40 protein-coding genes and 2 pseudogenes are annotated in these 46,835 nt (G+C 61.6%); 26 read left to right on the forward strand and 16 right to left on the reverse strand.

Translation table 11 applies throughout. From position 1 onward, the window contains the following. From QWB57_RS00625 to rodA, 5 genes and pseudogenes are all read left to right on the forward strand, one after another. On the forward strand, positions 1 to 381 hold a 381-nt coding region (locus QWB57_RS00625), incomplete at its 5' end, for a rod shape-determining protein (protein ID WP_288967882.1). Positions 382 to 485: 104 nt separating this feature from the next. Continuing rightward, a pseudogene (mreC, locus tag QWB57_RS00630) lies at positions 486 to 1,334 on the forward strand (rod shape-determining protein MreC); the annotation flags it as partial. Positions 1,335 to 1,411: 77 nt separating this feature from the next. Then, positions 1,412 to 1,888, forward strand: a complete 477-nt coding sequence (gene mreD, locus QWB57_RS00635) for a rod shape-determining protein MreD (protein WP_223629644.1) — start codon at positions 1,412 to 1,414, stop codon at positions 1,886 to 1,888. Then, a pseudogene (gene mrdA / locus QWB57_RS00640) lies at positions 1,885 to 3,723 on the forward strand (penicillin-binding protein 2); the annotation flags it as partial. The gene mreD and the pseudogene mrdA, both read left to right, overlap by 4 nt. 119 nt (positions 3,724 to 3,842) lie before the next feature. Beyond that, positions 3,843 to 4,970: a rod shape-determining protein RodA gene (rodA, locus tag QWB57_RS00645; protein ID WP_223629645.1), complete on the forward strand. Its 1,128-nt coding sequence runs from the start codon at positions 3,843 to 3,845 to the stop codon at positions 4,968 to 4,970. Here rodA and QWB57_RS00650 read toward each other — a convergent pair. Both QWB57_RS00650 and QWB57_RS00655 read right to left on the reverse strand, forming a co-directional pair. Next, complete coding sequence (locus tag QWB57_RS00650; protein ID WP_223629646.1) at positions 4,967 to 5,935, reverse strand: alpha/beta hydrolase; 969 nt, start codon at positions 5,933 to 5,935, stop codon at positions 4,967 to 4,969. The genes rodA and QWB57_RS00650 overlap by 4 nt on opposite strands. A gap of 15 nt (positions 5,936 to 5,950) precedes the next feature. After that, positions 5,951 to 7,993 carry a M1 family metallopeptidase gene (locus QWB57_RS00655; RefSeq protein WP_288967885.1) on the reverse strand — a complete coding sequence of 681 codons (2,043 nt, stop codon included), beginning with the start codon at positions 7,991 to 7,993 and terminating at the stop codon, positions 5,951 to 5,953. A gap of 249 nt (positions 7,994 to 8,242) precedes the next feature. Here QWB57_RS00655 and QWB57_RS00660 point away from each other — a divergent pair, with 249 nt between their 5' ends. Next, on the forward strand, positions 8,243 to 10,501 hold the full coding sequence (locus QWB57_RS00660) for a DUF5916 domain-containing protein (RefSeq protein ID WP_288967887.1): 2,259 nt from the start codon (positions 8,243 to 8,245) through the stop codon (positions 10,499 to 10,501). A gap of 97 nt (positions 10,502 to 10,598) precedes the next feature. On the opposite strand, the gene QWB57_RS00665 is transcribed toward QWB57_RS00660, so the two are convergent. From QWB57_RS00665 to QWB57_RS00675, 3 genes are read right to left on the reverse strand one after another with little or no spacing between them, the layout of a single operon-like run. Then, positions 10,599 to 11,429, reverse strand: a complete 831-nt coding sequence (locus QWB57_RS00665) for a response regulator (protein WP_223629649.1) — start codon at positions 11,427 to 11,429, stop codon at positions 10,599 to 10,601. Position 11,430: 1 nt separating this feature from the next. Further along, entirely contained in the window at positions 11,431 to 12,384 is a 954-nt protein-coding gene (gene ftsX, locus QWB57_RS00670) for a permease-like cell division protein FtsX (protein ID WP_223629650.1), read from the reverse strand. Next, entirely contained in the window at positions 12,377 to 13,066 is a 690-nt protein-coding gene (locus QWB57_RS00675) for an ATP-binding cassette domain-containing protein (protein ID WP_223629651.1), read from the reverse strand. Before QWB57_RS00675 ends, ftsX begins: the two co-directional genes overlap by 8 nt. A 426-nt stretch (positions 13,067 to 13,492) precedes the next feature. Here QWB57_RS00675 and QWB57_RS00680 point away from each other — a divergent pair, with 426 nt between their 5' ends. After that, entirely contained in the window at positions 13,493 to 13,939 is a 447-nt protein-coding gene (locus tag QWB57_RS00680; RefSeq protein ID WP_288967891.1) for a hypothetical protein, read from the forward strand. 59 nt (positions 13,940 to 13,998) lie between these two features. On the opposite strand, the gene rhlB is transcribed toward QWB57_RS00680, so the two are convergent. Beyond that, on the reverse strand, positions 13,999 to 15,696 hold the full coding sequence (gene rhlB, locus QWB57_RS00685; RefSeq protein WP_288967893.1) for an ATP-dependent RNA helicase RhlB: 1,698 nt from the start codon (positions 15,694 to 15,696) through the stop codon (positions 13,999 to 14,001). Positions 15,697 to 15,934: 238 nt separating this feature from the next. On the opposite strand from rhlB, the gene trxA reads away from it, so the two are divergent. The 11 genes from trxA to rarD all read left to right on the forward strand — a co-directional run bounded on the left by trxA (position 15,935) and on the right by rarD (position 28,210). Beyond that, positions 15,935 to 16,261 (forward strand): thioredoxin, encoded by a 327-nt coding sequence (gene trxA / locus QWB57_RS00690; protein ID WP_288967894.1) that lies wholly within the window; start codon positions 15,935 to 15,937, stop codon positions 16,259 to 16,261. 201 nt (positions 16,262 to 16,462) lie between these two features. Then, the gene (gene rho / locus QWB57_RS00695; protein ID WP_288967896.1) at positions 16,463 to 18,214 is read left to right on the forward strand and encodes a transcription termination factor Rho; all 1,752 of its coding nucleotides are present in this window, start codon (positions 16,463 to 16,465) and stop codon (positions 18,212 to 18,214) included. Between the two features lie 211 nt (positions 18,215 to 18,425). Continuing rightward, the gene (mltB, locus tag QWB57_RS00700) at positions 18,426 to 19,427 is read left to right on the forward strand and encodes a lytic murein transglycosylase B (RefSeq protein ID WP_288967898.1); all 1,002 of its coding nucleotides are present in this window, start codon (positions 18,426 to 18,428) and stop codon (positions 19,425 to 19,427) included. Then, entirely contained in the window at positions 19,424 to 20,623 is a 1,200-nt protein-coding gene (locus QWB57_RS00705) for a septal ring lytic transglycosylase RlpA family protein (protein ID WP_223629657.1), read from the forward strand. The genes mltB and QWB57_RS00705 overlap by 4 nt, the downstream gene beginning before the upstream one ends. Positions 20,624 to 20,725: 102 nt before the next feature. Beyond that, positions 20,726 to 21,946 (forward strand): D-alanyl-D-alanine carboxypeptidase family protein, encoded by a 1,221-nt coding sequence (locus QWB57_RS00710; protein WP_223629658.1) that lies wholly within the window; start codon positions 20,726 to 20,728, stop codon positions 21,944 to 21,946. Beyond that, positions 21,943 to 22,221 (forward strand): DUF493 family protein, encoded by a 279-nt coding sequence (locus QWB57_RS00715; RefSeq protein WP_223629659.1) that lies wholly within the window; start codon positions 21,943 to 21,945, stop codon positions 22,219 to 22,221. Before QWB57_RS00710 ends, QWB57_RS00715 begins: the two co-directional genes overlap by 4 nt. Then, positions 22,209 to 22,880: a lipoyl(octanoyl) transferase LipB gene (gene lipB / locus QWB57_RS00720; RefSeq protein WP_223629660.1), complete on the forward strand. Its 672-nt coding sequence runs from the start codon at positions 22,209 to 22,211 to the stop codon at positions 22,878 to 22,880. Before QWB57_RS00715 ends, lipB begins: the two co-directional genes overlap by 13 nt. A 31-nt stretch (positions 22,881 to 22,911) precedes the next feature. After that, positions 22,912 to 23,901, forward strand: a complete 990-nt coding sequence (lipA, locus tag QWB57_RS00725) for a lipoyl synthase (protein WP_223629661.1) — start codon at positions 22,912 to 22,914, stop codon at positions 23,899 to 23,901. Between the two features lie 213 nt (positions 23,902 to 24,114). Further along, positions 24,115 to 26,298 carry a carboxy terminal-processing peptidase gene (locus tag QWB57_RS00730; protein WP_288967902.1) on the forward strand — a complete coding sequence of 728 codons (2,184 nt, stop codon included), beginning with the start codon at positions 24,115 to 24,117 and terminating at the stop codon, positions 26,296 to 26,298. An 81-nt stretch (positions 26,299 to 26,379) separates the two neighbouring features. Continuing rightward, complete coding sequence (gene yedA / locus QWB57_RS00735; protein WP_223629663.1) at positions 26,380 to 27,288, forward strand: drug/metabolite exporter YedA; 909 nt, start codon at positions 26,380 to 26,382, stop codon at positions 27,286 to 27,288. Positions 27,289 to 27,301: 13 nt separating this feature from the next. Next, positions 27,302 to 28,210: an EamA family transporter RarD gene (rarD, locus tag QWB57_RS00740; protein ID WP_288967904.1), complete on the forward strand. Its 909-nt coding sequence runs from the start codon at positions 27,302 to 27,304 to the stop codon at positions 28,208 to 28,210. A gap of 33 nt (positions 28,211 to 28,243) precedes the next feature. On the opposite strand, the gene QWB57_RS00745 is transcribed toward rarD, so the two are convergent. Genes QWB57_RS00745 through QWB57_RS00760 form a run of 4 tightly spaced genes read right to left on the reverse strand, consistent with a single transcriptional unit; the run spans position 28,244 to position 32,696 of the window. After that, positions 28,244 to 29,551 carry an ABC transporter permease gene (locus QWB57_RS00745; protein WP_223629665.1) on the reverse strand — a complete coding sequence of 436 codons (1,308 nt, stop codon included), beginning with the start codon at positions 29,549 to 29,551 and terminating at the stop codon, positions 28,244 to 28,246. Between the two features lie 21 nt (positions 29,552 to 29,572). After that, positions 29,573 to 30,730, reverse strand: a complete 1,158-nt coding sequence (locus QWB57_RS00750) for an ABC transporter permease (RefSeq protein ID WP_288967907.1) — start codon at positions 30,728 to 30,730, stop codon at positions 29,573 to 29,575. Positions 30,731 to 30,744: 14 nt separating this feature from the next. After that, the gene (locus tag QWB57_RS00755) at positions 30,745 to 31,434 is read right to left on the reverse strand and encodes an ABC transporter ATP-binding protein (protein WP_223629667.1); all 690 of its coding nucleotides are present in this window, start codon (positions 31,432 to 31,434) and stop codon (positions 30,745 to 30,747) included. A 26-nt stretch (positions 31,435 to 31,460) separates the two neighbouring features. Continuing rightward, on the reverse strand, positions 31,461 to 32,696 hold the full coding sequence (locus tag QWB57_RS00760) for an efflux RND transporter periplasmic adaptor subunit (protein ID WP_288967910.1): 1,236 nt from the start codon (positions 32,694 to 32,696) through the stop codon (positions 31,461 to 31,463). A 183-nt stretch (positions 32,697 to 32,879) separates the two neighbouring features. On the opposite strand from QWB57_RS00760, the gene QWB57_RS00765 reads away from it, so the two are divergent. From QWB57_RS00765 to QWB57_RS00780, 4 genes are read left to right on the forward strand one after another with little or no spacing between them, the layout of a single operon-like run. Continuing rightward, positions 32,880 to 33,806 carry an ABC transporter ATP-binding protein gene (locus QWB57_RS00765; RefSeq protein WP_288967911.1) on the forward strand — a complete coding sequence of 309 codons (927 nt, stop codon included), beginning with the start codon at positions 32,880 to 32,882 and terminating at the stop codon, positions 33,804 to 33,806. After that, a complete protein-coding gene (locus tag QWB57_RS00770; RefSeq protein WP_223629670.1) occupies positions 33,806 to 34,567 on the forward strand; it encodes an ABC transporter permease in 762 nt (253 codons plus the stop codon). The genes QWB57_RS00765 and QWB57_RS00770 overlap by 1 nt, the downstream gene beginning before the upstream one ends. Positions 34,568 to 34,589: 22 nt before the next feature. Then, positions 34,590 to 35,801 carry a sensor histidine kinase gene (locus QWB57_RS00775; RefSeq protein ID WP_223629671.1) on the forward strand — a complete coding sequence of 404 codons (1,212 nt, stop codon included), beginning with the start codon at positions 34,590 to 34,592 and terminating at the stop codon, positions 35,799 to 35,801. Next, entirely contained in the window at positions 35,798 to 36,400 is a 603-nt protein-coding gene (locus QWB57_RS00780) for a response regulator transcription factor (protein ID WP_223629672.1), read from the forward strand. The genes QWB57_RS00775 and QWB57_RS00780 overlap by 4 nt, the downstream gene beginning before the upstream one ends. Before the next feature lie 54 nt (positions 36,401 to 36,454). Here the strand turns inward: QWB57_RS00780 and QWB57_RS00785 are convergent, their stop codons facing one another. The 6 genes from QWB57_RS00785 to QWB57_RS00810 are packed head-to-tail and all read right to left on the reverse strand — an operon-like array spanning position 36,455 to position 41,179. Then, the gene (locus tag QWB57_RS00785) at positions 36,455 to 37,828 is read right to left on the reverse strand and encodes a leucyl aminopeptidase family protein (protein ID WP_288967913.1); all 1,374 of its coding nucleotides are present in this window, start codon (positions 37,826 to 37,828) and stop codon (positions 36,455 to 36,457) included. After that, positions 37,825 to 38,541, reverse strand: coding sequence for an HAD family hydrolase (locus QWB57_RS00790; protein WP_288967915.1), 717 nt, complete (start codon positions 38,539 to 38,541; stop codon positions 37,825 to 37,827). The genes QWB57_RS00785 and QWB57_RS00790 overlap by 4 nt, the downstream gene beginning before the upstream one ends. Positions 38,542 to 38,574: 33 nt before the next feature. Next, positions 38,575 to 38,883 carry a hypothetical protein gene (locus QWB57_RS00795; protein WP_223629675.1) on the reverse strand — a complete coding sequence of 103 codons (309 nt, stop codon included), beginning with the start codon at positions 38,881 to 38,883 and terminating at the stop codon, positions 38,575 to 38,577. Then, on the reverse strand, positions 38,880 to 39,323 hold the full coding sequence (locus QWB57_RS00800; RefSeq protein ID WP_223629676.1) for a phage holin family protein: 444 nt from the start codon (positions 39,321 to 39,323) through the stop codon (positions 38,880 to 38,882). The genes QWB57_RS00795 and QWB57_RS00800 overlap by 4 nt, the downstream gene beginning before the upstream one ends. Positions 39,324 to 39,332: 9 nt before the next feature. After that, positions 39,333 to 39,689 carry a hypothetical protein gene (locus QWB57_RS00805; protein WP_223629677.1) on the reverse strand — a complete coding sequence of 119 codons (357 nt, stop codon included), beginning with the start codon at positions 39,687 to 39,689 and terminating at the stop codon, positions 39,333 to 39,335. A 59-nt stretch (positions 39,690 to 39,748) separates the two neighbouring features. Further along, positions 39,749 to 41,179: a Do family serine endopeptidase gene (locus QWB57_RS00810; protein WP_288967917.1), complete on the reverse strand. Its 1,431-nt coding sequence runs from the start codon at positions 41,177 to 41,179 to the stop codon at positions 39,749 to 39,751. Positions 41,180 to 41,734: 555 nt separating this feature from the next. Here QWB57_RS00810 and QWB57_RS00815 point away from each other — a divergent pair. From QWB57_RS00815 to QWB57_RS00830, 4 genes are all read left to right on the forward strand, one after another. Next, positions 41,735 to 43,885: an adenosylcobalamin-dependent ribonucleoside-diphosphate reductase gene (locus QWB57_RS00815; RefSeq protein ID WP_288967919.1), complete on the forward strand. Its 2,151-nt coding sequence runs from the start codon at positions 41,735 to 41,737 to the stop codon at positions 43,883 to 43,885. 101 nt (positions 43,886 to 43,986) lie between these two features. Beyond that, on the forward strand, positions 43,987 to 44,517 hold the full coding sequence (locus tag QWB57_RS00820) for a hypothetical protein (RefSeq protein ID WP_288967921.1): 531 nt from the start codon (positions 43,987 to 43,989) through the stop codon (positions 44,515 to 44,517). A gap of 103 nt (positions 44,518 to 44,620) precedes the next feature. Next, a complete protein-coding gene (locus QWB57_RS00825; protein WP_223629681.1) occupies positions 44,621 to 45,409 on the forward strand; it encodes an NrdJb in 789 nt (262 codons plus the stop codon). Positions 45,410 to 45,839: 430 nt separating this feature from the next. Then, the gene (locus QWB57_RS00830) at positions 45,840 to 46,832 is read left to right on the forward strand and encodes a CPBP family intramembrane glutamic endopeptidase (RefSeq protein WP_223629682.1); all 993 of its coding nucleotides are present in this window, start codon (positions 45,840 to 45,842) and stop codon (positions 46,830 to 46,832) included. The last annotated feature ends 3 nt before the right edge of the window (positions 46,833 to 46,835 follow it).

The following is a 46,835-nucleotide window of genomic DNA, read 5'->3' on the forward strand; positions in this document are numbered from 1 at the left end:
CTGGGCAATGCTTACCAGCAACAGCTGGTACGTGAAGTGGAAATCTCTGGCCGCCATTTGGCGGAAGGCGTGCCCAAGATCATCACCATCAACTCCAATGAAGTGCTGGAAGCCCTGCGTGAACCGCTGGCCGGTATCGTTTCGGCGATTCGCCTGGCGCTGGAACAGACCCCGCCGGAGCTGTGTGCCGACGTGGCCGAGCGCGGCATCGTGCTGACCGGTGGCGGTGCACTGCTGCGCGATTTGGACAAGCTGATTTCAGAGGAGACTGGCCTGCACGTGCAGGTCGCCGATGACCCGCTGACTTGCGTGGCACGCGGTGGCGGGCGTGCGCTGGAGTTGGTGGATATGCATGGCAACGAGTTCTTTGCACCCGAGTGACCGTGTTCGCCGGGCGGATGCGTGCGTGATGTGCACATCCGTGTTGCCCGCAAAAGTGGGCGGATCTTGCTACTTTCACCGCTGCTTTCACCGACGCCACCACCGTGCCCAGCCCCGCCAGTTCCCCTGCTGCCCGTCCCGGTGAAGTCGCCGGTGTGTTGCGGTTGCTGGTGTTTCTGATTCTGGCCACTGCCTTGATGGTGTTGGATCATCGCGGCGGCTGGTTACGCAGCCTGCGGGTGCAAGCCGAGGCGGTGGTGCAGCCGTTGTGGTGGCTGGCCGGGCAACCGGCGCGGATTGGCACGGTCTTGCGCGAAAACGCGGTCACCCATGTGCAATTGGCCGATGACAATGCGCGGCTGCGCCAAGCCCTGTTGTTGACCGAAGCCCGCAATGCTCGATTGCGCACCGCAGCGGCTGAAAACGCGCGCCTGCGCGGATTGTTGGACAGCGCCGAGCGTGCGCGGTTGGATGTGCAATTGGCAGGGGTCCTGGATCTGGATCTGGACCCCACGCGCCAACGCCTGATACTGGACGCTGGCAGCAACAGCGGTGTGCGCGTGGGGCAAGCAGTGATTGATGCCGGCGGGTTGATGGGGCAAGTGATTGCGCTGACCCCCACCACTGCCACCGTGCTGCTGTTGACCGATCCCGACCACGCCGTGCCGGTGATGGTGGCACGTACTGGCGTGCGCTTGATGGTGTATGGCACTGGCCGCAGTGATGCGCTGGAATTGGCCGATGTGCCGCTGTCGGCGGATGTGCGCACCGGAGATGTCCTGTTGACCTCGGGTCTGGGTGGGCGCTTTCCGCAAGGGTTTATGGTCGGTACTGTGCAAGCCTTGCGCGCCGATGATAGTCGTGCCTTCCTCAGGGCCGATGTGCGGCCCGCGGCCCAGCTCGATCGTGGCCGTGATGTGTTGCTATTGCGCGGTTACAAGCCGGTGGCAGTGCAAAGCGTACCCAAACCGCCGGCGTCCAATGTGGTCGTGCCCAGAACGACGAGTCAGCCGACCCGGTCCCCTGCGTCATGAGCCGCCAACGCAATGGCTGGGTGTTGCCGGTCAGCTTGTTGCTGGCCTTGTTGCTGGGGGTGGTGCCGTTGCCGGATTGGTTGCAACCGTTGCGGCCGTACTGGTTGGCGCTGGTGCTGGCGTACTGGCTGCTGGAAGTGCCTGATCGAGTCGGACTGGGTGTGGCATTTGGGCTCGGGCTACTGGCAGATCTGGCGTTTGGCGGATTGCTGGGCGAGCAGGCGCTGCGGCTGGTGGTATTGGCCTTCATCATGGAACGGTTTAGGCCACGCCTGCGGTTTTTCCCGATGTCGCAGCAAGCATTGACGCTGGGCGTGCTGTTGCTCAACGACCGCGTGATCAGCGGCGTGGTCCATGTGGTGATGGGGGTGCCACAACCAGCCCCTGCCTATTGGCTGGCACCGCTGCTGGGCATGCTGTTGTGGCCGCCGCTGCATCTGTTGCTGGACAGCCTGCGTCTGCGTCGACAATGAAGGTCCGTGCCCGCCTGATCAAAGACCACATCGCCGAAGCTGCGCAGTTTCGCTGGCGCGCGCTGGTGGGTTTTGTCGCAGCGTTGCTGGGACTGGCCGGATTGGGTGCTTGGTATTTCCATCTGCAAGTGGTGCAGCACGATTTGTACGCCACGCGATCGGAAAACAACCGCTTGCGATTGGTGCCGGTGGCCCCGGCACGTGGCTTGATCTACGATCGCAAAGGTCGCATTTTGGCCGACAACATCGCCACTTGGCGGTTGGATGCGGTGCCCGAGCGCGCCGGGGATGGCGTGGCCTTGTTGGCCAGTTTGCAAGGTGTGGTAGCGCTGGATGGCGAGCAGCAAGCACGCTTTCTGCGCGAGTACAAGTCGGCGCGCCCATTCAAGCCAGTCAGCCTCAAACTGCGTATCAGTGACGACGAGGCCGCACGCTTTGCGGTCAACCGCTGGCGCTTCCCGGGTGTGGATTTGGTGCCGTACCTGGGGCGGGTGTACCCATATGGCGCACTGTTCTCGCATGTGGTGGGCTATGTCGGACGCGCCGATGAAAAAGATCTGGCGGGATTGGGGGATGCCGGCGGTGCATATACCCATGTTGGCAAGTCCGGTCTGGAGCGCTATTACGAAGCGCAGTTGCGCGGCAAGCCCGGCTACCGGCGGTTGGAAACCAATGTGGCGGGGCGTACCGTGCGGACGTTGGACACGGTACCGGCCACACCCGGCACCGATTTGCGGCTGTCGATCGACGCCGACTTGCAGCAAGCGATGACCGATGCCTTCGGTGAGTTGGAGGGCTCGGCAGTGGCGGTCGATCCGCGCACCGGCGAGATCTTGGCGATGGTCAGCCTGCCCACCTTCGACGCCAACCTGTTCGTCAATGGCATCAGTCACGCAGATTTCGAAGCACTCAACAACAACCCTTCGCGGCCACAGTTCAATCGCGTGGTACTAGGTGGCGTTGCCCCCGGTTCGACGGTCAAGCCAATGCTGGGGCTGGCCGGGTTGGATAGTGGCCTGCGGCGTCCGGAAGACAAGATTTTATCTACCGGCATGTTCTACCTGCCCGGACAAAAACGTGGCTATGGCGACTCCCACCGGGGTGGCCACGGCTGGACCGATTTGCGCAAATCCATTTACGACTCGGTCAATACCTACTACTACAAACTGGCTCTGGATATGGGTATCGCCCGGGTTGACCAGTACATGGGGCACTACGGATTTGGCCGGCCGACTGGCGTGGATTTGGCTGGCGAAATTGGCGGAATCTTGCCCTCACCCGAGTGGAAGGCGAAAAACGCGCCCAAGCAAGGCAAATGGTACCCCGGCGATACGGTGATCACCGGCATCGGTCAAGGCTTCTGGAAAGTCACCCCATTGCAACTGGCACAGGCCACCGGTGGTTTGGCAAGTGGTTGGCTGCGGCCACCACATCTGGTGAAAGACATGCGCGCCGATTTCGATGCGCCGTGGCAACCGGTACCGCTGAAACCGGCAGTGCGCATGACCAATAACCCGGCGCATCTGCAAGCAGTGCGCGAGGGCATGATCGGCACCGTGCATGGCCCGGGCACCGCCACCAATATCCGCCCGGGCCTGACCTATTTGATCGCCGGTAAAACCGGTACCGCGCAGGTCGTCAGCCGACGCGGAGATGCCGCCATCAATCCGCGCAACCTGCCCATGCATCTGCGCCATCGCGCATTGTTTATCGCGTTTGCGCCGGCCGATGCGCCGACCATTGCGATCGCGGTGGCGATTGAAGGGGGTGGTTACGGGGCTTCCACGGCGGCGCCGATTGCACGCAAGGTGTTTGATGCGTGGTTGCTGGGTAAAAAGCCAATCCCGCCGGTACCGGAGGCGGGGGTTGTGTCAGCTGCAACCGCGCCACCGGATTTTTCCAATGTGCGCGGCAGCCCTGATGCCCAACCGCCAGCACCGGAGGAGCCTGCGCGATGAAATTCCTGTTGCGATGGTTGTTGGAATTGTTGCTGCGTTTTACCCGCAGCCTCGACCTGCCGATGCTGGCCGTGTTGTTGGCCTTGATGGTGATTGGCTTGGCCACCCAATACAGCGCCAGCAATGAGTCCGTGCGTGGCGTGACGATGCAGGGCGCGTTCTATTTCGTCGGCTTGCTGGCGTTATGGGTGAGTTCCAGAGTCCCCATGCACCTGCTCAAACAAGCCACCCCGGCCATTTTTGTATTGTCGTTGGTGCCGATGGTGCTGGTGCTGTTCATCGGTGGCGGAAAGTACGGTAATCACTGGATCAAGCTCGGATTTTTCAATGTGCAGCCAGCCGAGCTGTGCAAGCTCAGCCTGCCGATGATGCTGGCCTGGCATTTCGATCGTTTCCGCCTGCCGCCACGCTTCATGGTGCTGCTGGGTGGGGTGGCGATCATCGCACTGCCGGTAGGCTTGACCCTGTTGCAGCGGGATTTGGGCACCGCCGTGCTGATCATGGCCACCGGCGTGTTTGTGCTGTTTCTGGCCGGTACCTCATGGTGGTGGTGGGGAGCCGCGGCAGTGTTGGGCGGCGGCGGGTTTGCGTTTGCCAAGCTGGCACCGATCGAATGGCTGTCGTTCCTGCGCCCCTATCAACAAGACCGTATCCTGACCTTCCGCAATCCCGACAACGACCCGATGGGCGCGGGCTGGAACATCCTGCAATCGCAAATCGCCATCGGCGGCGGCGGCATGACCGGCAAGGGCTGGGGCCAGGGCACCCAATCGCATCTGAATTACCTGCCCGAGCACACCACCGATTTTGCGTTCTCGGTATTGTCCGAGGATTTTGGCTGGGTTGGCGTAATGGTGGTGCTGGCGCTGTATGTATTCCTGATCGGACGGTGTTTGTGGATCGCTGCGGATTCGCGCGATGGCTATGCGCGGATGCTGGCGGGTGCGATTGGTTTATCGTTATTCGTGTATGTGATGGTCAACGGCGGCATGATTTCCGGCCTGTTGCCGGTGGTGGGTGTACCGATGCCGTTAATCAGCTACGGCGGCACATCGGCGGTCACCATATTGCTGGGTTTCGGCGTGGTGATGGCACTACGCGCGCACAGGCCGGTGCATCGCTAAGTTGTGCTGTTGGTGGTGATCAGGCGAGTCACCGCAAGCGCAACTTCATGCGGGTGTTCCGCAATCGACATATGCCCGCAATTGTCCAGCAGTACTTGTTCGGCTTGCGGGATTTGTGCGGCGTATATCGCCATTGCACTGGGGTCGATCACCGCGTCTTGTCGCCCCCACAGCAACAGGGCAGGTTGGTGGATCTGCGAGGCCTCTGCACCGGGCAACATCGCGTCATCGGTACGCCCGATTTTTTCCAATACCGACTGTTCGAAATCAGCATCATTGCGGCGCTGCTGGATCAGAGCACTCGACGCTGGCCACGGGATCCATGGCTTGGCATCGGCGCAATGAAACACGGTATCGATGTAGCGCCGCAACGATGCGGCATCACTGACCGCAAACGGATTCTCGCCGGCCAACACCGCAAGCCCAAAGTGATTGTCGGCAAATCGCACGCCAGCAGCATTGAACAGGCCCACGCGGGCAATCTGTTGCGGGTAACGCGCCGCCACCAACGCAGCAATGCCCCCCCCCATCGAATGCCCCAGTAAAACCACCGGCTGTTGCGGTGACAGCGCCGCGATCAAGGCAGCCACATGCGCGGCCTGTTCGGCAAACCCGTACACCGCACCGGGCTTGCGCTCGGACTCGCCCCAACCGGGTAAATCCGGGATCAGCAAGCGATAGCGGGTGTCCAATACTCGCGCCAGCGGGTACCAATTTTCCTTGCTGCCGGTGAAACCGTGCAGCATCACCACGGTGAGGGCGTCGCCAGCTTCGCCCTCGCGGCTGGCATACACCCAACGATGCCCTGCCGCAGTGACCGTTGCGCGTCGAAGGCCTGCGGCGCGGCGCAGGCGCGTGAATTCGGCGCGAATCAGCCACCAGCGCTGGCGCCACAGCAAGATGGCGGCAATCGCCACCGTGCTGGCCACGGCGGCAGCGATGACGCCACCGTGCAGGGTCAACATCAGGCAAACACCGGCTTACTTGCTGGCAGGTGCCGGCTGCACCGGTGGCTTGGCCGGGTCTTCGATCATCGGTGCCTTGACCGGGCCACCCACCACGGCAGGTTTGTCTGCAGAAGGTGCCGTCGCGGCCGGGTGCATGTGTCTGGCGGTGTCCAGGATGGTTTGCACGGAACCTGCGGTAATCGGGTGCGAGCCGGGCTTGGCCTTGGCGAACGCTTGTTCGGCAAACGCCAATCCATCCGGCGTCACCACCAGCGCTTTGTAGATCGGCAGAATCAATTTGCGCCGGCCCACACGTTCGATGAACTTGCCCATTTCTTCGCGCGCCGCGGTATAGCCACTGCGTTCTGTCAGCGGATACCAGCGCATCGCGATTTCGCCGTTGGGCGTGCCGGTGAAGTGATAGGCTTCATCCAGTTGGGTCAGCTGTTCGGGCTTGAGCGTAGCCGGCATCGATTCCAGAAAGTGCACCCATTCCTGTGTGCTCCATGCACCGGTGATGCTCTTGTCGGGCAATTTGGCACTGCCCTGCCACGCAATCCGCGCCGCATTGACGGTGGCAAACTTGCCTGATTCCACCCGCGGTGCATTGCCCGGAATGCCCGGTTCATACAGCCACTGGTCGACTTCCTGCATCGTCACCACATTCGGGTGTTTGTCGATCAGATTAGTCTTCAGATAGTCGCGGAATTGCTGGGTGGTGATGCTCTGGAACGAGAAGTGGTTGAAGTAGCTTTTCAGCCACGGATCGAACACCTCACGGCCAAAACGCTTCTCCAGAAATTCGAGGAACCACGCGCCCTTGGTATAGACCGTCGCGCTGGACTGGTCATCCGGATCGGCCAGCGTGCCGGGTTTGAGCGAGAGCCGTTGCAGCTTGGGGTCGAGGGTCTTGAATTCGGCCTTCAATTCGTCGCGGTCGATCACTTCTTCCATGTCGGCCATGTCGCGGCCATACAGCGCTTCGGTGATGCGGCTTTGCACATAGGTGGTGGTGCCTTCGTTGAGCCAGCTGTCCTTGTCGGTGGCAAACGTCACCAGATTGCCCGACCAGCTGTGCGCCAACTCGTGCGCCACCAGCGACACCAGGGATTTATCCCCCACGATCACGGTGGGCGTGGCGAAGGTCAGGCGTGGGTTTTCCATGCCGCCGTACGGGAAGGTGGGTGGCAGCACCAGCAAGTCATAGCGGCCCCAGCGATACGGCCCGTATAGGCCTTCCGCGGTGGTGATCATTTTTTCGGTGTCTTCAAACTCGTGCTCGGCCTTGTCCACCATCGCCGGTTCCGCCCACACGCCGCTGCGTGCGGAGATCGGCTTGAACACCAAATCACCGGCCGCAATCGCCAGCAAATACGACGGAATCTTTTGCGGCATCTTGAAGCTGTAATCGCCATCGCGCACCGCGTTGGGGTCGTTGTCGGCGCTCATCAACACCATCGCGTCTTTCGGCGCGGTGATGTGCGCGCTGTAAGTGAAGCGCACCTGCGGCGTGTCTTGCAGCGGCACCCACGAACGTGCGTGGATTTGCTGCGACTGGCTGAACATGAACGGCTGCTGCTTGCCTTCGGTCATCGCCGGTGCCAGCCATTGCAGGCCAGAAGCATCGGGCGATGTCACATAGGTGACACGCACCTTGGCCGGGCGCGAGGGGGTTTCGATGGTGAGTGCGCTGCCCAGGATCTTGTCTTTGTCCGAGAGCACAAATTTCAGCGGCATCCATGTGCCATCGTTGCCGAGTGCTTCGGCTTTGGCGATGGTCAGATCACGCGTGTCCAACACCAGTTGCGTGGCGGTTTTGTCCAACCAGTCCAGCGTGTAGGTTGCGCTGCCGCTGAGTTCTTTCTTGTCGAAATCCAGCGCCAGATCCAGTGCGATATCGGTGATGCGCACTTTCTCTGGCTGCGCGTAGGAATGCTCATCCACCACTCTCTCGACGCTGGCGGCAGGCCCGGCCTGTGCTTGGGTTGCAGATTGCGGGGCTTGATTGCCTTGGCAGCCACTGGCAACCAAGCCGAGCGCGGCGGTGATGGAGACGCTGAGAATTAGCTGGCGCATGGGCACAATCCGGTAGCGGAAATGCCGAGTTTATCGCCGCTGGCAGGTATTCGTCGCATTCGCCTTGTCGGCAAGCCCCCCTGCCGGTTGTCATGACCGCCTTCGGCACTACCCCGTAGCCAGGCGCAAACGCAGTGTGGATGCCCGCAAAACACTCCGGATGCGTGGCCGCCCCTGCCATCAGTCATGGCAACCCTGCGCGCAAGCGCCGCATCCGATTGAACACTCGATCTGGTTTGGAGAATCCGCTTGAAACTGCATGCACTGACCGCTGCCTTGTTGTTGTGTTGCCCGTTCGCACAAGCAAAAAAAGCACCCCAAGCGGTGACGGCTGTCGATCCCGAAGTGGCCATTGCTGGGGGGCGGATTCCACTGTTGCAAGGCGACATCAGCATCGATGGCAAGCTCGACGATGCCGCATGGCAAGGCGCGCTGGTGCAGGAGATTGCCTATGAAATCCAGCCCGGTGACAACAGCCCCGCACCGGTCAAGACCACGGTGCGGATTGGCTACACCGCTGACGCGTTGTATGTCGCGTTTCATGCACTGGACACCGACCCCTCCAGGATTCGTGCCCATCTGGGCGATCGTGATACCGCGTTCAATGACGATTGGGTGGGCGTGTTCCTGGATACCTTCAACGACCATCGCCGTGGCTACGAACTGATCGTCAATCCACTGGGCGTACAGGCCGACCTGATTCGCGATGAGACCAATGCCGACAACCAGGAAGACCCGAGCTGGGACGGGATGTGGCAAAGCGCTGGCCAGCGCACCGCCGATGGATATGACGTTGAAATCAGGATTCCGTTTTCCACCCTGCGCTTTCCTGCCGGTGGCAGCGATCAGCATTGGGGCATCTCGCTGTTTCGCAGCTGGCCGCGTGACAAGCGCCATCAACTGGCCAGCCACAAAGTCCCGCGTGACTCCAAATGCTTCCAATGCGAATGGGGCCAATACGAGGGCATGGCCGGCGTACATCAGGGCCGCAATCTGGAAGTGGTACCCACGCTGACGGTGGGCAAAACCCAAACCCGGGATACCGCCGGTGCGCGCTGGGACAGTGGCAAAACCAATATCGAGCCGGGGCTGGATGTGAGCTGGGCACCGTCGCCGGCAATGACCTTGAACGCCACCCTCAATCCGGATTTTTCACAGGTTGAAACTGACCAATTGCAGCTCAATTTCAATGATGGCTTTGCGCTGTTCTACCAGGAAAAGCGCCCGTTCTTTCTGGAGGGTGCGGACTATTTCAGCAGCCAGTTCAATGTGCTCTACACCCGCCAGATTGCCGATCCGGATTTTGGTCTGCGCCTGACCGGCCGCACCAGTAGCGGCGCGTATGGCGCCATCGTGGCGCGTGATGCCACCACCTTGCTGTTGGTGCCGGGTGTGCAGGGCTCCGCCTTCGAGCAGTTGGATCAAAAGGCCAGCGTTGTGGTCGGCCGCTATCGGCATGACTTCAACAAGCAATTGAGCGTGGGTGTGATCGGCACCTTCCGCCGTGGCGATGACTATGCCAATAACGTGGCGGGGGTCGATGCACGTTGGCAGCAAGGCCCGCACACCGCATCAGCGCAGTTTTTGCACAGCCAGTCCGAATACCCGGCCAGCATCGTGGATGGTTATAAGGATGAATTGGGCAACGATGCCACGCCGTCCGGCAATGCGTGGCGCGCCCAGTATGCATTCAGCAACCGCAACTGGAATCTCACCGCGTGGCATATGGCGATCAGCCCGGGCTTCCGTGCGGATTTGGGGTTCATGGGCCAGGTAGGCTACGAAAAATCACTGCTCGGCGGCGGCCACAATTGGTATCGCGATGACAAGGCGTTCAACCGCATCAATGTCTATGCCGACTTCGACATCACCCATCGCTTTGATGGGCAGTTGCTGGAGCGCGAATTGGAAGGCAAGGTCAACGTGCAAGGACCCATGCAAAGTGGGCTGACCCTGCACGCATTGACCCGCTCGCGGTTTTGGAAGGGCAGGTTGTTTGATGAGCATTACGCTGATTTCAGCGGCAGCTTCCGGCCACTCGGCAACGTGCAGGTGGGCATGAATCTGCAAGTGGGGACGCTGCTGGATTTGACTGCCGAAAAAACCGGCCGGCGCAGCATGCTGGAAGTCTTTGGCAATGCCGAACTGGGGCGCGGGGTGGCACTGAATTGGGATGTGGTTTTGCAGCGCATGCACCGTGATGGCGGTATCGCCTTCACCGCCAAGGTGCTGAATGCCGGCGGCAGCTGGCAATTGGATCCGCACCAACGCCTGCGGTTGACCTTGCAAGGTAGCCAGATTCAACGCGATCAGGCGTTGTATGTGGATACCGTCAACCAGCGTGCGCGCGACTGGGCGGCGCAGGTGGTGTATTCGTACAAGCTCAACCCGCACACGGCGTTGTATGCCGGGGCTGCGTATGGCGCGTTCATGGACGATGACCACCACGAGCTGTTCGGCAATACGCGCAGCGTGTTTTTGAAGATGAGCTATGGCTGGCAGCCGTGAGTCTGCACCGATAGGTCGCACGCATGGCGTGCCCGTACGGGAAATCCGAAGCCCCGCAGGCGCGGCCCTTGGCCGCGCCCACCGTGGCGACACAGCATCATCCCAACTTCGACAACCGCAACTGGAACAGCACCTTGGTCACCAACAGGCGTTCTTCGATGGGTTTGAGCACCAGGTCATTGGCGCCCTCGCGCAATAGCGCGGCCTGGTTATCGCGATTATCGTCGCCGGTCATCATCACCATCGGCAATTTGCGTTTGCCATAGCGGAACGCGGCACGAATCTGGTTGAGTAGATCGCGGCCACTGAGCAGGCCTTTCAGATATACATCGCTGAGGATCAGGTCGGCACCCACGTCACCATCGCTGCGGCCGATGTATTTGTGCAAATGATCCAGCGCTTCCTCCACGCTGACCACATGCAGCACTTGTAGGGATTGCCGCTCCAGCATGCGCTTGGTAGCCACCGCAACCACCCGGCTATCTTCCACGTACAGTACACGCGCACCGTCGATGGGGGCGGGTTGCACATAGCCACGAATGAACGCGGCCAAGGCTTCTTGCCCCAGCGATTTGTCGAAGTAGTCGGTGATGTCTTCGGTGAAAGCGCGGGTTTCCAATGCTTCCTGCGCATTGCCGGACACCACGATCACGGGTACATACGCTTGGCCCGCAGCTTCGCGCACCACCCGTGCCAGCGCCAAGCCATCACCATCGGGCAACACCAGTGCGGTGGTGACCAGATCCACGCTGCCCTCGGCCAGGGCGGCACGCGCCTCGGTCAATCCGGCGCAGCCCACCACATCGGCGCTGGGCAACTCCTTGCGCAGAGTGTCGCCAATCAGTTTGCGTACCAGCTTGCTGCCATCGACCACCATTACCCGGGGGGCGTCGCTGACGACATGGCGCAGATCGTGCTTGTCCGCCATTTCATGCCCTCCTTGGACGGTTTTGCCGCAATTGGTGGCCGGTGACCAGCCCAGCCCCCAGCCAGCCTAACAGGCTGGCCCCCACCAGTACGGCGGCAATCGCCAATGGGTCTAGCCCCTGCAATGCGAAGCGACTGCCGTAGCGTGAGGCCAGATCGGCCAGTGGTTGCCGTAGCGCCCATTGTGCCGCAGTCAGAATTGCCAGCGCCAAGCCGCCTGCGGCAAGCCCGTACCACGCCCCCAGATACAGGAAGGGGCGACGCACAAATCCATCACTGGCACCAAGAAGTTGCAGCACACCGATCTCCTCGCGGCGCGACTGGATATCCAGCCGCACGGTATTGCCCACCACCAACAGTGCGCCCAAGCCCAGCAGCACAGCCAGGACTTGCACTGTACGCAGGGCAAACGCCAGCCATGCCTGCAAGCGGCCGCGCCATTGGGCGTCAAATTGCACGCGGTCAGTCTCGGGCAGGGCTTGTGCGGTGGTGATCAGCGCGCTGATATTTCCTGTGCGCGGGGTCACTTGCAACACGGGCGGCAATGCAGCGCGAGCGGCATCCGCACCCAGAATGTCGATGGCCGCGGCCAGATCTTCGCGCTTTTGCATGTCCGCCAGTGTTTGCTCGGGGCTGATGGTTACGACCTTTGCCACATCCGCACGCTGCTGCAGGGAGTGCACTACGGCTTGGGTCTGTGCGACGTCGGTACCGGGTTTCAGGTACAGCGTCACGCGATGGCTGGCATCCACCTGTCCACTCAGGGTGGCCACATTCTGCAGGACCAGCCACAGCCCCAGCGGCAGGGCCAGCGCCAGTGCCATCACCGCAATCGTCAGACAGCTGGCCCACGGCGTGCGCAACATCCGGCCGAGGCTGGCGGTCAGGCTGAAGCCGTGATGGGCAAGCCACGCGCCGATGCGGCTGGAATGGGTGGCAGTGCTGCGCTCATTCATCGACCAGATCCTCCGGTGCGATGTCATCTTGCAGGCGGCCTTTGTCCAGCACCAACACCCGTTTGCGCATGTGCTTGACCAGCCGTAAATCATGGCTGGCTACCAACACGCTGGTGCCGCGTTCGGGCAGCGAGGCAAACAGGCCCATGATTTCGGCCGATAAACCCGGATCCAGATTGCCGGTGGGTTCGTCGGCAATGAGCAGGGCGGGCTCGGCGACCACCGCCCGCGCAATCCCCACTCGTTGCTGCTCGCCGGCTGACAGTTGCGAGGGCAGGGCCCGTTCGCGCGCGGCCAGGCCGAGTTTGTCAAGGATGCTGCGCACCCGCTTGTTGATTTCGACGCGCTTCATTCCGCGCAGCACCAATGGCAGCGCCACGTTGTCGGCGACACTGCGGTCCATCAGCAATTGGTGGTTTTGATACACCACACCCAATTGGCGGCGATGTCCGGCGATGCCGCCACTGCGCACCTTCAGCAGGTTGCGATCATCAAACAGCACCGCACCGCGGCTGGGGCGTTCGACCAACTGGATCAATTTCAACAACGTGCTTTTGCCAGCGCCCGAATGGCCGGTGACAAACAGCATCTCACCGGCATCCACCGCAAAGCTCACCTCGGCCAACGCAGTGTGGCCGCCGGGATAGGTCTTGCTGACAGTGTCAAAACGCAGAACCGGCATGGTGGCGATGTGTTCAGGCGTGTGGCGAAGGTATAGCAGTATCGCCCGTTGCCAGCGGAACGGCTAGCGCCGGCCGTCGACACTGGTTAATCGCAGGTGTCCGGCATTGCGCCCCAACCGCGTTGAACGGCGTGCTGCAACGCGCACTGCCGCACTGTGCGCAGCACAATTAATCAAGACAGGGCAAGGCTCAATGTGGTGCTGGTAGGGTTGCCACGGTGCTTGCCGATGGCCGTTTGGGGATGAAAACCCAGCAGGTGGTTTGCGCATTCCAGCAGCGCATGGGGCTGGTGATGACGGGTGTGGTGGATCAAAAACAGCAGCAGTACTGGGGGTGTCACTGGGAGGCTCTGCCGCGGGCCCGGTAATGTCGGGCCCCCTGTGCCCGCCGCTGGCGGGGTAGTCGATTTATCGCTATGCGGCGTCGTGGCCGATGCCGTCATTGAAGGGTTCAAGTTGGTGGTGCCGCCGGTGTTGGTGATGACTGGCCCGGCGTCTGCATTGCCGCGTGCTGTCGCAGGCCAAATGCATGAAATGGTCAACGCGGCATTCCATGCATTTGTAGCGGGGGTGCGGGGTGTGGTGAAAATAACCGTTCACGCGGGACAAGATGTGGCGGGAATCTTCGGTCAACAGCTTCGCGCCATCTTTGGGCAAGCAGTGACGGCGATCAAATTTGCGTTGCAGCGACTGGCGGCCATTCCTGCGGTTGCCGCGCAGGTCATCGCCCGGTTTCAGCGCGTTATTGCGGGCTGCATGCCAGTGGTCGAGGTCGCAGTGGCGCATTTGCGCGATACCGCCCAGTCTGCGAAAGACGCGGCCAGGCAAACCGCTGCTGGGTTTGCCGTCAATGCGCGTGGAATAACGGGCTGAACACACGTCGCCGCGGAACCCCTGCGTTGCTGGGGCCCCGCAATATCTAATGCCAGGCTTTAGTGCTGCTTGTTGGGTGAGCGGGTCACCAGCGATTTCAAGCCACGGCCGATGCGCACCAGCAGCGAAGGGCGCACGGCGGCGGTGGGGGGTGCGGATTTGGCCGGCACGAAGCGTGGCTCGGTGGTGGTGGGCGGTGCTGCCACACTAGCGACATTGCCAGCGTCCAGCGGCTGCCCACGCCGCCGGCGACGACGTTTACGCTCGCCGCGTTCGCCTTCGGCTTGGCTGTCTTGTGGCCTCTCTTGCGGCTTAGCGTTAGCGTGTTCCGTTGCGGGTACCGCAGGCGAGGTGGTGGTGACTTCTACGCGCGGCTTGCGCGGTGGGCGCGGCCCGCGACTGTCTGAGCCATTGCCACGACGTGCACCGGGACGTTCATTGCCGTTGCTGCGGCCTCCACGACCGCTACCACCGCGCTTGGCGTCCTCGGCGGCGCGGGCTTCGCGCACTTCCTTGAAGATTTCGCCAATGCTGTCGCCGTCTGCACCGGCCTCGGGCTTGGGTCGTTCGGGGCGCGGCAATGCAGTCAGCAGCGCTTGTGTCACCGGTTCAGAGGGGATTTTTTGTTCGATGTACGCCTCGATATCGGGCAGGCTCATCGCATAGCGTTCGCAGGCAAAGCTGATCGCGTCGCCTTCTTCGCCCAAGCGGGCGGTGCGACCGATGCGGTGCACATAGTCTTCGGCGTCAAACGGCAGATCGTAGTTGTACACATATTTGATGCCGTCGATGTGCAGGCCGCGCGCGGCCACGTCGGTGGCCACCAGAATTTCCAGTTGTCCGGCCTGGAATTTTTTCAGCAGCGATTCGCGCTTCTTCTGCGGCACATCACCGGACAGCACGCCAACGCGGTAGCCAGCCTTTTCCAGCGCGCGCGCCACGCGCTCGACAAACGCCTTGGTGTTGACGAACACCATGGTGCGTGCGCCTTCGCTGCGCGACAGCAGGCCCAGCAGCAGTGGCAGCTTCTCTTCGTCGGCCGGGTAATACAGCTTCTGGCGCACGCGGGCGGCGGTGATGTGCTCGGTTTCGACCACCAGCTTCTGCGGCTCGTTCATGTGTTCATAGGCCAGCTCCAGCACGCGGTGGCTGAGCGTGGCCGAGAACAGCAGGGTTTGGCGGGTGGTGCGCTCGGGCATGCGGCGCAGCAAAAAGCGGATGTCCTTGATGAAGCCAAGGTCGAACATGCGGTCGGCTTCGTCCAGCACGCACACTTCGCAGGCGTGCAGGCTGACCACCTTGTGCTGCTTGACGTAGTCGATCAGGCGGCCGGGGGTGGCAATGATCACGTCGGCACCGGCCTGCAGCAGCTCGCGCTGCTTGTCGTAATCCACCCCGCCATACACCAGCGCGAACTTCAGGCCCAGATCGGCGGCGAATTTCACCGCGTCCTTGTGGATCTGGATGGCCAGCTCGCGGGTCGGCGCCAGGATCAGCGCGCGCGGGTCCTCCGGCTTGCGGTCGGCCAGCGCCGGGCGGGTCAGCAGGCGGTTGATCACCGTGACCAGGAAGGCCAGGGTTTTACCGGTGCCGGTCTGGGCCTGCCCGGCCACGTCGCCGCCGGGTAGTGCCACCGGTAAAGTCATCGCTTGAATAGGCGTGCAGCGCGTGAAACCCGCGCCTTCCAACCCAGCCAGTAGGTCAGGGTGCAGTTCGAAAGTGGAAAAAGTGATGTCGGTCAGGGGTTTATCGGACACGGTGTATGCCTCGGAAGGTGGCAGGCACACGGGTCCAGAACGCCGCGTTGCACTGTGCCACTTGCATGAATGGAGGGCAGCCACGCAGACTGCCGGGAGGACTCCGGGGCTGGTCGTTCCCGGCACGTTGCCTTGAAAAGCGCTTGAAAGTGCTCGAAAGAGCGCTTGAAAGTCAAGGTAAGTCCCCCAAGTTTATCACTCGCGCGTTGTTTCGTAGCGCTTTGCCTTTGGAGAGATCATGAGCAATACCGTTTTGCATGCCACCGACGCCGATTTCGACAGCCAAGTGCTGGCCTCCGACCAGCCGGTGCTGGTCGATTTCTGGGCTCCGTGGTGCGGGCCGTGCAAGATGATCGCACCCAGCCTGGATCAACTGGCCGTCGAGTACGCCGGCAAGGCCAGGATCGTCAAGGTGGATGTGGATCAGAACCAGCAGACCGCAATGAAGTACCACGTGCGCAGCATCCCGATGCTGCTGGTGTTCAAGAATGGCCAGGTGCAGAACACCCAGATTGGCGCGGTGGGCAAGGCCCAGCTGGCGCAGCTGATCGACAAGGCACTTTGATGTACCCCACCCGTCCCGATTGACCGGGGCGGGTTTGACGACACTTGCACGCCCCCCCGCAGGGGTGCTAGCGTTTAGCACGCTCCGGCGCTGAAAGCTTGCCCTTTGGGCCACTTCGGCGCGCCGCACCCCTTCTGATGTACTCCCCTTTGATCCCGCCCACGCATCGTGGGCGCTTGCAACGCAAGCGAGGTTTTTCCCTTGTCCGAACCCACCAACGACGCCCCCGGCGAAGTCGCCGAAAAGCGCGTGCGCAAACCCCGCGTGGCCAAAGCCCGCAGCCCCGAGCAGCCCGAAATCGCACTGCCACCCGCACCGGCTGCCGTCACTGCAACGCCGCCGCCAGCAGCCCCGGCCTCTGTACCTGCACCGCCAGCACCAGCGCCGGTTGCCAGCCCGGTGGCCGCAGCGCCTGCTACCGACGCCGAGCCACGGGATGTCGCGGGCACGCAAGGCCAGCAAGGTTCCGGCCAGTCCGGCCAGTCCGGCCAGAGCCAATTCGCGCAGGGTGGCCAAGAGGGCGGCCAGCAGCATGACGGCGGCCCGCGCAATAACCGCCGTGAACGTTTCAAGAACCGCCGCGACCGCCAGCGTGAGCGCTATCGCGAGGGCGGTATGCCCGACGAGGGCGGCGGCAATGGCGAAGCCTTTGTGCCACGCGCAAATCCGCAGGTGCCGGAAGGCTTCCCCACCTACTCGCTGGGCGACCTCAAGCGCATGCCCGCGCACAAGCTGCTGGAAATTGCCGAGCAGCTGCAAATCAGCGAGGGCGTGGCCCGCGCGCGCAAACAGGACATCATCTTCGCGATCCTGAAGGTGCTGACCCGCCACGGCGAAGGCGTGCAGGCCGACGGCGTGCTGGAGATCCTGCCGGACGGCTTCGGCTTCCTGCGCGCGGCCGAGGCCAGCTATCTGGCCGGCCCGGACGACACCTACATCAGCCCGTCGCAGATCCGCCGCTTCAACCTGCGCACCGGCGACCACGTCTCCGGCCGCATCCGCTGGCCGAAGGACGGCGAGCGCTACTTCGCGCTGAACATCGTCGACACCATCAATGGCGAGCCGATCGAAGCCTCGAAGAACAAGACCCTGTTCGAAAACCTCACCCCGTTGTTCCCGCGCAAACGCTTCAAGCTGGAGCGTGGCGACGGTTCCAGCGAGGACATCACCGGCCGCATCCTGGATTTGATGGCCCCGCAGGGCAAGGGCCAGCGCGCCCTGATCGTGAGCCCGCCCAAGGCCGGCAAGACGATGATGATGCAGCAGATCGCCAGCGCGATTACCTACAACCATCCCGACGTGCACCTGATCGTGCTGCTGATCGACGAGCGCCCGGAAGAAGTGACCGAGATGCAGCGCACGGTGCGCGGCGAAGTGATTTCCTCCACCTTCGACGAGCCGGCCGCGCGCCATGTGCAGGTTGCGGAAATGGTGATCGAGCGCGCCAAGCGTTTGGTCGAACACAAGAAGGACGTGGTGATCCTGCTCGACTCCATCACCCGTCTGGCACGCGCCTACAACAACGTGCTGCCGTCCAGCGGCAAGGTGTTGACCGGTGGTGTGGATGCCAACGCACTGCACCGGCCCAAACGTTTTTTTGGTGCCGCACGCAATGTAGAAGAAGGCGGCAGCCTGACCATCATCGCCACCGCGCTGGTGGATACCGGCAGCGCGATGGACAAGGTGATCTACGAAGAGTTCAAGGGCACCGGCAACAGTGAAGTGCATCTGGATCGCCGCATCACCGAAAAGCGCGTGTACCCGGCGATTGGCGTCAACGCCTCCGGTACCCGCCGCGAGGACCTGCTGATCGACCCCGACCTGCTGCAGAAGATCTGGATCTTGCGCAAGTTGCTGCACCCGATGGACGAGATCGCGGCGATGGAGTTCCTGCTCGACAAGATGAAGAACACCAAGTCCAACGACGAGTTCTTCGGCTCGATGAAGCGCTGACACGCGGCTTGTGGTACATGGCGCGGCAGTGCTTCATCGGCACTGTCACGCCCATAAACCTGAACAGGGCACTCCAATCCGGCTTGCATCGCGTGCTACCCTCGCGCCGATGAGCCGATGCCTATTGCCCCCATTCGCCGCGCTGCTGCTTGCTGCGTGTGCTGCCACACCGCCGAAGACGGTTCCTGTGACTGCAGCGCCGGTTGCGCCATTGCCTGCCACCGTACCACCGGTGGCCACGGTCACGCCGGTTCGCGATATCAGCGCAGCGCGCGCCGAATTCGTGCGCAGCACGGCGCAGCGCTTCAACATCCCGGCGGCCGACATCGAGGCGGTGCTGGCGCGCGCGCAGATTCGCGAGCCCATCATCAAGGCGATGGCGCGCCCGGCGGAAGCCAAACCGTGGCGGGATTACCGTCCGATCTTCATCCAGCAAGCCCGCATTGATGGTGGACGTGCGTTCCTCGAAAAAAACCGGGAAGCGCTGCAACGTGCGGAAGACAAGTACGGGGTGCCGAAGGAAATCATCACCGCGATCCTGGGCGTGGAAACCAGCTACGGTGGCAACAAGGGCAGCTATCTGGTGATCGATGCGCTGTACACGCTGGCGTTTGCCTATCCGCGCAGCGGCAACCCCGAGAAAGTGGCCTACGAAGACAAGCGTGAGGCGTTCTTCCGCGATGAATTGGCGCAGTTGTTTGCGCTGGGCAAGGAAGAAGGTTTCGACATCACCACCTTGAAAGGCAGCTATGCCGGGGCGATGGGCTACGGCCAATTCATGCCGTCCAGCTATCGTCAGTACGCGGTGGATGGTGATGGCGATGGCAAGCGTGATTTGTTCAATGATCTCGACGATGTGTTCGCCTCGGTGGCCAATTACTTCGCCCAAAAAGGCAAGTGGCAACGCGGTGGCCCGGTGATGCAGCCGGCGCTGCGTGATGCCAGTGCTGCTGACTTCGCCAATCCCGGTAATGCGGTGAATTTGGATCAAACGCTACCGGGGTTGTCGCAGTTGGGCTATCGCACCACCAATACGGGGGATGCGGCAACACCAGCCACCTTGATCACGCTGGACGGCAAAGCTGGCCCGGAATACTGGGTGGTGTTCAATAACTTCAAGGCGATCACCACCTATAACATCTCGCGGCTGTATGCGACCGCGGTGTATCAGCTTGCCGAGGCCATCGGTGGGCATGAGGCAGGCGGCGCATGAGTCCGCACCTGCGCTTGCTGCTGGTGGGCTTGCCATGGGTGTTGGCAGCCTGTGTCAGCACCGGGCCGACATCGAAATCGGCGTCTGTCACCCATGTGCCGCTGCCAGCACCGTCGATAAGCCATCACAGACCCAAAGTTTCACCATATGCGCCTGCACAAGAAGACCTGAGCAAGCGCGGTGACTATGTGGCTGGCGGGCTGTTTCGCCCCGATGTGGCCGATAGCGTGCCGGTTGACATTCCGGACGTGGATGCGATCCCGGAACCGGAAGTGCGTGACGAACCGCGTGCGCGTACCGGCAATCGCGATTATGCGGTGTTGGGCAAGCGCTATCACGTGCTGGATGACCACAGCGGGTTTGTCGAAGAAGGCATGGCCTCGTATTACGGCAACAAGTTCCACGGCCGCCGCACCTCCAGCCAAGAGGTGTATGACATGTACGCCTTCACTGCGGCCCACAAAACGTTGCCCTTGCCCAGCTTTGCGCGGGTCACCAACTTGGAAAACGGCAAATCGATCATCGTGCGGATCAACGACCGTGGTCCGTTTCACCCGGGACGAGTGATCGACCTCAGCTATGCCGCAGCGGTCAAACTGGGTTACCGCAGCAAGGGCAGTGCACGGGTGCGGGTAGAAGCCTTGCAGCCCGATGACGATGCCAGCGATGCCACGGCACAGACCGCCGCAGCCAAGCCTTCGGCGATGGACAAATTGCTCACCGCCTTGCCAGCACCTGCGGCCGAGCCGCCAAGCAACCGTTTCGATATGCACCAAGACGGGCGCACCATGAGCGCCGACGAATTTGATGGTTGGATGCAGGCGCGCAAGATCCGCGTTGCGACCGGCAAGCCAAGCGCAATCACGGGTCAGTCGGGGGGGGCTGTCACCGCCCCGCCCCGTGATCTGTTGGCGGAAAACGCCGCCGGCACAGCCAGTGAGCTGCTCGTGGCCCCCCGGATCGCCAATCCAGTGACCCTGCAGGTGGCCAGTTTTAGCGATGTGCAAAATGCCCGCCACGCGCTGTCCTTGTTGCAGGCCGCGGCCATCGCGCAGGCGCAATTGCAGGACGCGGACATCGGTGGCAAGAAGATCTGGCGGCTGCGCATTGGCCCGGTGGCCGAGGCCGCCACTGCGGAACTTGCGGCACGTATTGTGGGTCTGGGCTTTGGCCAGCCGCAGCGCGTGCGCAACTAAGGTGAATGACACCGCCGTCATCCCGATGCTGTAGGTGGCGGCTTAAACTGTTGGCTTGATTGATTCGTGCCGCGCGTACGCGGCTCTCTGGAGTTTTCGTTGATGCACCCACGTTCTGTGTTGTTTGTCGCGCTGGCTACGGCCGGTATTACTTTGGGTTCAGGTTGGGTCAGTGCGCAGACGCCGAAACCGACCGCCGCGCCGGCCAGGCAGGCGGCATTGAGTGACGCACTGCCGATCCCGGATGCCCCGGCCCCTAAAGTCAGCAAAGCATGGGTGCTGATGGATGCCGCCACCGGCCAGGTATTGGCCGGTGACAATGTCGATGCACAGGTGGAGCCGGCCAGTATCACCAAGGTGATGACCAGCTATGTCATCGCGGCGGAAATGGCCGCCGGCAAGATCAAGCCGACCGACCCGGTGATGATGAGCGAACACGCTTGGCGCGAAGGTGGCGCTGCCACCGATGGCAGTTACAGCGGCTTTGAGGTCAACAAAACCGCGCCGTTGGTGGAAATGGAAAAAGGCATGGTGGTGCAATCGGGCAATGACGCCGCGATTGCGCTGGCCGAACACGTGGCCGGCAGTTCCGAAGCTTTCGCCCAATTGATGAATGCCTATGCCAAGAAAATTGGCATGCAGCATTCCCACTTCGTCAATCCCACCGGTTTGTCAGCCGAAGGACATACCACCACCGCGCATGATTTGGCCTTGCTCGGGCGCGCGCTGATCCGTGATTATCCGGCCACCTACGCTTACAACAAAATCAAGGAATTCACGGTTGGCCCGATCACCCAACCCAACCGCAATTTGTTGTTGTGGCGCGATGCCTCGGTGGATGGCATCAAGACCGGCCACACCTCCAGTGCGGGCTATTGTTTGATGGCCTCGGCGATGCGCGGTGACCAGCGCCTGATCAGCGTGGTGATGGGTGATAGCAGCGAAAACCAGCGCGCCGTGGATGCGCAGGCGCTGCTCAATTGGGGCTTCAGGTTTTATGAAACCCACAAGCTGTATGAAGCAGGCAAGCCGCTGCAGAGCTTGAAGCTATGGAAAGGCCAGGCCGATGTAGTCAAGGTCGGCGTCACCCAGCCCTTGCTGGTGTCCACCCCGCGCGGCAAGTACGAACATTTGAAGGCGAGCATGGACCTGCCTAAATCCTTGCAAGCGCCGATTGCCAAAGGCCAGCGCATTGGTACGGTGAAAGTGATGTTCGATGGCAAGCTGATTGCACAGGCACCCCTGGTGGCGCAAGAAGCGGTGGAAGAGGGTGGCTTCTTCAAGCGCCTGTGGCATGACCTGCTGATGTGGTGGCAAGGATGAGTGTGCATTCGGACAATCCCGAGCACGGCTTCCAGTTTCCCGGCACCTTCGAGTTGTCGGCGATGGGTGCGGCGGACAAACGGTTGGAATCCGACCTGCCGCAACACTTGCTCGCCGCCGGTATTGACGTCCTGCACGAAGATGTCACGTGGCGACATTCGGCCAATGGCAAATACGTGTCGGTGCGGATTTCCTTCCGCGCCAACTCGCGTGAGGACTACGACCGCGCCCACGCCGCGCTGCGCGACCATCCTGAAGTGAAGTGGACGCTGTAGTTCGCGACCTGGGCCGGCACGTCTACGCGCCGGTGTGGCGGGCGATGCAGGCGTTCACCGATGCCCGCAGTGACCGCACGCCCGACGAGCTGTGGTTGGCCGAGCACGACCCGATTTTTACCCTCGGCCAAGCTGGCAAGCCCGAGCATGTGCTGATGCCTGGCGACATCCCGGTGCTGCATGTGGATCGTGGCGGGCAGGTGACCTATCACGGTCCCGGGCAGTTGGTGGCCTACCCGCTGCTGGATCTCAAGCGCCTGAAAATCGGGGTGCGCGAGTACGTGTGCAAAATCGAGCAAGCCATCATTGACAGCCTGGACATGTGGAATATCGGTGCGGCGCGCCAAGCCGGCGCGCCGGGCGTGTATGTCAACGGCGCCAAAATCGCCGCGTTGGGGATTCGCGTGCGTCGTGGCTGCGCCTTCCACGGGCTGGCTTTCAACATCACCGGTGAAAGCACGCCGCCGTTTGCACGCATCAATCCCTGCGGCTATGCCGGTCTGCAAGTGGTGGCGCTGGCTGATCTGGGCGGGCCCTCCAGTCTGGATGCCGTCAAGCCGGTCTTGTTGGCGCAGTTGGGCAAGCAATTCGGGTTGACGTGGCAAATGGCGGCCACCTTGCCTGCGCTCTTGGCGGGCGAACCGCAACACCGGGACTAACAGCCGGGGCGATGTGCGCGATAATTGCCGGATGGACACCCCCTCTCGCAATATTCCGCTGGCCATCGTGGATGGTGCAGCGTCGTTAGAACCCGGTGCACGGCAAGTGGCCGATCAGAAAATCGCACGCTCGCCGGTGCAGTTTGCCGATGTGCCAGTTCTGCGCAAACCCAGTTGGATCCGTGTGCGCATTCCGTCTGGCAATGCAGTGCAGGCGCTGAAATCCAAATTGCGCGAAAACCGGCTGGTAACCGTGTGCGAGGAAGCCAGTTGCCCCAATATCCACGAATGCTTTGGCCACGGCACCGCCACCTTCATGATTCTGGGTGAAGTCTGCACGCGCCGTTGCAGCTTCTGCGATGTGGCGCACGGCCGTCCCAAGCCGCCCGATGCGGCCGAGCCCTTGCGGCTGGCGCAAACGGTCAAGGATATGGGGCTGCGCTATGTGGTGGTCACCAGTGTCGATCGTGATGATCTGCGCGATGGCGGTGCCGGGCATTTTGTCGATTGCATCAAGGCCATCCGCGAGTTCACGCCGGAGACCAAGATTGAAATCCTGACCCCGGATTTTCGCGGCAAAGGCCGCATGGAGCGGGCGCTGGAGATTCTGGCGGCGGGTCCGCCGGACGTGTTCAACCACAATATCGAAACCGTGCCCGATCTGTATCGCAATGTCCGCCCGGGTGCCGATTACCAATGGTCATTGACCCTGCTGCAGAAATTCAAGGCACAGCACCCGAGTATCCCCACCAAATCCGGAATCATGCTGGGGTTGGGCGAAACCATGGAACAAGTGCAAGCCACCTTGCGCGACCTGCGTGCGCATGACGTGGAAATGGTCACCATCGGCCAATATCTGCAACCCAGCGCCCACCATCACCCGGTGCTGCGTTACTGGACCCCCGACGAGTTTCAGGCGCTGGCCGATTACGGTCACGCGCTGGGCTTTGCGCATGTGGCTGCGGGGCCGATGGTGCGTTCCAGCTACCACGCCGACCGCCAAGCCGCCGGGATTGCCTGAGGGGCGTGCGCGCGGCGGCCCTGCGCCATCCCGGCGCAGGGTAGCCGCGTGATGTCGGCATGCCGTAGCGTGCTAGCGCGGCATTCACACAGCGCCGACGCCGACAGGTACAGTGGATGCAACACTGTTGTGCAACTTCTAGCACTGGTGCGCGGTCACAACCGCGTTCATTCTCACCACCACCCCCATGCGGCCCCACGCCGTGGAATTTCGATGAAGCGCAATCGCACCCTGCTCACCCTGTCCCTTGGTTTGGCATTGGCCGCGCCGCTGGCGCTGCTGGCTGGCAGTGGCGATATCGCCCTGTCCGCGGCCCCCACCAAAGACCAGTCCACCACCGCGCGGATGGTGTATGGCTTGCTGTCCGACAGCCGTTACGCCTATCGCCCGCGGGCGTTGGACGATGCGCTCTCGCGCGAAATCCTGACCGAATACTTGAAGACATTGGATCCGGGCAAGGTGTTTTTGACCGCACAGGACGTGGCCGGTTTCGATAAATACGCCACCACACTGGACGATGCGATCAAGAGTGGTCAGGTGGATCCGGCATGGGCGATTTTCGATGTGTATCGACGCCGTGTGGACGAGCGGATCAGTTTTGCGCGCAAACAGCTCAAGGCTGATTTCGATTTCAGCAAGGACGAACGCTATGCTTACGACCGCAAGGATGCGCCATGGGCCGATGCTGCGGGTCTCGATACGCTGTGGCGGCAGTCGGTGAAGAACGACTGGCTGCGCTTGAAGTTGGCCGGCAAGCCGGCTGATGAGATTCGCAAGACATTGGACAAGCGTTACGCCAACTTGCTGACCAGCGTGCAGCAGTTGAAGGGCGATGAAGTGTTTCAGAGCTTCATGAATGCCTACACCGGCAGCATTGATCCGCATACCGACTACATGAATCCGCGCAGCGCGGAAAACTTCAACATGCAGATGTCGAACTCGCTGGAGGGCATTGGTGCGGTGTTGTTCCGTCAGGACGATGTGGTGGTGGTGCGGGAAATGGTGCCCGGTGGCCCGGCGGCACGCAGCGGTAGGCTCAAGCCCGGCGATCGCATCGTGGGCGTGGGCCAAGGTGTCAGCGGCGAGGTGAAAGATGTCATTGGCTGGCGCATTGATGATGTGGTGCAGCTGATTCGCGGCGCCGCCAATACCCAGGTGCGCTTGGATGTGGTGCCGGCCGAAGCGCCGTTGGACAGCAAGCCGCAACTGGTCACCATCACGCGTGCCAAAGTGCGCCTGGAAGATGCGCGTGCCAAGGCCGAAACGATTGTGCTGCCGGCCGCCAGCGCGCAGCCTGCGCGGCGGATTGGGGTGATCAAGCTGCCCGGGTTCTATCAGGACTTTGAAGCCCGTCGGCGTGGCGATAAAACCTATGCCTCGGCCACCCGCGATGTGGCGAAGATGCTGGCCGACTTCCGCGCCCAGAAGGTCGATGGTGTGGTGCTGGACTTGCGCGGCAATGGCGGTGGTTCATTGAGCGAAGCGGTGGAGCTCACCGGTTTGTTCATCGACAAGGGCCCGGTGGTGCAGGTGCGCGAATCCGGTGGCAAGGTCAACGTGCAATACGACCAGGATGCCGGTGTGGCGTGGGACGGGCCGCTGGCGGTGTTGGTCAATCGTGGGTCGGCCTCGGCCTCGGAAATCGTGGCGGGCGCGATCAAGGATTACGGCCGCGGCCTGATCATTGGTGAAACCACCTTCGGCAAGGGCACCGTGCAAACCATGGTCGATCTGGATCGCTGGCCAGCCAATGAAACGCCACGCTTTGGCGAGGTCAAATTGACCGTGGCGCAATTCTTCCGCCCGGATGGCAGCAGCACCCAGAACAAGGGCGTGGAGCCGGATGTGGCGTTCCCCGTCAGTGTGGATGCCAGCGAATTTGGTGAAAGCACCTATCCCAATGCCCTGCCGTGGACGCGCATTGCCGCCGCATCGCATCTGCGTTACGGCAATTTCGCACCATTGCTGGCGCAGCTGGATGCACTGCATCAGGCACGCTCGGCCAAAGATGTGGAATACCAATGGTGGGTGGATGATGTGCGCAAATTCCGCGCGGAAACGGCGAAGAAATCCATCTCGCTGAATGAAGCCGAGCGCCGCGCCGAGCGCGACAAGTTCGATGCGCAGCGGCAACAGCGCGCCGAGGAACGCAAGCGGCTTGGCATCAACCAGGACCCGCTGCTGGAGTCGCGCGCCGATGATGGGTTGGCGGCCGATGAGCGCAACGTCGCCGATTCAGTCGCGCGTGAGGAAGCGGCGAAGAAGCAAACCGACCCGCTACTGCGTGAATCGGCTGCCATTTTGGGCGATGCCATCGGCATGCTGGGCAAGGATGCCAAACTGGCCGCGCAAGTACTGCCTGCGACCCATAACGCTGCCGGGCATTGGGCGGATTAGTCCACCAAGCGCAAACCCCTTCCGTTTATCCGCGGGCACCTTGGGCTCACCTTGGTGCCCGCGCTGTTTGGAACACGTTCGATGTCTGCCTCACATTCAACCGCATCATCAGCCGCCACCTCGACCCAAATTGCAACCGCATTAACCGCGCTTTACATCATCTGGGGCTCCACCTATCTGGCGATTCGATTTGCACTGCAGGGTGGCTTCCCGCCGTTCCTGCTGGGCGGCGTGCGCTTCATAGTCGGCGGCAGTTTGATGTACGCCTTCCTGCGCTGGCGCGGGGTCCCCGCACCCAGCCGGGTGCAATGGCGCAACGTGGCGATGATGGGCGTGCTGCTGTTGCTGATGGGCAATGGCCTGGTCAATGTTGGCGAACAAACCGTGTCATCGGGGATGACGGCGGTGATCGTGTCGTCGTCAGCATTGTGGATGGGGGTGTTTGCCGCGCTGCGCGGGCATCGGCCCAGCCGGTTGGAATGGCTGGGTTTGAGTATCGGATTTTTGGGCGTGCTTTGGCTCAGCGCCGGTGGCAGTCTGGCGGGCACCCCGATGGGGTTGGCGGCCCTGTTGCTGGCCTCGGTCGCGTGGTCGTATGGCTCGATCTGGAGCAAAGGCCGCGACTTGCCTTCGCCATTCATGACCTCGGCCGGGCAAATGCTGTGCGGCGGTGTGGCGATGTGCGTGGTGGGGACGCTGGTGGGTGAACGCTTCCATCAGCTGCCATCGGCCCACGCCATCGGCGCATTCTGGTATCTGGTGGTGATGGGATCCTTGTTCGGGTTTTCCGCCTACATCTGGCTGCTGCACCATGTGCGGCCCGCATTGGCCACCAGCTATGCCTACGTCAACCCGGCCATTGCCGTGCTGTTGGGCGCGGCCTTGGCGCATGAACAATTTGGTGGCCGCGAATTGGCGGCGATGGGCGTGATTTTGCTGGGCGTGGTGGTGATCACACTGGCCAAAACCCGCGCGCCCAAGGCCGCATGATGTGGGCGACGTGATGAGTGCGGGCACGCTGGACCGGCGCGGAGTCTGGATCGCGGTGGCGGCCTATGTGGCGTGGGGCCTGATGCCGCTGTACTGGCATTTGCTGAAAGTGGTGCCATCGCTGCAAATCATCGCGCATCGGGTGGTGTGGAGCGCGCTGTTCGTGTGCGGTTGGCTGGGCCTCAAGTACGGCCGCAGCTGGCTGCGGGACACCCTGGCACGCCCGCATGCCGCACCCATGCTGGCGCTCAGCGGCGCACTGATCGCATTCAACTGGGGTCTGTACATCTGGGCGGTGAATGCCGGCCACGTGGTGGAATCGGCGCTGGGCTACTTCATCAACCCGTTGTTGAACGTTGTGCTGGGCGTGCTGGTGCTGCACGAACGGCTGAACCGTGTGCAATGGGCTGCGGTGGCCATCGCTGCACTGGGTGTGCTGTGGCTGACCCGCAACTACGGCAGCTTTCCGTGGATTGCGTTGGCGCTGGCCATCTCGTTCGGCAGCTATGGTCTGGTGCGCAAACTGCTGGGCGCACCACCGGTGCGCGGCTTGGGGGTGGAAAGCCTGTTTCTGTTGCTGCCCGCGTTGGCGTTTTTGCTGTGGGCGGAAAGCAGCGGGCAGGGCCACTTGCTGGCGCACGGCCAAACCCCCGCGTGGGGTGCCGGCGTGATTGGCTTGCTGGTGTTCGGTGGTGTGCTCACCGCACTGCCGTTGATCGGATTTGCCGCCGCCGTGCAGCGCATTCCATATTCGCTGGTGGGCCTGCTGCAGTACATCTCGCCCACGTTGCAATTGCTGATGGGCGTGCTGGTGCTGGGTGAACCGTTTGGCCGCGAGCGTGCGATTGGCTTTGGCTTTATCTGGATCGCACTGGCGCTGTATGCCGGTGAGGGGCTGTGGCGTTCGCGGCGGCGTGGCTAACCTCTCTCCTTCAAGGGGAAGGAGAGGGTGCCATCAGGCAGCACGCAGCGCCTCGGTGACCGGCAGCCGCGCCGCCCGCAACGCCGGGAACAACCCGCCGACCAAACCAATGCCCAGCGCCCATTTCAGGCCGGTCCACGCCAGCTCCGGACTGACTTTGAACTGGAACACCACCTGGCTGAAATTGTTGCCCAATGTGCTGACCGTGTAGCCGTTGAACACCAGCCACGCAATCAACGCGCCCAACACCCCGCCCAACAGCGCCAACAGCATGGTTTCCAGCATCACTGCCGTCACCACCGGCAGGCCACGGAAACCCAGTGCGCGCAAGGTCGCAATTTCGCGAGCGCGCCCGGCCACCGCTGCGTACATGCTGTTGAGTGCGCCAAATACGGCGCCGATGGCCATGATCGCGCCGATCACGCTGCCCAGGATTTTGATCAGCTTGGTCAAGCCTTCCGACTGCTTGCCGTAGTAGTCGCGGGTGGTGGCCACATCCAGCTTCAAGCGTGGGTCACTGGCCAATGCCGCCTTGAGTTGCTTGAAGCCGGACTTGCCCGTGAGCTTCACCGTCACCGACTGGAACGCTTGCCGTTGATAGGACGGGCCCAACACATCGGCATCGGTCCACAATTCGGAGTCGTGCGAATCCTTGGCCTCAAACACACCCACGATCGTCCATTGTTGATTGGCCAGCTTCAATTGCTTGCCCACCTCCATATCGCGGAACTGGGTTTGCGCGCCTTTGCCAATCACGATTTCACGCAAGCCCGGGTTGAACTTGCGGCCCTGCACGATCTTGATCTGCGGGCGGATCGCCCAGCCTTGCGGGCCCACACCACGGAATTGCACATTCACATCGCCACCATCATTGCGGCTGACCAGATTGACCACCTGCGACAACTCCGGTGACACCAAGGCCTTGCCATCTGCGGCACGCACAATGCCGGGCAGGGCGGCAATCAGCGGCGTTTGATCACGTGTGATCACCGAATTGGTTTCCGCCTGCGAGCCGGCGCGCAGCAAAATCGCGGTGCTGTCATCGCCGGTTTTATCCAGCGTGGCCTTGAAGCCTTCGCCCATCGCCAACATCGCCACCAACACACCGACCACACCAGCAATCCCGATCACGATCACGCTGGATGCGCCCCAACGCTGCGGCAATCCGGCAATCCCGAGTTTGGTGGCTTCGCGCGCCAATCGCCCGCTGCGGGTCGCCAACAGCCACAGTGCAATGGCGATGGCAATGCCGAGTACAGCGAACCAAGGCAACTTGATCCAGATCATCAGTACGGTGGCCAGTGCAAGCACGGTCAACAAACTCGAAAAAAATCGTTTCATGTGCGTGTCCTCTTCGAGCCTTCAGCGCCCGGCCAATGCATCAACAATGTTCAAGCGCATGCCGCGCAGTGCCGGCAACAGCCCCACCAGCACACCAATACCCACCATCAGTGCCAGCCCGATGCCCCAGGTCTGGCCAAGCAAGCCAGGCAGCTGGATCATGCCGCCGCTGGCCGCACTGACCATCGGCACAATCACCGCCGCCAGCAGCATGCCCAATATGCCGCCCAGCACCACCAGCAGCACCGATTCACCCAGCACCAGCCACAGCACACTGCGGTTGGAAAAGCCAATGGTCTTGAGTACTGCCAATTCCGGGATGCGCTCGCGCACGGCCTGCGCCATGGTGTTGCCAGTGAGCAGCAACAAGGTGAAGAACACCGCGCCCATGATCGCCGAGACAATCAAGCCAATATCGGCAAATTGCTTGGCAAAACTTTGGTTGAAGGCCGCTTCACTCTGGGTTTTGGTTTCGTGGTCGGAGTTGGCACTCAATGTGTCGATGGCCTTGGCTACCCGGTCAGCGCTACCGCCATTGGACGGCTCCACGATCCACCAGCCCACCCGGCCTTTCACGTAGTCGTTGGCTTCATCAAAATATTTCCAGTGGAAAAACAGCACGCGCTCTTGCGCTTTTTGCTTGGGGTCATCCACGTGGTAGATGCCGCGCAAGGTGAACTGCCAATCATTGCTGCCCTTGGTGGGGAAAATCGTGGCCTGCAAGGGAATGGTGTCGCCCACTTTCCAGCCAAATTGCTTGGCCAAGGCCTCACCCACAATCGCGCCGCGTTGGTCGGCCAGCCATGCTTTTTTCTGCGCCGCCGGCAACTTGAACTCCGGATACAGGTCCAGATAATCGGGGCTGACACTGAAATTGGCGAAGAAGTTTTTCGGGTCGCGGTAGATACCGCCAAACCAAGCCGCAAACGCGGCCTTCTTGACGTTCGGCACCGCGCGCACTTGCGCATCCAAGCTGTACGGCAGCATCTGCGTGATGGATAGGCGCGACATCGTCACCATGCGGTTGGCACCGGCCACGCTACCGCCGGAATTGAACGCCACCCGCACCGAGTCCAGCATGCCGAACAGCAAGAACGCCGCCACCACCGACATCAGCGTCAGCAAGGTGCGGGTTTTGCTGCGGGCCAATGCGGCCCAGATCAGATGAAAATATTTCATGCGGCGTCTCCGGCTCAGGCGTGCGCGGACTGTTCGACCAGGTTGCCCTTGTCGAGATGCAGCGTATGCGTGGCGTACTCGGCGGCTTTGGGGTCGTGGGTCACCATGACGATGGTTTTGCCGTGGGTGCGGTTGAGCTCTTGCAACAAGCCCAGAATGTCTTCCGCCGATTGCCGGTCCAGATCGCCGGTGGGCTCATCGCAAATCAACAAGGTGGGATCCGAAACAATCGCCCGCGCAATCGCCACGCGTTGCTGTTGACCACCAGAGAGTTCATTGGGTTTGTGTTTGGCGCGATCGGCCAGGCCCACCAATTGCAAGGCGATGGCCGCATTTTGTTTGCGCTGCGCGGCCGATAGATTGGTCAGCAGCAAGGGCAACTCCACATTCTTTTGCGCACTCAAGGTGGGCATCAGGTTGTAGAACTGGAACACAAAGCCCACATGATTGCTGCGCCACTGCGCCAGTTGGCCTTCGCGCAGGGTTTCGATGTGTTGGCCGGCCACTTCAATGCTGCCGGAACTTGGCGAATCCAGCCCGCCAATCAAATTGAGCAAGGTGGTTTTGCCTGAGCCCGACGGGCCCATCAAGGCGACGAAATCGCCTTGGATGATGTCGAGATCAATGCCGCGCAGCACATCGACCTTCTCCGGCCCGCGCTGATAGGTCTTGTGCAGATTGCGAATACTGACGAGGGTGGACATGGGTTTCACCTGATTGAAATTGGAATTCATTCCTGCGCGATGCGCACCTTGGTGCCATCGGACAGATTGTCTGGCGGTGACTGCACCACCTGCTCACCGCCGGCAATCCCGCTGAGCACTTCGCGGTCATCGCCCAGCGTGCGGCCAAGTTTCAGCGTGCGGCGCTCGGCCTTCTCGCCACGGATCACGAACGCCACATCCTGATTGTCTCGCTGCACGATGGCGCTGGCAGGAACCAACACGCCCGGCTTGGCTTGCGCTTGCGCGGGTTTGGCCGCCTCCAGGAAACTCACCCGTGCGCCCATGTCGGGGACGATGCGCGGGTCATTTTTGGCATCCAGCGCCACCCGCACTTTGACCGTGGCCTTGCCGCGGTCGGCGGCGGGGATAATCGCAATCACCTTGCCCGGAATTTTCCAATCCTGATAGGCATTGAGCACGGTTTCGGTGGCCATGCCCGGCTGTACGCGGCCGATATATGACTCGCCCACCTCCACTTCCACTTCCAGCGAGGCCATATCCACAATCGTGCCAATCCCGGTCCGGGTGAAGCCGCCGCCGGCTGACAATGGCGACACGATTTCGCCCGGCTGCGCAGCCTTGGCAATCACCACCCCGGCAAACGGTGCCCGCACGATGGTGTTGTCCACGCCGTTATCGGCAATCTGCAATCCATCTCGCGCCACCTGTGCATTGCGCTGGCTGGTGACCAGTTGTGCGCGCAGGGCGTCGCGTGCGGCGATGGCTTGATCAAACTGCGCACGCGATACCAATTGTTGTTTCACCAAACTCGACAAGCGCACGGCATCGGCTTCGGCTTGTTTGAGCTGTGCTTGCACGCTGGCACTCTGACTTTGCGCGGCCGAAAGTTGCGCGGCCGACAGCGTGCGCTGCGCATTGGCATCCACCGGATCCAGCCGCGCCAACACCTGGCCTGCCTCAACGTGCTGGCCTTCTTCGATCATAATCTCGAGCACCTTGCCGGTCACCTTGGCCGACACCGTCGCCATGCGCCGCGCCACCACATAGCCGGTGGCATCCAGTACCGAGGCATTGGCGCTGCCGCCGGTGCCAATCGCGGTGGCCTCGGTCACCTGTACATCCATCACCTTGCCGCCGCGCAGCACGAATGCGCCGCCGGCAATCACAGCCACCGCAGCAGCCACGGCCACGCCTATCCACAGACCCTTGCGCGAGGACGCAGGCGGCACGGCATTGCGGTCAATCTTCAGTGAATTGAGCAGGTCGGCGTGGCTGGTCATAGGTCGATGCTTGGATGAAGTTGCGCACAGTGTGCACGCAGCCCGTGGCGAAGTGGTGGCCAGAGTAGGCGGCATCGCGGGCGTTGTCCGCTGACAACTGTCATGTCATTGCGATGACGGTGGGGAATGGGTATTGCGCCCGTGCAACCCGAAGATGACACCACTCCCGCTCAGGACACTACGATGCGACATGTTGCAAACACCGCACTGGCACGGCTGCACGGTGTCAGCAAGCACTACGGCCCATTGCGCGCACTCAACGGTTTCGATCTGGAACTGCGCAACGGTGAATTGTTGGCCCTGCTTGGTCCCAATGGCGCAGGCAAAACCACCGCGATTGGCCTGCTGCTGGGGCTGATCCGCGCCGATACTGGCAGCGTGGAATTGTTCGGCCACGACCCGCAGAACATCGCCGCACGGCGCCAGATCGGAGTGATGTTGCAGGACGCACAACTGCCGCCCACCTTGCGCGTGGGTGAATTGATTCGTCTGACCACCAGCTACTATCCCAACCCGCGCAGTGTGCTCGAAAGCGCCGAGTTGGCTGGCGTGGCCGATCTTCTGCATCGCCCCTACGGCAAACTCTCCGGTGGCCAACAGCGGCGCGTGCAATTTGCATTGGCCCTATGCGGGCGGCCTCGCTTGTTGTTCCTCGATGAGCCCACCGTGGGCATGGACATCGACGCCAGGCAGAAATTGTGGGCCGCCATTCGCCATTTGATCGCCGAAGGCAATGCGGTGGTACTGACCACCCATTATCTGGAAGAGGCCGAGGCATTGGCCGACCGCGTCTGCGTGATGGCGCACGGCCGCGTGATCAGCGAAGGCAGTGTGGACGCGCTGCGCGCACGCATTGCACTCAAGCGGGTGTGGTGTTCCACGCGCTTGCCGCTGGGAGACGTTGCCGCATGGCCGGAAGTGGTCGAAGCACGCAGCGATGGCGAGCGCCTGTGCCTGTCCACCGAATATGTCGAGCTGCTGGTACGTCGCCTGCTGGCCGAAGACATCACGCTGTCGTCACTGGAAATACGCGCTGCCGGCTTGTCTGAAGTATTTACCGAACTTACCCGCGATGCCCAGGCATCCCCAACCATGGCGGAGGCCGCCTGATGAACATGACCGTCACCATGCCGCGCCGCCGTGTGTTTGCTGCGTATCTGGAAGAAGCGCGCAGCGAAGTGCTGCGCTATCTGCGCAACCCCGGGTTCTTGTTGCCGATCATCCTGTTTCCGAATGTGTTCTTCGTGATGTTCGGCTTGGTGCTCAATCACGGCAACGACGAAGCGGCACGCTACATGCTGGCCAGCTACAGCAGCTTCGGGGTGATCGCGCCGGGCTTGTTTGGCTTTGGCGTGTCGCTGGCGCTGGAGCGTGATAGCGGCCTGTTGACCTTGAAGCGCGCCCTGCCAATGCCACCTGGAGCCTACTTGCTGGGCAAGATGTTGATGGCGGTGTGCGTGGCGTTCGTGGTCGGCGCGTTGTTGCTGGCGTTGGCGCTGGGTCTGGCGCATGCATCGCTGAATGCCGCGCAGGTGGCCAGCTTGCTGGTAGTGGATGCGCTGGGCGTGTTGCCGTTCTGCGCACTGGGCTTGTGGGTGGGCACCCTGCTCAAAGGCCAGGGCGCACCGGGCTTGCTCAACATGATCTATCTGCCGATGGCGTTCTTGTCCGGGCTGTGGTTCCCATTGTCGATGATGCCCAAGCTGCTGCAACAGCTGGCGCCGATTTGGCCCAGCTATCACTTGAATGTGTTGGCACAGCGCGCGGTGGGCTTCACTACCGGCGCCGCGTGGCCGCATGTACTGGTGTTGCTGGGCTTCACGATCGGGTTCCTGCTGCTTGCCGCACGCCGTTTGCGCCGCTATGGCTAAGGCATTGGCTTAGGATATCCACATGACTCTGCCCACTTGGTTGCGCCAACACCTCACCCCCGCGCCGGATTCGGCGGCGGCATTCGATATTCGGCGTGGCAAATCACCGTGGACGAACGGCATCCATTTGCTGTGGTCGTTGTGGATCTTTCTCACGCCCTTGTTTGGCGAAGGCTACAGCCTGCGCTGGGGTGCACTCACGCTGCTGTCTTACCCGGTGTTTCTGTGGTTGTACGTCAAGGTGATCGTGGGTCCGCGCCGCCACGGCTGGCGTTATGCGCTGGCGATGGCGGCGCTGAGTTTGCTGCTGCTGCGCTGGTATCCATCGGGGTTGAGTTATTTCGTATTCGGCTGTGTGATGTTGCGGGTGTCCGGACAGCGGCCGCGCTTTGTCAGCTATGCCTTGCAACTGTTGGCCATGAATCTTGTGTATGTGGCAGTGGCGGCGTGGATTGGGTATCCGTCTTCGCTGTGGTTGTGGGTGCCGGTGATGACCTTCGTCGTTGGCACCATCATCAATGTCGAACATGCCAGTCAGGAGAAAGACGCGGCGCTGGCACTGTCGCATGACGAAGTGCGGCGATTGGCCGCCACTGCCGAGCGCGAGCGCATTGGCCGGGATTTGCACGACCTGCTGGGCCATACCTTGTCGCTGATCACCCTGAAGCTGGAGCTGTCGCGCAAACTATTCGAGCGTGATCCGGCCCGCGCCAAAAGTGAAATGGAAGACGCCGAACGCGTGGCGCGCGAAGCGCTGGCGCAAGTACGCAGCGCGGTGACGGGCATCCGTGCCACCGACCTGGCCGCGGAATTGGCTTCGGCCAAATTGTTGCTGGAAACCACGCAGGTACAATTGGACTACGCGCCGCCGCCGCAAGGCTTGCCACCCGAGGTGGAACGCGGGTTGGCGCTGGTGTTGCGTGAAGCGGTCACCAATATTTCCCGGCACGCGCAGGCGGTGCAGGCGCAGGTGGAATTCGTGCGGGAAGACAACGCCGTGCAACTGCGCATCCGTGACAACGGACGCGGCGGCGTGAGCGTGGATGGCAATGGCCTGTCAGGCATGCGCGACCGCGTGCGCGCGCTGGGCGGCAGCCTGAGCGTGGACTCGCCGCGCGCCGGCGGCACCCAGTTGCTGGTGCGGGTGCCCTTGGTTTGGCACGAACCGCTGTTGCCCTTGCGCGCGGTGGGCGCGGTGGGTGTGCTGCCACGCGAAGTTCAGGGGCACGCATGATCCGTATTTTGCTGGCCGAAGATCAGGCGATGCTGCGTGGCGCATTGTCGGCGCTGTTGTCGTTGGAATCGGATCTTGAGGTTGTTGGCAGCGCTGCCGACGGCGAAGCGGCGTGGCGCGAGGTGCAGCGGCTCAAACCCGACGTGCTGGTGACCGACATCGAAATGCCCGGCCTGACCGGCCTGGAGTTGGCGCAACGCATCGCCCGCCATGAACTTCCGGTGAAAGTGGTGATCGTCACCACGTTTGCGCGTGCCGGTTTCTTGCGGCGAGCATTGGATGCCGGCGTGCGCGGCTATCTGCTGAAAGATGCCCCTGCCGAACAACTGGCCGACGCCATCCGCAACGTGCAACGCGGCGGCCGCGCCATCGACCCGCAATTGGCCATCGACGCCTGGGGCGAAGCCGACCCTTTGAGCGATCGCGAACGCCAAGCCCTGCGCTTGGCCGGTGAAGGCCTATCCGCCAGCGAAATCGCGCAGCAGCTCAATCTCTCGCACGGCACCGTGCGCAATTACTTGTCGGAAGCCATCGGCAAACTCGGCGTCGGCAACCGCATCGAAGCCTATCGGCTGGCGCGGCAGAAGGGCTGGTTGTAGAGCCGCAGAGCGCAGCAGCAAACATCCTTGGAGCGAAGCTTGCACTGCTCTGCTCTACAGGCAGTGTGCTTGCAGCATCGCGAATGCTGCACGCAGGCCCAACGCTTCGCCGCCTGCGGGGCGGCCGGGGCGATCGCTGTCGTTCCACGCATACACATCCAAATGTGCCCAGCGCGTGCCCTCGCTGACAAAGCGTTCCAGATACAAGGCGGCGGTCACGCTGCCGGCCATGCTGGAGTTGCTGGCATTGGCTAGATCAGCAATGCCGCTGGTGAGATAGCGCAAGTAAGGGCGCCACAGCGGCATCCGCCACAACGGATCACGGGTTTGCATGCCGGCGTTGAGCCATGCATTGGCCAGGGCATCGTCGTTGGCATACAGCGCAGGCAGGTCAGGGCCTAATGCAATACGTGCGGCACCGGTAAGTGTGGCGAAATCCAGCAACAGCGCCGGATTTAATTCACACGCGCGTGTCAGCGCATCGCACAGCACCAGCCGGCCTTCGGCATCGGTGTTGTCGATTTCCACGCTCACGTTTTGCCGTGTGGTGATGATGTCGCCGGGGCGGAATGCATTCGGCCCGACTGCATTTTCCACGGCAGCAATCAGCAAGGTGATGCGCAGTGGCAGTTTGCGCGCCATCACCAGTTCGGCCAGTGCCAGTGCATGCGCGGCACCGCCCATGTCTTTTTTCATGTTGCGCATGCCGGCAGCGGCTTTCAGATCCAGCCCGCCGGTGTCAAAGCAAACGCCCTTGCCGCAGAGCACGATATGCGGATGCGCGGCATCGCCCCAGCTGAGTTCGATCAAGCGCGGTGCGCGATGCGAGGCGCGGCCTACTGCATGAATGGTCGGATAGTTGTGCGTCAACAAGTCGTCGCCGGCGATGACGGTGATGCAGGCCGCATGCGCAGTTGCCACGGTGCGCGCTATGGCTTCCAGTTCATCCGGGCCCATGTGTTCGGTGGGGGTGTTGACTAGGTCACGCACCCGCAGGCAGGCCGCCAATATGTCCAGGGTTTCGCTGTCGAAACCGGGCAACGCCAGCTGTGGCGTGGCCCGAGTGGACGCCTTGTAGCGATCAAAACGGTAACAGCCCAAGCCCCAGCCCAGTTGCAGCGCGTTGCGTGCAGCGGGATCGAGCGGGGTGACTGCGTGCCAAATACCGGCTGGCAGCGCGCGCGGCGCATGCGCGTAGGCATACGGATCCAGCGCATCATCAATCCCGAGGACCGCACCGGCCAGTTGCCCATTGGCATCCGCCCAAGTGTGCGCACTGCCGCTGCTGCCATCAAAACGATGACTCGCAAGCCACGCTTGCACATGTGCAGGCTGCGCTGCCAGCCATTCGGCATGGTCGGATTTGCCGATCAGGTGGAGTGGCAATGCGGCGGTGGTGTCATGGGTATAGGCAGAGGGCAAGGTCATGGCAGATTCCCGGAAGACGCGCCGGACTCCAGCCAAGCGGCCAGCGCAGTGAGTGTGGTGACATGCACATCGGGTGGAGCCAGATCGTTCGGCCAATGGTGGTCGCCGCGATCGATCCAGCACGTGTGCAGGCCAGCGTTGGCGGCACCTTGCACATCCATGTGTGGATGATCGCCCACGTGCAAGACGTTATCCGGGGCGACGCCCAACCGGCGGCAGGCTTCCTGGAAAAATCCGCTGTCGGGTTTAGGCGCGCCATATTCGCGAGCCCCCAGTTGGAAGCGAAATAAACTGGCAATGCCGATCACCGCCAAATCGGCATTGCCATTGGTCAATGCGGCGATCGGCCGTTGTGCGGCGATACGTTGCAGGCCGGGCATCGCGTCGGGGTAGAAGTCCACCCGGTTGCGTTCGTGAAAAAAAATCGCATAGGCGGCGCTGGCCAATGCCGGGTCATCGCCACTTTCGTGCAATGCGCGTTCGATGCTGAGCCGCCGCAACAGGCCCAGATCATGCGCATGCTCGGGGAACTCCGTGAACACCCGTTCGCGCAGTGCACGCATTTCCGAAATAGGAAAACGTTCAGCGGTGCGCGGGCTGTGTTCGGTAAACCATGCGTGCAGTGCGTTCTCGATGCGTTCGCCGATGGGAGCGAACGGCCACAGGGTGTCGTCGAGATCGAAGGTGATGGCGCGGATGGAGGAATTCACCATCCTATTGTAGGCCTGCATCCGGTGCAGGACGCACTATCGCGCAGGGGGGGAGTTCTCAGTGGTGGCACCACTGACCGCATCCAGTTGCACCTGCACATCTGCGAATAATTGCGAAACGCTGCGCAGCATTGTCAAGACACCAGCGCTTCCAGCCCATTGCAGCGGGCGTGCGCGACCCACTACAAACCCCAGTGCCAGGCCCGCCACAATCACCCGCCCAGGACTGAGGTTGGCATGCCAACACGCAGCCAGTTGCCGAGCCTGACTTGATGTCTCGGCAACGCGCGCCTGCAGCGCCTGCTCGGCTTGCTGCACCCGCGCCTGCTGTGCCTTCAGGCTCATGTGCCCTCCTTGAAGGTGATCAAGCCCCATTTGGCCAATTGCCGACGGCTGGCCGCCAACTCGGCGCACCTGAAATAGCGCACTGCCAACCATCCCGCAGCCGCACTTCCCGCAAAGCTAAGCGCTGCCGCCAGCAGCAAGGCCAGCAGCCAGGACAAGCCCGCCAGTTGCAATAGCGCCACCAGCGTTGCCATCAACAACAACCAGCACGAGCCACCCAACGCTAATGCGACGCCGATCAGGATCAGCGCACGCAGGCTGGCGGTGCCGGCCAAGGCCAAATCGGCGTGCAACAATGTCGCCATTGCCTTGCCGGTTTCCAATACAGACTGCGCTGCACTGCGCGCTTGTTGACCCAGCGCCTGCACAGCCTCCACCGCGGCATCGGCAGCAGCGGGCTCGGTTGGGTCTGTTGGCGTGGCGTGTTCGTCGCCGATCATGCCGGCCGCTTATTTATCGCTGCGGCCGAGCTTGGAAATAATCCAGCCCGCCGCAAACGCCACACCAAATGCCGCCAATGGGCGTTCACGGATCAATTCGGCGGCGCTGTCGAGCAGGTCGCGGCCTTTGTCCATCAGCGCGTTGACTTGCTCGCCGGTGGCACCGCCCAGATGTTCAGCGGCACCCAAGCCGGCCACGGCACCGTCTGCCAGTTCGGATTTCACTTGCGCCTTGCCCACGCGCAACTCGTCACCGGCCGCACCCGCCGCACTTTTGATTGCGCCACTTGCCGCGCTGACGGCCTGCTTCAAATGCGCACCGGCATCGCCCAGATTGCTCTTGACCGCTTCGGTATGTTCGCTCATCTGCCGCGTCCTCTTTCTGTGGGTAAGATCAAGTGTCGCACCGTTTGTGGATGTCTGCGTCATCGCATCTGCAATTGCCCGCTGACATTGCCGCGCAGCACGCGCAGCACCAGCTGCGCCGGGGGTTTGGCCAGACTGGCGCGGAAGCTGGAGAGGTCGCTGAAATCACCGCTGCTGGCGGCCAGCACCACATCGCCGCGCTGCAGGCCGTTTTGGGCGGCGCGGCTGCCGCGCGTGACCTCGTCCACCACCACCCCAGCCAGGCCTTGCCGGCGCAGCGATTCGGGTAAATCGGCAAAACTGGCCCCACCCAGGCGCGCATCCAGCTGGGCGCCGGCCAGTGCCTTGGGCGCTTCGCGCAGACCGCTGCGCAGTTGCAGCGGCTTGCCTTCGCGGCGTACATCCAGCACCACCGTGGCATCGGCTGCTTGCAGGCCCTGGAAATTGCGCAAGGCCTCGGCGTTGTCGATGGGTTGGCCATTGGCGGCCACCACCACATCGCCCACCTTCAAACCCGCGCTGCCGGCAGCGGAGCCGGGATAGACGCGGGTGACGATGGCGCCACGCGCTTCCAGCAAGCCCAGTCCCTTCGCCAGCCGTGCATCCACGTCCTGGGTGTCGATGCCCAAGGTGCCGCGCCGTACCACGCCACCGGCCAACAATTGATCCTTGACCCGGGTAGCCAGGTTGGCGGGAATCGCAAAGCCCAGCCCGATATTGCCGGCCATCGAACCCTGCCGGTTGTAGCTGGCGGTATTGATCCCCACCAGCTCGCCGTTGAGGTTGACCAAGGCGCCACCGGAATTACCGGGATTGATGCTGGCATCGGTCTGGATGAAGTTCTGGAAGCCGGCGCCGGGCAGATTATTGCGGCCTACCGCCGACACAATGCCTGAGGTGACGGTCTGGCCAAACCCGAACGGGTTGCCGATCGCGACCACGAAATCACCGGTCTGCAACAGGTCGCTGTTAGCCACCGGGATCGCCGTCAGATGTTGCGCCGGGATCCGCATCAGTGCCACGTCGGTATCCGGATCGGAGCCTACGAACTCGGCCTTCAACGTGCGACCATCGGCCAACATCACCGACACCTCATCGGCATCTTCGACCACGTGATTATTGGTCAACACCAGTCCGCGCTGGGCATCAATGATCACCCCGGAGCCCAGCGACTGCGCAATGCGTTCTTCGGGGATGCCAAACATGCGGCGAAACATCGGGTCATCGCCAAACGGCGTGTTTACCCGCACCCGTTGCTTGGTGTTGACGCTGACCACGGCGGGCAGCACTTTTTTCAGCATGGGTGCCAGCGACGGCATCGGCGTGCTGGCCACCGCCACCGGCAAGGTGCCGCCCACGGGGGCTGGTGCGGGGGGCGGCGGCGTGGCGCGCGCCGGCTGTTCCAGCATCAGGTTCAGCGAAGTGGCGGCAAACCCGCCAAATGCGGCAGCAGCGGTCAGGGCAAGCAAGGTCTTGGTCGCGGTTTTCATGGCAGCCATACAGTAGTACGCAACGCTGTTCAGTTTCAGCAAAGCATCTGCAATCGTGGCTGAAGCCATGCGCAGTGACCGAGTCAGGATTCTGAAGTTTTGCAGCGCAGCAAGTCTGGCGCGTATTCAGATTTCTCCCATTGCTCGGCCAGCAATCACCAAACCCGCGCCACAGTGAGATGTTAGCGGCTCGCGCAAATTTGCAAGCCGGGTTTCAAAAATTTTGACGTTGACTTGGTCCCGCACGGTGGTATGGTCTTAGCGGTCAGGCCACTAGATCTTGTGGTTTGCCGTCTCGGCAAGACCCAATCCTAGTGGCGAGACTCGTGGCGAGGCTGATAGCGCAGGGGGGCGCTGCCGGCCAAGACGGTCGACGTCAATGGGGAACGGCGCGTGACTTTGCGGCAACTGGCGGCAACGCCAAGACAATGATGAATTCATCGGCTGCGTGCAGTTGCAGCCGGCAGTGCCGCCACCGATCCAGATCGGTGGTGGGACAAAACAACGGGCTCGCCTTCAGTGCGGGTCTATACAAGGACAGGAGAGTTCAAAGGCATGAGCACGGCGAGGTTGGAAGTGGTGGCCGCGGACGCAAATCAGGACATTCCGATGCAACCGGCATCAATGGACATCTGGGATAAAAAATACCGCCTGAAGACCAAGCAGGGCGTGCCGCTGGATGTCGATATCGACGCCACCTACCAGCGCGTGGCCAAGGCCTTGGCGCTGGCCGAGCCCACCGTCGAGCTGCAGCAGTACTGGCAGGAGCGCTTCACCTGGGCGCTGCGCCGTGGTGCGATTCCGGCCGGCCGCATCACCTCCAACGCCGGTGCGCAGGAACACAAGCCGGCCACCTCGACCATCAATTGCACCGTCTCCGGCACCATTGAAGATTCGATGGACGGCATCCTCGACAAAGTGCACGAAGCCGGCCTGACCTTGAAAGCCGGTTGCGGGATTGGCTATGAGTTTTCCACGCTGCGCCCGAAGGGTGCGTTCGTGGCCGGTGCGGGCGCGTATACCTCCGGCCCGATGTCGTTCATGGATATCTACGACAAGATGTGTTTCACCGTGTCCAGCGCCGGTGGCCGCCGTGGCGCGCAGATGGGCACGTTCGATGTGTCGCATCCGGACGTGAAAGACTTCATCCGCGCCAAGCGCGAAGATGGCCGCCTGCGTCAGTTCAACCTGTCCTTGTTGATCACCGACGGCTTCATGCAGGCGGTGGAAGATGATGCCGACTGGCCGTTGGTATTCCCGGTCAACATCAAGGAACGCGGCGAAATCAATCTGGACGATGCCAGCCAGGTGGTGTGGCGCGATTGGCCCACCCAGCGCAGTTACATCGCACGCGAAGACGGGCTGGTGGCTTGCAAGATTTACGGCCACATCCGCGCCCGCCACCTGTGGGACATGATCATGGTCTCCACGTACGACTTCGCCGAGCCGGGCTTCATCCTGATCGACAAGGTCAATCAGATGAACAACAACTGGTGGTGCGAAACCATTCGCGCCACCAATCCCTGCGGCGAGCAGCCGTTGCCGCCGTATGGCGCGTGCTTGCTGGGCTCGGTCAACTTGACCAAGTTTGTGCGCAATGCATTCACCGACCAGGCCACGTTCGACTGGGAGGAATACAAGGAAGTGGTGCGCGTGTTCACCCGCATGCTGGACAACGTGGTCGAGGTCAACGGCCTGCCGCTCAAGCAGCAGCGCGACGAGATCATGCGCAAGCGCCGCCATGGCATGGGTTTTTTGGGCCTGGGCAGCACCATGACCATGCTGCAGATGAAGTACGGCAGCAAGCAGTCCTGCGAATTCACCGAAGCCATCGCCCGCAACATGGCGGTGGCCGGCTGGGAAACCGGCCTTGCACTGGCGAAGGAAAAAGGCCCTGCGCCGATCATGGATGAAGTGTTCGACGTCAGCGCAGAGATGCTGCGCAAGCGTCCGGAAATGGGCAAGGACGGTTGGAAAATCGGCCAGAAAATCGAAGGCCGCGTGCTGCATGCCAAGTACAGCCGCTACATGCAGCAAGTGGCCAGCGTGGCGCCGGACTTGGTGGATGCATTGGCCGAAGTGGGCTGCCGTTTTACCCACCACAGCTCCATCGCGCCCACCGGCACCATCTCGCTGTCACTGGCCAACAACGCCTCCAACGGCATCGAGCCTAGCTTCGCCCACCACTACAGCCGCAATGTGATTCGCGAAGGCAAGAAGTCCAAGGAAAAGGTCGATGTGTTTTCGTTCGAGCTGTTGGCCTATCGCGAACTGATCAATGCCAAGGCGATGCCGTTTGCCGAAGACATCGCCGCCAAGTTGCCGGACTACTTCATCAGCGCCGACGACATCAGCCCCAAAGAGCATGTCGATGTGCAGGCAGCGGCACAAAAGTGGGTGGATTCCTCCATCTCCAAAACCGCCAATGTGCCCACCGATTATCCGTATGAAGACTTCAAGGACATCTACCGTTACGCCTACCAGCAAGGCCTGAAGGGCTGCACCACCTTCCGCTTCAATCCTGCGGCTTTCCAAGGCGTGCTGGTGAAAGAAGCCGACCTTGAAAACACCCTCTACCGCTTCGAGCTGGAGGATGGTCAGGTGTTGGAAGTGAAGGGCAACGAGCAGATTGAATACGACGGCGAGCTGCACACCGCCGCCAATTTGTTCGATGCGCTGAAGGAAGGCTATTACGGGAAGTTTTAACCGCCGCGCCGGCCGCTTCGCACCGCCAGTACACCTGCTGCTTTCACGGGTATAGGATCGCGTTGTTGTACCCAACCACCAACGCCCCATGAGGAGGGCACATGAGCAATGGAGATGGAGTAGCGGCAATGGCGTCGGATGCCGTTGAGACTGTGAAAGAGAAAGTTGCGGAAGTGAGCGATGCAGTGGCCAGCAGTGCCAGTGCCACCGTGGCCAAGGTGAAGAAGGCAGCAAAAACCGCCGAGAAAAAAGTCAAAACCAAAGTAGCCGAAGCGAAAAAGGCTGCCAAGTCCGCAGAAAAGACGGTCAAGACCAGGGTCGCCAAAGCCCGCAAAGCCGTCAAGAAAGCAGTCGCGGCGACGAAAAAGAAGCTGACCACTGCCAGCAAGGATGCAAAGAAGGAAGTCGCCGGCTTGAAGAAAAAAGTGGCCGCCAAAAAAGTGGCCAAGAAGGCTCCGGCGAAGAAAGCTGTTGCGAAAAAAGCACCGGCCAAGAAAGCGCCCGCCAAGACCGCAGTCAAGAAGGTGCCCGCCAAGAAAGTTGCAACAAGCAAGGCGCCAGCCAAGAAAACCGTAAAAAAGGCAGTGAAGAAAGTCGCAAAGAAAGCGGCTGGAAAGACCGCCAGCAAGTAATGCAACGTCATGCGCCCGCCCGGTCACTCCCGGGCGTGGTGCCTGCAATCCCGCCTCGTTACACCGTCAAACCGCTTACAACACAAACTACAGAGTCAAGGTCATGACCGTCAGGATCGACAAAAAAATCAAGAGCTACGCCGTGGTCACCCCGGAAGACAAGGCCAAGCAATCCGCACCGGCCGCACCGGCCGCACCGGTGATTGCCCTTGCCGATGACGCCATCGATAACGTCATCCAGATGCATGAGCGTATCGAACGCCCGGAAGTCCTGATTGGTTCGACCTACAAAATCAAATCGCCGCTGGTGGAACATGCCATGTATGTCACCATCAACGACATCGTGCTCAACGCCGACACCGAGCACGAACACCGCCGCCCGTTCGAAGTGTTCATCAACTGCAAGTCGATGGAGCATTTCCAATGGATCGTGGCGCTGACCCGCATCATGTCCGCGGTATTCCGCAAGGGTGGCGATGTGGCATTCCTGGTCGAAGAAATGAAAGCCGTGTTCGACCCGCGCGGCGGCTATTTCAAAGCCGGCGGGGTGTATATGCCGTCACTGGTGGCTGAGCTTGGCAGCATTGTGGAAGACCATCTGAAATCCATCGGCATGCTGCACGACCCGGAGATGAGCGAGCATCAACGCGCATTGATTGCCGAAAAGCGCCGCGCCTACGAACAGAGCCAAAAAAAAAACACTGACGTCCTGAGTGCCAGTAGCGACATCATCAGCAGCGCCGCCAGTCACCCCGAAGACATCGAAGTCACTGGCGATGGCGCAACCTTCCCGCCCAGCGCCAGCATGTGCCACAAGTGCAGCACCAAGGCGCTGGTGATCATGGATGGCTGTGCAACGTGTTTGAATTGCGGGTACAGCAAATGCGGATAACAGGGCGTTGTGCGGTGTTGATCGCACCGCTGCCGGCAAGCCGTCGTTGTACCGGGATATCCCGATTGCCAGCACCACCACAATTTTGCTGTGCTAATGCGATGCAATGAAGCGGAGTCGGCTTGAGCGAATGGTTGCGCCATCACCCGATGGTAGCGGCAAGCGCAATCCATTTGAGGCAGATCCCCACGCAAGCCATGCCAGCTGGCCCGTAAGCGACGGCAACGAGATAGCCGAGCCGGCTTGGACGATGTTGACGAAGGTCCGAAATAATCAGTAGCGAGGTGGGCAAGCACGGGTGTTTCTTTGGCTAGGCCGGTGCCTAACCATTCGTCCAAGCCGACGCCGCTTCGCGGCGCGGCTTAACTCAGGTGCTAGATCGCGGGATGGGTGCTCGTCGCCGCATTCTCTGCTTTGTCTACCATTTCAGTTGCTTCGTCGCAAAGTGGTCGATGAGTTGCCACCTCTGGCTGCAGGCTGCATCTATGCCGCACTGGAAATTGCCATGCTTTCGAAACATGCTCTGACGGAGCATACCCTCACCACACCTAGAGGTATCGGATGGCACCTACGCATCGCCACCAGAACGCTAGGTTCATTGCTGGTCGGCGGGATAGCCGTCTTGGGAGCGATCTTCATATTTCGACAGGGCCTGCTGCCACTAATCGATACGATGTTCCGGCCTGGGCCCGAATGGTTGAGTGCACTCAGGCGCGCCGGTATTTTCCTCGCGGCAATCGCGGGCTACTGGGCTTATACGCACTGGTATGAGAAGCGAGAATCGAGCGAGTTGGAACTGCACCCTGTTCGCTTGATGCTTGGCGGCACCAGCGGTGCCGCCTTGATCGCGTTTCCGATCACCGTGTTGTTTGCGCTCGGCGCTTACAAACTAGTTCTGTTCCGCGAAGCCTCGCCGGCGCTGTTGGGCGTGGCGGTTCTCATTGGAATAGCGGCCACCTTGGAAGAGTTGATCTACCGCTGTTTGCTCTTTCGGGTGCTGGAACGGGCTTGGGGGACAGTGGCGGCTTTAGCAGTGCAATCGGTGATATTCGCCCTGGCGCACTTGGAAAACATAAAGCATGGCGGGATCTGGGACGTAGCGGCCATGCTTGTGTCGGTGACCATGCTGGGGCTGCTCTGGGCCGGTGTGTTCATACTGACTCGCAACCTGTGGGTGGTGGTCGCCAACCACGCAGCATGGAACTTCACCATTTTGCTCAGTGGCGTGCCGCTTTCCGGCATCAAAGACTGGCGCGCACTAGCGCCGCTAGAAACCCGTTATGCGGGGCCTGACTGGTTGACGGGAGGGATGTTCGGTCCGGAAAGTTCGCTGCTGGTGATCATGTTGATCACTGTTGCAGTAATGTTGTTGTTGCGCATAGCCCGATGGAATGGGGCATTCCTCAAGCCTATGCAATTTTAGGAC

The sequence above is a fragment of the uncultured Thermomonas sp. genome, assembly GCF_937872235.1.
GTDB classification, from domain to species: domain Bacteria; phylum Pseudomonadota; class Gammaproteobacteria; order Xanthomonadales; family Xanthomonadaceae; genus Thermomonas; species Thermomonas beijingensis.

Excerpts from the sequence above, each read along its gene's own strand:
- mreD (WP_223629644.1), top strand. The coding sequence starts at position 1,412 with ATGAGCCGCCAACGCAATGGCTGGGTGTTGCCGGTCAGCTTGTTGCTG.
- rodA (WP_223629645.1), top strand. The coding sequence starts at position 3,843 with ATGAAATTCCTGTTGCGATGGTTGTTGGAATTGTTGCTGCGTTTTACC.
- QWB57_RS00650 (WP_223629646.1), bottom strand. The coding sequence starts at position 5,935 with ATGTTGACCCTGCACGGTGGCGTCATCGCTGCCGCCGTGGCCAGCACG.
- QWB57_RS00655 (WP_288967885.1), bottom strand. The coding sequence starts at position 7,993 with ATGCGCCAGCTAATTCTCAGCGTCTCCATCACCGCCGCGCTCGGCTTG.
- QWB57_RS00665 (WP_223629649.1), bottom strand. The coding sequence starts at position 11,429 with ATGGCGGACAAGCACGATCTGCGCCATGTCGTCAGCGACGCCCCCCGG.
- ftsX (WP_223629650.1), bottom strand. The coding sequence starts at position 12,384 with ATGAATGAGCGCAGCACTGCCACCCATTCCAGCCGCATCGGCGCGTGG.
- QWB57_RS00675 (WP_223629651.1), bottom strand. The coding sequence starts at position 13,066 with ATGCCGGTTCTGCGTTTTGACACTGTCAGCAAGACCTATCCCGGCGGC.
- trxA (WP_288967894.1), top strand. The coding sequence starts at position 15,935 with ATGAGCAATACCGTTTTGCATGCCACCGACGCCGATTTCGACAGCCAA.
- QWB57_RS00705 (WP_223629657.1), top strand. The coding sequence starts at position 19,424 with ATGAGTCCGCACCTGCGCTTGCTGCTGGTGGGCTTGCCATGGGTGTTG.
- QWB57_RS00710 (WP_223629658.1), top strand. The coding sequence starts at position 20,726 with ATGCACCCACGTTCTGTGTTGTTTGTCGCGCTGGCTACGGCCGGTATT.
- QWB57_RS00715 (WP_223629659.1), top strand. The coding sequence starts at position 21,943 with ATGAGTGTGCATTCGGACAATCCCGAGCACGGCTTCCAGTTTCCCGGC.
- lipA (WP_223629661.1), top strand. The coding sequence starts at position 22,912 with ATGGACACCCCCTCTCGCAATATTCCGCTGGCCATCGTGGATGGTGCA.
- QWB57_RS00730 (WP_288967902.1), top strand. The coding sequence starts at position 24,115 with ATGAAGCGCAATCGCACCCTGCTCACCCTGTCCCTTGGTTTGGCATTG.
- yedA (WP_223629663.1), top strand. The coding sequence starts at position 26,380 with ATGTCTGCCTCACATTCAACCGCATCATCAGCCGCCACCTCGACCCAA.
- rarD (WP_288967904.1), top strand. The coding sequence starts at position 27,302 with ATGAGTGCGGGCACGCTGGACCGGCGCGGAGTCTGGATCGCGGTGGCG.
- QWB57_RS00745 (WP_223629665.1), bottom strand. The coding sequence starts at position 29,551 with ATGAAACGATTTTTTTCGAGTTTGTTGACCGTGCTTGCACTGGCCACC.
- QWB57_RS00750 (WP_288967907.1), bottom strand. The coding sequence starts at position 30,730 with ATGAAATATTTTCATCTGATCTGGGCCGCATTGGCCCGCAGCAAAACC.
- QWB57_RS00755 (WP_223629667.1), bottom strand. The coding sequence starts at position 31,434 with ATGTCCACCCTCGTCAGTATTCGCAATCTGCACAAGACCTATCAGCGC.
- QWB57_RS00760 (WP_288967910.1), bottom strand. The coding sequence starts at position 32,696 with ATGACCAGCCACGCCGACCTGCTCAATTCACTGAAGATTGACCGCAAT.
- QWB57_RS00765 (WP_288967911.1), top strand. The coding sequence starts at position 32,880 with ATGCGACATGTTGCAAACACCGCACTGGCACGGCTGCACGGTGTCAGC.
- QWB57_RS00770 (WP_223629670.1), top strand. The coding sequence starts at position 33,806 with ATGAACATGACCGTCACCATGCCGCGCCGCCGTGTGTTTGCTGCGTAT.
- QWB57_RS00775 (WP_223629671.1), top strand. The coding sequence starts at position 34,590 with ATGACTCTGCCCACTTGGTTGCGCCAACACCTCACCCCCGCGCCGGAT.
- QWB57_RS00780 (WP_223629672.1), top strand. The coding sequence starts at position 35,798 with ATGATCCGTATTTTGCTGGCCGAAGATCAGGCGATGCTGCGTGGCGCA.
- QWB57_RS00785 (WP_288967913.1), bottom strand. The coding sequence starts at position 37,828 with ATGACCTTGCCCTCTGCCTATACCCATGACACCACCGCCGCATTGCCA.
- QWB57_RS00790 (WP_288967915.1), bottom strand. The coding sequence starts at position 38,541 with ATGGTGAATTCCTCCATCCGCGCCATCACCTTCGATCTCGACGACACC.
- QWB57_RS00795 (WP_223629675.1), bottom strand. The coding sequence starts at position 38,883 with ATGAGCCTGAAGGCACAGCAGGCGCGGGTGCAGCAAGCCGAGCAGGCG.
- QWB57_RS00800 (WP_223629676.1), bottom strand. The coding sequence starts at position 39,323 with ATGATCGGCGACGAACACGCCACGCCAACAGACCCAACCGAGCCCGCT.
- QWB57_RS00805 (WP_223629677.1), bottom strand. The coding sequence starts at position 39,689 with ATGAGCGAACATACCGAAGCGGTCAAGAGCAATCTGGGCGATGCCGGT.
- QWB57_RS00810 (WP_288967917.1), bottom strand. The coding sequence starts at position 41,179 with ATGAAAACCGCGACCAAGACCTTGCTTGCCCTGACCGCTGCTGCCGCA.
- QWB57_RS00815 (WP_288967919.1), top strand. The coding sequence starts at position 41,735 with ATGAGCACGGCGAGGTTGGAAGTGGTGGCCGCGGACGCAAATCAGGAC.
- QWB57_RS00820 (WP_288967921.1), top strand. The coding sequence starts at position 43,987 with ATGAGCAATGGAGATGGAGTAGCGGCAATGGCGTCGGATGCCGTTGAG.
- QWB57_RS00825 (WP_223629681.1), top strand. The coding sequence starts at position 44,621 with ATGACCGTCAGGATCGACAAAAAAATCAAGAGCTACGCCGTGGTCACC.